At 59.9% G+C, this 54,469-nt stretch carries 48 protein-coding genes and 11 pseudogenes; 30 read left to right on the plus strand and 29 right to left on the minus strand.

Annotated features, from left to right (window positions below; genetic code table 11):
- Window positions 1-496 precede the first annotated feature (496 nt).
- The 3 genes from IVA81_RS19850 to IVA81_RS40700 form a co-directional block, all read right to left on the minus strand.
- Window positions 497-721, minus strand: a complete 225-nt coding sequence (locus IVA81_RS19850) for a hypothetical protein (protein WP_247321104.1) — start codon at window positions 719-721, stop codon at window positions 497-499.
- 101 nt (window positions 722-822) lie between these two features.
- Complete coding sequence (locus IVA81_RS19855) at window positions 823-1,251, minus strand: hypothetical protein (RefSeq protein ID WP_247321106.1); 429 nt, start codon at window positions 1,249-1,251, stop codon at window positions 823-825.
- A gap of 261 nt (window positions 1,252-1,512) precedes the next feature.
- Window positions 1,513-1,704, minus strand: a complete 192-nt coding sequence (locus tag IVA81_RS40700) for a recombinase family protein (protein ID WP_346659408.1) — start codon at window positions 1,702-1,704, stop codon at window positions 1,513-1,515.
- 451 nt (window positions 1,705-2,155) lie between these two features.
- On the opposite strand from IVA81_RS40700, the pseudogene IVA81_RS19865 reads away from it, so the two are divergent.
- The 3 genes and pseudogenes from IVA81_RS19865 (at window position 2,156) to IVA81_RS19875 (ending at window position 2,953) form a co-directional block, all read left to right on the plus strand.
- Window positions 2,156-2,580 (plus strand): annotated as a pseudogene (locus IVA81_RS19865) (hypothetical protein).
- A gap of 24 nt (window positions 2,581-2,604) precedes the next feature.
- Window positions 2,605-2,701 (plus strand): annotated as a pseudogene (locus IVA81_RS19870) (SOS response-associated peptidase); the annotation flags it as partial.
- An 81-nt stretch (window positions 2,702-2,782) separates the two neighbouring features.
- Complete coding sequence (locus IVA81_RS19875) at window positions 2,783-2,953, plus strand: hypothetical protein (RefSeq protein WP_247321176.1); 171 nt, start codon at window positions 2,783-2,785, stop codon at window positions 2,951-2,953.
- Between the two features lie 152 nt (window positions 2,954-3,105).
- Here IVA81_RS19875 and IVA81_RS19880 read toward each other — a convergent pair whose 3' ends face one another.
- Window positions 3,106-7,692, minus strand: a complete 4,587-nt coding sequence (locus tag IVA81_RS19880; RefSeq protein WP_247321108.1) for an autotransporter domain-containing protein — start codon at window positions 7,690-7,692, stop codon at window positions 3,106-3,108.
- A 270-nt stretch (window positions 7,693-7,962) separates the two neighbouring features.
- Here IVA81_RS19880 and IVA81_RS19885 point away from each other — a divergent pair, with 270 nt between their 5' ends.
- Window positions 7,963-9,003 (plus strand): helix-turn-helix domain-containing protein, encoded by a 1,041-nt coding sequence (locus tag IVA81_RS19885; RefSeq protein WP_247321109.1) that lies wholly within the window; start codon window positions 7,963-7,965, stop codon window positions 9,001-9,003.
- Window positions 9,004-9,656: 653 nt separating this feature from the next.
- Here IVA81_RS19885 and IVA81_RS19890 read toward each other — a convergent pair.
- The gene (locus tag IVA81_RS19890; RefSeq protein ID WP_247321112.1) at window positions 9,657-10,049 is read right to left on the minus strand and encodes a hypothetical protein; all 393 of its coding nucleotides are present in this window, start codon (window positions 10,047-10,049) and stop codon (window positions 9,657-9,659) included.
- A 239-nt stretch (window positions 10,050-10,288) separates the two neighbouring features.
- On the opposite strand from IVA81_RS19890, the gene IVA81_RS19895 reads away from it, so the two are divergent.
- The 5 genes and pseudogenes from IVA81_RS19895 (at window position 10,289) to IVA81_RS19915 (ending at window position 13,673) form a co-directional block, all read left to right on the plus strand.
- Window positions 10,289-10,930 carry a pentapeptide repeat-containing protein gene (locus IVA81_RS19895; protein WP_247321113.1) on the plus strand — a complete coding sequence of 214 codons (642 nt, stop codon included), beginning with the start codon at window positions 10,289-10,291 and terminating at the stop codon, window positions 10,928-10,930.
- A 51-nt stretch (window positions 10,931-10,981) separates the two neighbouring features.
- Window positions 10,982-11,140, plus strand: a pseudogene (locus IVA81_RS19900) (transposase); the annotation flags it as partial.
- A 233-nt stretch (window positions 11,141-11,373) separates the two neighbouring features.
- Window positions 11,374-11,649 carry an IS66 family insertion sequence element accessory protein TnpB gene (gene tnpB / locus IVA81_RS19905; RefSeq protein ID WP_247321115.1) on the plus strand — a complete coding sequence of 92 codons (276 nt, stop codon included), beginning with the start codon at window positions 11,374-11,376 and terminating at the stop codon, window positions 11,647-11,649.
- 139 nt (window positions 11,650-11,788) lie between these two features.
- Window positions 11,789-13,437, plus strand: a protein-coding gene (locus IVA81_RS19910) for an IS66 family transposase (protein ID WP_247321116.1) whose coding sequence is annotated in 2 segments (ribosomal slippage) — window positions 11,789-11,867 and window positions 11,867-13,437 — 1,650 coding nt in all. Because the reading frame shifts where the segments join, the coding sequence is not laid out codon by codon here.
- The gene (locus IVA81_RS19915; protein ID WP_247321117.1) at window positions 13,434-13,673 is read left to right on the plus strand and encodes a hypothetical protein; all 240 of its coding nucleotides are present in this window, start codon (window positions 13,434-13,436) and stop codon (window positions 13,671-13,673) included. Before IVA81_RS19910 ends, IVA81_RS19915 begins: the two co-directional genes overlap by 4 nt.
- A gap of 483 nt (window positions 13,674-14,156) precedes the next feature.
- Here the strand turns inward: IVA81_RS19915 and IVA81_RS40705 are convergent, their stop codons facing one another.
- From IVA81_RS40705 to IVA81_RS19945, 6 genes and pseudogenes are all read right to left on the minus strand, one after another.
- Entirely contained in the window at window positions 14,157-14,456 is a 300-nt protein-coding gene (locus tag IVA81_RS40705; protein WP_247321118.1) for a DUF3303 family protein, read from the minus strand.
- 244 nt (window positions 14,457-14,700) lie between these two features.
- Window positions 14,701-15,684, minus strand: coding sequence for an ABC transporter substrate-binding protein (locus IVA81_RS19925; RefSeq protein WP_247321119.1), 984 nt, complete (start codon window positions 15,682-15,684; stop codon window positions 14,701-14,703).
- Between the two features lie 301 nt (window positions 15,685-15,985).
- A pseudogene (locus IVA81_RS19930) lies at window positions 15,986-16,775 on the minus strand (caspase family protein); the annotation flags it as partial.
- Window positions 16,776-18,132: 1,357 nt separating this feature from the next.
- A pseudogene (locus IVA81_RS19935) lies at window positions 18,133-19,588 on the minus strand (IS66 family transposase); the annotation flags it as partial.
- Window positions 19,589-19,763: 175 nt separating this feature from the next.
- Window positions 19,764-20,111: an IS66 family insertion sequence element accessory protein TnpB gene (gene tnpB / locus IVA81_RS19940; protein ID WP_247321120.1), complete on the minus strand. Its 348-nt coding sequence runs from the start codon at window positions 20,109-20,111 to the stop codon at window positions 19,764-19,766.
- Complete coding sequence (locus IVA81_RS19945; protein ID WP_247321121.1) at window positions 20,108-20,515, minus strand: transposase; 408 nt, start codon at window positions 20,513-20,515, stop codon at window positions 20,108-20,110. Before IVA81_RS19945 ends, tnpB (IVA81_RS19940) begins: the two co-directional genes overlap by 4 nt.
- A gap of 226 nt (window positions 20,516-20,741) precedes the next feature.
- On the opposite strand from IVA81_RS19945, the gene IVA81_RS19950 reads away from it, so the two are divergent.
- From IVA81_RS19950 to IVA81_RS19985, 7 genes are all read left to right on the plus strand, one after another.
- Window positions 20,742-22,115 (plus strand): IS4 family transposase, encoded by a 1,374-nt coding sequence (locus IVA81_RS19950; protein WP_247321122.1) that lies wholly within the window; start codon window positions 20,742-20,744, stop codon window positions 22,113-22,115.
- 1,631 nt (window positions 22,116-23,746) lie between these two features.
- Window positions 23,747-23,959 carry a hypothetical protein gene (locus IVA81_RS19960; RefSeq protein WP_247321128.1) on the plus strand — a complete coding sequence of 71 codons (213 nt, stop codon included), beginning with the start codon at window positions 23,747-23,749 and terminating at the stop codon, window positions 23,957-23,959.
- Window positions 23,960-24,246: 287 nt separating this feature from the next.
- Entirely contained in the window at window positions 24,247-24,444 is a 198-nt protein-coding gene (locus IVA81_RS19965) for a hypothetical protein (protein ID WP_247321129.1), read from the plus strand.
- 90 nt (window positions 24,445-24,534) lie between these two features.
- Window positions 24,535-24,969 (plus strand): low affinity iron permease family protein, encoded by a 435-nt coding sequence (locus tag IVA81_RS19970; RefSeq protein WP_247321130.1) that lies wholly within the window; start codon window positions 24,535-24,537, stop codon window positions 24,967-24,969.
- 198 nt (window positions 24,970-25,167) lie between these two features.
- A complete protein-coding gene (locus IVA81_RS19975; protein WP_247321131.1) occupies window positions 25,168-25,458 on the plus strand; it encodes a hypothetical protein in 291 nt (96 codons plus the stop codon).
- A 466-nt stretch (window positions 25,459-25,924) separates the two neighbouring features.
- Window positions 25,925-26,173 (plus strand): PilZ domain-containing protein, encoded by a 249-nt coding sequence (locus IVA81_RS19980; RefSeq protein WP_247321132.1) that lies wholly within the window; start codon window positions 25,925-25,927, stop codon window positions 26,171-26,173.
- A gap of 272 nt (window positions 26,174-26,445) precedes the next feature.
- Complete coding sequence (locus IVA81_RS19985; RefSeq protein WP_247321133.1) at window positions 26,446-26,637, plus strand: hypothetical protein; 192 nt, start codon at window positions 26,446-26,448, stop codon at window positions 26,635-26,637.
- A gap of 260 nt (window positions 26,638-26,897) precedes the next feature.
- Here the strand turns inward: IVA81_RS19985 and IVA81_RS19990 are convergent, their stop codons facing one another.
- Window positions 26,898-27,104 carry a cold-shock protein gene (locus tag IVA81_RS19990; RefSeq protein ID WP_247321172.1) on the minus strand — a complete coding sequence of 69 codons (207 nt, stop codon included), beginning with the start codon at window positions 27,102-27,104 and terminating at the stop codon, window positions 26,898-26,900.
- A gap of 230 nt (window positions 27,105-27,334) precedes the next feature.
- On the opposite strand from IVA81_RS19990, the gene IVA81_RS19995 reads away from it, so the two are divergent.
- The 4 genes from IVA81_RS19995 (at window position 27,335) to IVA81_RS20010 (ending at window position 31,723) form a co-directional block, all read left to right on the plus strand.
- The gene (locus IVA81_RS19995; protein WP_247321135.1) at window positions 27,335-27,799 is read left to right on the plus strand and encodes a DNA ligase; all 465 of its coding nucleotides are present in this window, start codon (window positions 27,335-27,337) and stop codon (window positions 27,797-27,799) included.
- A gap of 589 nt (window positions 27,800-28,388) precedes the next feature.
- Entirely contained in the window at window positions 28,389-28,556 is a 168-nt protein-coding gene (locus IVA81_RS20000) for a hypothetical protein (protein ID WP_247321137.1), read from the plus strand.
- A gap of 968 nt (window positions 28,557-29,524) precedes the next feature.
- Window positions 29,525-29,824: a DUF2934 domain-containing protein gene (locus IVA81_RS20005; RefSeq protein ID WP_247321138.1), complete on the plus strand. Its 300-nt coding sequence runs from the start codon at window positions 29,525-29,527 to the stop codon at window positions 29,822-29,824.
- A gap of 1,095 nt (window positions 29,825-30,919) precedes the next feature.
- Window positions 30,920-31,723: an ABC transporter substrate-binding protein gene (locus IVA81_RS20010; protein ID WP_247321140.1), complete on the plus strand. Its 804-nt coding sequence runs from the start codon at window positions 30,920-30,922 to the stop codon at window positions 31,721-31,723.
- Window positions 31,724-32,361: 638 nt separating this feature from the next.
- Here the strand turns inward: IVA81_RS20010 and IVA81_RS20015 are convergent.
- The 3 genes from IVA81_RS20015 to IVA81_RS20025 form a co-directional block, all read right to left on the minus strand.
- Window positions 32,362-32,838 (minus strand): sulfite exporter TauE/SafE family protein, encoded by a 477-nt coding sequence (locus IVA81_RS20015; RefSeq protein ID WP_247321141.1) that lies wholly within the window; start codon window positions 32,836-32,838, stop codon window positions 32,362-32,364.
- 797 nt (window positions 32,839-33,635) lie between these two features.
- Entirely contained in the window at window positions 33,636-34,073 is a 438-nt protein-coding gene (locus tag IVA81_RS20020) for a nuclear transport factor 2 family protein (protein WP_247321143.1), read from the minus strand.
- Window positions 34,074-35,198: 1,125 nt separating this feature from the next.
- The gene (locus tag IVA81_RS20025) at window positions 35,199-36,608 is read right to left on the minus strand and encodes a DUF2130 domain-containing protein (protein WP_247321145.1); all 1,410 of its coding nucleotides are present in this window, start codon (window positions 36,606-36,608) and stop codon (window positions 35,199-35,201) included.
- A gap of 749 nt (window positions 36,609-37,357) precedes the next feature.
- Here IVA81_RS20025 and IVA81_RS20030 point away from each other — a divergent pair.
- Together IVA81_RS20030 and IVA81_RS20035 are read left to right on the plus strand one after the other, a co-directional pair.
- Window positions 37,358-37,525 carry a hypothetical protein gene (locus IVA81_RS20030; RefSeq protein WP_247321147.1) on the plus strand — a complete coding sequence of 56 codons (168 nt, stop codon included), beginning with the start codon at window positions 37,358-37,360 and terminating at the stop codon, window positions 37,523-37,525.
- Window positions 37,482-37,748 carry a hypothetical protein gene (locus IVA81_RS20035; RefSeq protein ID WP_247321149.1) on the plus strand — a complete coding sequence of 89 codons (267 nt, stop codon included), beginning with the start codon at window positions 37,482-37,484 and terminating at the stop codon, window positions 37,746-37,748. The genes IVA81_RS20030 and IVA81_RS20035 overlap by 44 nt, the downstream gene beginning before the upstream one ends.
- Before the next feature lie 53 nt (window positions 37,749-37,801).
- On the opposite strand, the pseudogene IVA81_RS20040 reads toward IVA81_RS20035, so the two are convergent.
- Window positions 37,802-39,354, minus strand: a pseudogene (locus IVA81_RS20040) (ISL3 family transposase).
- A gap of 1,029 nt (window positions 39,355-40,383) precedes the next feature.
- Here IVA81_RS20040 and IVA81_RS20045 point away from each other — a divergent pair.
- Both IVA81_RS20045 and IVA81_RS20050 read left to right on the plus strand, forming a co-directional pair.
- Entirely contained in the window at window positions 40,384-41,106 is a 723-nt protein-coding gene (locus IVA81_RS20045; protein ID WP_247321151.1) for a Crp/Fnr family transcriptional regulator, read from the plus strand.
- A gap of 63 nt (window positions 41,107-41,169) precedes the next feature.
- Complete coding sequence (locus IVA81_RS20050; RefSeq protein ID WP_247321153.1) at window positions 41,170-41,403, plus strand: hypothetical protein; 234 nt, start codon at window positions 41,170-41,172, stop codon at window positions 41,401-41,403.
- Window positions 41,404-42,409: 1,006 nt separating this feature from the next.
- Here the strand turns inward: IVA81_RS20050 and IVA81_RS20055 are convergent.
- Together IVA81_RS20055 and IVA81_RS20060 are read right to left on the minus strand one after the other, a co-directional pair.
- Window positions 42,410-42,649: a hypothetical protein gene (locus IVA81_RS20055; RefSeq protein WP_028154345.1), complete on the minus strand. Its 240-nt coding sequence runs from the start codon at window positions 42,647-42,649 to the stop codon at window positions 42,410-42,412.
- A 303-nt stretch (window positions 42,650-42,952) separates the two neighbouring features.
- A pseudogene (locus IVA81_RS20060) lies at window positions 42,953-43,069 on the minus strand (cold-shock protein); the annotation flags it as partial.
- Between IVA81_RS20060 and IVA81_RS20065 the strand changes: the two are divergent.
- Window positions 43,060-43,266: pseudogene (locus tag IVA81_RS20065) on the plus strand (ABC transporter permease); the annotation flags it as partial. The pseudogenes IVA81_RS20060 and IVA81_RS20065 sit on opposite strands and share 10 nt — an antisense overlap.
- A gap of 106 nt (window positions 43,267-43,372) precedes the next feature.
- Window positions 43,373-43,477, plus strand: a pseudogene (locus IVA81_RS20070) (metal-sensing transcriptional repressor); the annotation flags it as partial.
- Window positions 43,478-43,479: 2 nt separating this feature from the next.
- On the opposite strand, the pseudogene IVA81_RS20075 reads toward IVA81_RS20070, so the two are convergent.
- A pseudogene (locus tag IVA81_RS20075) lies at window positions 43,480-43,983 on the minus strand (chromosome partitioning protein ParB); the annotation flags it as partial.
- A gap of 1,202 nt (window positions 43,984-45,185) precedes the next feature.
- On the opposite strand from IVA81_RS20075, the gene IVA81_RS20080 reads away from it, so the two are divergent.
- Genes IVA81_RS20080 through IVA81_RS20090 form a run of 3 tightly spaced genes read left to right on the plus strand, consistent with a single transcriptional unit; the run spans window position 45,186 to window position 46,201 of the window.
- The gene (locus tag IVA81_RS20080) at window positions 45,186-45,464 is read left to right on the plus strand and encodes a hypothetical protein (RefSeq protein ID WP_247321154.1); all 279 of its coding nucleotides are present in this window, start codon (window positions 45,186-45,188) and stop codon (window positions 45,462-45,464) included.
- The gene (locus IVA81_RS20085; protein WP_247321155.1) at window positions 45,461-45,757 is read left to right on the plus strand and encodes a hypothetical protein; all 297 of its coding nucleotides are present in this window, start codon (window positions 45,461-45,463) and stop codon (window positions 45,755-45,757) included. The genes IVA81_RS20080 and IVA81_RS20085 overlap by 4 nt, the downstream gene beginning before the upstream one ends.
- Window positions 45,758-45,787: 30 nt before the next feature.
- Entirely contained in the window at window positions 45,788-46,201 is a 414-nt protein-coding gene (locus IVA81_RS20090; protein ID WP_247321156.1) for a tyrosine-type recombinase/integrase, read from the plus strand.
- Window positions 46,202-46,300: 99 nt separating this feature from the next.
- On the opposite strand, the gene IVA81_RS20095 is transcribed toward IVA81_RS20090, so the two are convergent.
- Entirely contained in the window at window positions 46,301-46,627 is a 327-nt protein-coding gene (locus tag IVA81_RS20095; protein WP_247321157.1) for a hypothetical protein, read from the minus strand.
- On the opposite strand from IVA81_RS20095, the gene IVA81_RS20100 reads away from it, so the two are divergent.
- Window positions 46,598-46,945, plus strand: coding sequence for a helix-turn-helix domain-containing protein (locus IVA81_RS20100; RefSeq protein WP_247321158.1), 348 nt, complete (start codon window positions 46,598-46,600; stop codon window positions 46,943-46,945). The two genes, IVA81_RS20095 and IVA81_RS20100, sit on opposite strands and share 30 nt — an antisense overlap.
- Here IVA81_RS20100 and IVA81_RS20105 read toward each other — a convergent pair.
- From IVA81_RS20105 to IVA81_RS20145, 9 genes and pseudogenes are all read right to left on the minus strand, one after another.
- Window positions 46,929-47,759, minus strand: coding sequence for a sugar phosphate isomerase/epimerase family protein (locus tag IVA81_RS20105; RefSeq protein WP_247321159.1), 831 nt, complete (start codon window positions 47,757-47,759; stop codon window positions 46,929-46,931). The two genes, IVA81_RS20100 and IVA81_RS20105, sit on opposite strands and share 17 nt — an antisense overlap.
- Window positions 47,756-48,676 carry an SDR family oxidoreductase gene (locus IVA81_RS20110; RefSeq protein WP_247321173.1) on the minus strand — a complete coding sequence of 307 codons (921 nt, stop codon included), beginning with the start codon at window positions 48,674-48,676 and terminating at the stop codon, window positions 47,756-47,758. The genes IVA81_RS20105 and IVA81_RS20110 overlap by 4 nt, the downstream gene beginning before the upstream one ends.
- Window positions 48,670-49,536, minus strand: coding sequence for an IclR family transcriptional regulator (locus IVA81_RS20115; protein ID WP_247321160.1), 867 nt, complete (start codon window positions 49,534-49,536; stop codon window positions 48,670-48,672). Before IVA81_RS20115 ends, IVA81_RS20110 begins: the two co-directional genes overlap by 7 nt.
- Window positions 49,537-49,618: 82 nt before the next feature.
- A pseudogene (locus IVA81_RS20120) lies at window positions 49,619-50,524 on the minus strand (Gfo/Idh/MocA family oxidoreductase); the annotation flags it as partial.
- Window positions 50,406-50,894, minus strand: a complete 489-nt coding sequence (locus IVA81_RS20125) for a relaxase/mobilization nuclease domain-containing protein (protein WP_247321161.1) — start codon at window positions 50,892-50,894, stop codon at window positions 50,406-50,408. The gene IVA81_RS20125 and the pseudogene IVA81_RS20120, both read right to left, overlap by 119 nt.
- Before the next feature lie 49 nt (window positions 50,895-50,943).
- Window positions 50,944-51,819 (minus strand): MobC family plasmid mobilization relaxosome protein, encoded by an 876-nt coding sequence (locus tag IVA81_RS20130; RefSeq protein WP_247321163.1) that lies wholly within the window; start codon window positions 51,817-51,819, stop codon window positions 50,944-50,946.
- 422 nt (window positions 51,820-52,241) lie between these two features.
- On the minus strand, window positions 52,242-52,415 hold the full coding sequence (locus IVA81_RS20135; RefSeq protein ID WP_247321165.1) for a hypothetical protein: 174 nt from the start codon (window positions 52,413-52,415) through the stop codon (window positions 52,242-52,244).
- A gap of 65 nt (window positions 52,416-52,480) precedes the next feature.
- Entirely contained in the window at window positions 52,481-53,215 is a 735-nt protein-coding gene (locus IVA81_RS20140) for a ParB/RepB/Spo0J family partition protein (RefSeq protein ID WP_247321166.1), read from the minus strand.
- Window positions 53,205-53,966, minus strand: a complete 762-nt coding sequence (locus IVA81_RS20145; protein WP_247321168.1) for a ParA family protein — start codon at window positions 53,964-53,966, stop codon at window positions 53,205-53,207. Before IVA81_RS20145 ends, IVA81_RS20140 begins: the two co-directional genes overlap by 11 nt.
- Window positions 53,967-54,469: the final 503 nt, after the last annotated feature.

A 54,469-nucleotide genomic window follows, 5' to 3' on the forward strand; every position in this document is an offset into this window, starting at 1 on the left:
GGATCGTCAACGGTCACCCAAACAGCGAAATCGATCAGCTGCTTCCCTGGGCCTATCGCGCGCAATCCCTCAAAGCCGTGGCCTGAGAACGACGCTTACGCTCATCCGGATGTGGCCCTCGCTGCACAATGCGATAGCCTTGATGAGCCTGAACGAATTCTCTTTCGGATATCCAAGTTCGCCCGTACTTGACGAGCTTCTCCTTGGAAGCCAGCGATGTCCCTGGGCCGTTGTCATTTAGAAATGATGTCTGAACCTCGCACCTAGTCTCCGTGCCAATGGGCACGCGCTGCCAGACCAATTTTGTTGGGCCGACGGAGCACAGCGTCCTGACGGTTTCCAGTGGATTCCGGACGTATTGTATAGCTCCATTTGAATGGACAAGGTAGACTCCGCCAAGCCATTCGGCCGCCTCTTCAATGCGCTCGAAAAACTTCAGCTTGTCAGTCGCAAGCTCCTTCGAGCGCCCCACCATGGCAGGTGTCTCAACTACTCCCTATCGGATATCCGGCGATTGCCGGAGGGCCAGTTTGTAGTGTAGTCCGGCGCCTCCTCCAAAATCGAGCACGGCGCCAAGGCCCGCGACCAGCGGCCAGTCCCCACCAGGTTTGTAAGCGACTGTCTTGCGGAAAATAGTTTCGACCAGCTCCGGGTTCTCATACCCCTCGATGGTCTCTTTGGGCTGGAAAAGTTTACGCCTGACTCTTTGGAGAAACTTCACGGTTTGTTCCGGCACAGCTTCTGATCGTGCGTCCGGGGTATCACACGCTGGAAACATTTAGAAATATTTCTGGATGCGCTATATTTTCGCAGCGCGTTTCATCAGCCGGCGACAGCTAGCTTTCGCCGCAAGGCGCGAACCAATCCGCTCAAGTTCTTGAACCTGCTGCGCCGAAATCGTTTGTCTACAAACACGTTGGTCATAATGAGGGGGCATTCCGGAAGGCGGCTCATCGACGTCAAAATGAAATCCAGGGGCTGCTTGTTTTGCTCATCGAGCCTGATCACGACGACGAGGCCGGAACGCTGCTTGGAGCTACGTCGTAGTGTCCAGACCCGGCAGTGCCGTTGGGCATGCTGCCAGCATCGGATGACGCGCAATGATATGAAGGAACCATCCTTCACCGCCAAGCAGCCCCCCGCCCGCTCAGCAATGAGATCGGAGCTTACAGTCGGCACGCCACCAATTCCCGCGGCGAGTTGCTGGATCACCCGATAGGCCGAGCCCGACAATCCGGCAATGTCCCGCAAAAACCTTTGCCGATTGATCGCGGCTCATTTCGGCCGCCATCAGGCGCTTCATGTTCTTCCAAAGGCTGGAGATCGGGCTTCCATCGTTCTCGAAGACTTCTGCGCAATAGATTACGTTCACGCCAGCCAGCTTGCAGAGAACTCGTAGTAGGCCCTTTCATCTGTGTCCTGAAACCGTCCCCAGCGGCTGACGTCCCGCACCAGGGCGTTGGCGAAGTCGGCGGCTCCCGATTGCACGTCATTGAGCAGATCGATAAGTCCCTAGCCCTCATCTATATACGAGCGCACGATCTCGAACCGATGCTCAGCGGCGTAGCTCGCGATCAAAGCCATCTGATTTGCGATCGAGTATTGTTGCCGATCAGTCGACATACGGATGTATTGTGCCGCCCGAAGCTCATTCTCACGTCTTCGAAGCAACCTGGCATGCTGGAAACTGAGCGCAGTTCCCATGGAACGACCGCTACCGTTGGCCACGCCCAGCCTATCTCAGCCAGGCTGAAAGCCAAGATGAACTGTACTTTCCGATCCAGCCCAGCGCAAGCGAACCTACGACCGGCGCCAGGACAGACCAAAACCAGGACCCACGGCGTACGGCACTGATCGAGCGCAGATACAGAAAGGCGCCCAGCAGAGCACCGTAGTTCCTTCTAAAATCTCCGTTTAGCTTGGCGATCTTGGACAGATCGGAAGTCTCAAACTTCGTCGGCCATTGCGCTGGTCCTCGTTAGAGCCAGCGTCTTATGAACCACTGTTTTGCCCGACGGAGCAAGCAGAATTTCGGTATTTCAAAATAAGCATCTGGACCTCCCGCTGGATCTTGACCGCCTTTTGGCCCGATGTGACGGCAGGTCTCTAGGGCTAGCGGCTTGCCTCTCGTTCGGTTTGCCGGAATCTATTTCGCATGAGCACCAAGTCGCGAGAGGTCATCTGGGGCGGCCGGATCATGGGCGCGAAGATTCATGCTGACGGAGCCCGCGAGCGTGCCCAGCAGGCCATCCGTGAGGCAGACCGGGCGGAGGCCGACGCCTGGTCCGTTCGCATGGAGGGCTACGGCGGCCCTGCCCTGCCCTCCCCCACGATCGGCCAATGCCTTAACGGAGGACTTGGCTGGCTAGAGGTCGAATGCGCCCGCTGTAAGACGCGCGCCAGCCTACCTCTGGACGCCATCCGCCGGCCTCGCGATACGCCGCTCTGGAAGCTGGAAGCCTCTCTCAAGTGCCGATCATGTCGCACGCCACGATACGCTCCGCCTGCTCGATGATTAAGCTAACCGAGACGAGGCAGATCACGCCGTATAAATGGGTTCACCCGACCGAAGAGCGTTAATGGAAAATCAGGTTAGCCGGAGCTATGTGCAATCTTTATTCCATCACCACGAATCAAGCCGCAATCAGCGCGCTGTCTAGGCGTGGTCAATCAATACGTCGGCAATCTTGCGCCTATGCCTTGGAATGGCTACCTGCGTAACACGATCGCGCAGTCCTGGGGCTACGGTTACCAAGTCTGGATCCTTCCGGGGGAGCGTCGGATGTTCGTTCTCTTGGGCACCAACGGCCAGGACTTGCTCGTCGATGCCGAATCGAAGTTGGTCATGGTGCACACGGCGGTCCGCAAACTGGCCGGCTTCAACCCCAAGTCACCCGAGGTCATTGCTTTATGGTACGCGGTGGTGGCGCAGTTTGGCCATCGTTACCGATAGCCGGTGACTGGGCCGTCGCTCGGCTCGATGTCCGAGTTGGGTCAAACTCAGAAGTCTGAGTGCCCAACTGGGAAGTCCGCTTTTCCCTCAAGAACGGGCATCGGCAGCCAGAGCTGTCAGTCCGAAAAGTGCTAATTTGCGGACGTCCTCACTTACCAGCTATATCGCGCCACGCCTTTGCCAGCGTAGCTGCGCGTAACATTGGAGAACTCGCCCTCGAAGGTCGCAGCAAGCGAAACGCCGTTCATGAACTTCATCTCTGCTGAGGCCGTCGTCATCGCGGCATCACGCGCCTGTGCGGCACCGTTGACGACAAAGGACGCCCCCGGCAGCGTTTGGAAGCTGGCGGCGATGCTGCGATCCGGATTGAAGTCGTGCGCCCAAGCGAGGCGGCTCCGCAGGACAAGGGTCGCTGTGCCCACGGCATATGATTTGTCGGTGCGCCATCCCAATTCGCTGCGCGACGCGGTGACAGCCCTGGAGGCGTACTCGAGCGCAATCATGCTGCCCGAGAGAACGCCTTCCGCATAGGCCGGCAGATCGAACGCCGTGACCTGCGCAGCCGCATAGGGCGTGACACCGATCAATGGCGTGATAAACCGATAACCGCCTTCGATGCGCGCCGAGAAAGCGTTGGCATTGACGCGTGCGCGCAAGCGATCGACGCCCACGACGGTCACGGTGCGGTCCGTGGTGACATCCTGCCAGCCATAGGCGAGCGCAGCCGAGAGATACGCAGCACCGGCGGTGTGTCGAATGAAGGCGCCGGCCTGGAACAGGTCCGACGAGCCCTGCCCGAGACTGTTGGCGATGCTGAAATTGGTGCCGCCGCCGGCCAGCGCAAAGCCGGCCAAAGTATCCGGCGAGAACCGATAGTCGGCGCCAATAGCCGTGCCATAGACCCGGCCGGTCGCGGCGCTGGTTCCCAACCTCGCATTGCCGCTGGTGGTCTGCGATCCACCGAACCCTGCGGCCCACACGTTCCAGCCGCTTGCGAACGGATCGGCGATGCGGGGCAGCGCCTTGGTGTAAATTGCGGCATAAGCATCGCGTTCGGCGCGTGATCGTGTCTTGCCGGCAGACGAGGTGTCGGCGTTTGCTGCGTTGTTTTCGGCAAATTGCGACGCGCTGCCCTGTGCGGCATCGCCGGCGCGACCGTCGAGCCAGGGATCGAGCAATACGCCCATGAACAGATTCATCGCCTGAAACGTCGTCTGCTGCGTACCCGTCGCCGCTTCGCCGGAGACTTGCGCCAATCCGATCGCCGATAGCGTGCCGAATGCCATCGGAATTCCGCCGTTGCTGTTGAAGTAACCGGTCAGTGCATTGGCGATCGTCTGTTGGTTGCCGGTCAGTCCCGTGTTGGATCCGGGACCGGACGGCGTGAAAGCCAATGTTAAATCCACATAGGCGTGCGTAGGGTCGTAACTCAACGACATCGTGAAGTTGGATGGCAGGTTGGAACTGGCAAGCGCGCCGAATGTGCCGCTGATGCCGCCCGCGGCGCTCAAAATGGTATAGCGCTTCGCGAAATTGCCAGTGTTGGCGTAAGTCGCGGATACCGTGCCGTTGAGGGTCGCGCTGCCCGAGACGTTGGCGAAGGAGGCGGCGGTCGGACTGATCTGCACCAGATAGGCTGCGCCGGACTGGAGGGCGAGATTGCCATTTACCGTCATCGACGAGCCCGATGTGCCGCTGCCCGGCAGGAATGTGGCGCCGTTTGCGATCATTGTATGGCCGATAACGCCGGTACCCATCAGCGCGGCGCCAGCGTTCACCATGGTCAGACTGGACGCCGCGATGGACCCCGCTACATCAAGCGTGCCGCCGGACACCATGGTTGGGCCGGTGTAGGTATTTACCGACGTGAGCACCAGGCGGCCGGCGCCAATCTTCTCCAGCGGCCGCGGCCCATTCAACTCGGAAATAATGCCGGCCTGCGTTGCGGTGCCGGCGAGCACCTGCAACTGTGTGTGGTTGGAATTCACCTGGATTGGATTCGCCAGCGTGATGCCGTCGGCATAATCCAGCACCGAGCCTGTGGTCGTGACAGCACCGGTCCCGAGGGCCGCGTTGTTCTCGACCCGCAGCGTTCCACCCGCAATCGTCGTGCCGCCGGAATAGCTATTGGCGTTGGTGAGAACAGTCGTGCCGGTGCCGAGTTGCTCGAATGTACCCGAGCCGGAGATAGTGCCCGCGAAAGTGAAAATATCCGAACGGTTGATCACGAATCGGGCGTTATCGAGCACGTTGCCGACGATCGAGCCTGTGGTGCCGCCGTTGCCGAGCTGGAGCGCGCCCGCTGCGATCGTTGTGCCGCCGGAATAGATGTTGGCAGCGGTGAGCGTCGTGGTGCCCAAGCCGCTTTGCTGCAATGCGCCGCTGCCTGCGATAACGCCGTCGAACTGGTAGGCGTTGAAGCGATCGAATGCCAAGGTGCCGTGGTTCGTGATGTCGCCGATGATCGAGCCCGTCGTGCCGCCGTTGCCGAGCCACAACGTTCCAGCAACGATCGTGGTACCGCCGACATAAGTGTTGGCGGCCGTCAGGACCAAGTCTCCGGCACCTGACTTGGTCAGTGCGCCTCCGGATCCGATCGCCTCGCTCAGTGTAAATGCGCTGCCGGCATAGGCAATATCGAAGCCCCCGCCATGGGCGCCCCAATTGATGGCACGCGCGGTCGAAGTGAATGACGTACCTGTGACCTGCAGGGTGCCGCCATTGAAGCTCAGCCCGCCTGCGGCGTTGCCGAGGTTGGTATCAGCTCCGACCGACAGGGTACCAGCATTTAAGACGGTCCCGCCGACATAAGTGTTCGTTGCCGTCAGCGTCGTGTTGCCGGGGCCGTTCTGCTGCACCACGCCGGTTCCGGAAATCACCCCGCCGAAGCCATAACTGTCGGAGCGGTTGAAGGCCAGTATGGCGTTGTTGGTGACATTGCCTGTGATCGATCCGGTCGTCCCGCCATTGCCGAGTTGCAGCGTGCCGCCTGTGATGGTGGTGCCGCCGCTATAGGTGTTGGTGCCAGTGAAGATGGTCGTGCCGGCCTCGGTGCGGGTTGCGCCGGCACCCGACACGTTCGACGCGAAAACATAGCCGGTGTCCGTATGATTGAAGACGATCCGGCCGGTGCCGGCCCCGAACACGACAGACGGGGTGACCAGGGTGCCGGCGGCAGCCGCTGCCTGACCGGATGCGGCACCGATGTTCAGCGTTCCGGTCGAGCCGCCATTCACCGCGATCGTCAGGGTGTTGCCGATCGAAACCGAACCGCCATCAGCGATCGTCAGCGCTCCCTGGCCGTTGGCGCCAAGGCTGAAATTCGTGTCGGTATTCCAGGCCGAACCGGCCCCGGTCACGGTCGCCGCGCCGGTACCAAAAACGCCGACAAAACTATTTAGCGCCCTGGCGACGCCGCCGGCCTCGACCAGCAGCGATCCATTTGCCTGGAGGCCGACTGCGATGCTGGAATTCCCGAAAAACCGCGAGTTCGCACCGGTGACGGTGACGCTGCCGGTCGTGCCGGCGCCTGAGCCGATAGAGGCCGACGTATTGCCGATCACTGTGCCGCCATTCGCGATAGTCAGCGAACCGTTACCCGTATCCCCCACCGCCAGGAAAGCGGTGCTGGTCCAGATCGATCCGGCGCCGGAAACGGTCGCGGCGCCAGTGGCGCCAGCGGCGCTGCCGATCAGTCCGTTGTTTCCCGTGACCGTGCCACCACCGGTGACCTTGAGAGTGCCGGTGCTGCCGGCGAGCGTGCCGACCGCCACAGCAGCGCCCGAGTTGATGGCGCCACTGGGACCCGACACCTCCAGCGTGCCGCCCTTGATGAAGGTGCCATTCCCGTAGGTATTCTGGCCGGTGAAAGTCGTGGTGCCGGATTCGACCATCACCGCACCGGTCCCAGAGATCGCCGGCGCGAAGCTGTAATTGTTCGACGTGTGATTGAAAACGATTGTGCTGGTACTACCAAAAAACGTCACCTCAGGTGCACTCACAACTCCAGGTGCCGCTGCAGCTTGACCCGACGCGGCACCGATGTTGAGCGTACCGGTGCCGTTGAGGCCGGCATTCCCGCCAATGAGCGGGCGCGCGCTCGCAACGGTGCCACCATTGGAAACTGTGAGTGTGCCCGTTCCGGATTGCCCGAGGATAAGCGAGGATTCCAGGCGCGAGTTTGCGCCATCCACGACGGCATTGCCAACGGAACCAGATTGCACGCCCAGAGTAATGTCGTAGGCAGCGACAGTACCGCCTGCGGTAATGACGAGTGTGCCGGTGCTGCCAGTCTGAACTCCTACCTGGAAAAAGCCACTTCCGCCGCTCCAGGTCGAGCCCGAGCCGGTCACTATTACCGTTCCGCTCCCGCCCAGGGACCCTATACTGCTATTGTTTTGGACGCCGAGACTGCCCCCGTTTTGGATGATCAGCGAACCGCTGGCGCTCTTTCCGACGGCCAGGCTATACGCAGCGGCTCCGGAGGTTTCAACGATCGCTGGGCTGGGGACGCTGTTGTTTGAGATCCCTACACTGTCATTCGTTGTTGGGACGCCGTTTGACCAGTTACCGGCAATAAACCAATTTGACGAGAGCGCGCCGGTCCACTCACTGTCCGCGCAAGCGGGAGCGGCCAGGACCGCGGTCATCAGGCCGACAAGCGCGGTGGTGCCGAGAAGGCGCGCGCGCCAGCCTAATCCCAAACGCGGCCCGTAAGATGATCGCTCCGGCTTCGACAACCTCGTCATCTCAAAAAGCCGCACTCTCGATCATAGAAGCCGATGGATTGCGCAATTCTGCGGGCAAAGCGCGGAGCGATTCCAATGCGGCTTGAGTTCTCGTACTGGATAATTGACGGCCACTGACAACGCAACGAATTTGACGGCCAATTCCACCCCCGTGATATTTTTGACTTCAGCGGTCAAATCATCTGAACTGCGCAGGCAAGTTGGTGGCGACGAGCCCGTCGTCGCCGCTGCACCGGATTTGGTTTAACCGGTCGGAGCCAAATGAAGGAGGTCGATTGTTCCATGGCGGCGGCGATACCCGTTCTGCACTTCGACACCACTGATTTTCCGGAAAGCCAGCGTTTTGAAGTTTGGCGTGCCGGAATCACCACCCATCAGGTCACGCGCAGCGACCCTTCCGTCGCTCCATTCGACGCGGTGGTGGACGCCTGGACGCTCGGGGAAATGGTGATGACCCATTCCCGCATCGGCGCCGCCAGGATGGTGCGAACGGCCGAGATGGCGCAGCAGGACAGCCGCGACTGGATCCTGGTTCTGTTGCTGAAGTCCGGCACGATGGATTTTGCGATCGACGGCGGCAAGAAACGACAGACGATGCGGCAAGGGGAGGTCGCCGTCTTTGACACAATTTGCGACTTTGCGTCAGACGGCTCTGCGATGGACAGCATCACCTGCGCAATTTCCAGGCGGGCGTTTGCCCAAATAACATCCGGGCCGTCGCCTCATCACGGTCTGATCCTTGAGGGGGCGTGGGGGCGTCTTGTCGCCGATTACCTGCTTTCCCTGGTGCGCCAGCTGCCCGACATGGATCTCGACGACACGTCAAATCTAACGGACGCGTTCGTCGGACTACTGATGGCGGGGCTGCGCGCGACGCAGCCCGCTGGCAACGCGCCGCTCGGCAAGACGACCGCAACGGCGCGTCAGCGGGTCGAATCCTATATCGACGAGAATCTGACGTCCTGCGAACTCACTTCCGAAGAAATCTGCAACAAGCTCGCCCTGTCGCCGTCAAGTCTGTACCGAGCGTTCGCGCACGCAGGAGGGATCACGGCCTATATTCGTAAACGACGGCTCGAGGTTATTCACGCCTTGCTGAGCACTACGGCTGAGGGTGTTTCAATCGGCGAAATCGCGCGTCAACACGGCTTTGTCAGTGCCGCGCATTTCAGCAGGGCGTTTCGAAAGCAGTTCGGCTTTAGCCCGCGGGTCGCGCGCCGCGCCACGATCCTTGTTCCACCCCCTGCAGCGGATGCCGATGAGGTCGCCATCTTTCGTCATTGGGAAGAGCAGCTGCGGTGAAGTCTGCAATCGGGTTTCAATCTGCGCCCAGATTGCGGTATCCGCTTTGCTGTCACCACTCGCCCAACCCCACTGCCGGGAGGGGTCAAACGCGCCGCTTTGGACGTGTGCCAGTCAATTCCGGTCTTCCTCGACAAGCGGACGTTCGGCGACCAGGGACAGTCCCAAACGTGCCGACAACGGACATCCCGCGAGCCCGCCCGCACAATGCTTTATGCGTGTCACGAGCCAAGGCTGGAACGAAGATGCGGGTTCCTGCTATCACTAGTGATTGTAGACTTAATACGACCCTTGGGCGAGCGGAGACGACCGATGGAATGCACGATCCGGCCGTCGCGTGAAGGTGACGCCGACGAAATAAGCGCGGTCATTTTACGTACATTGCGCGAAACCAATGCGAAGGACTATGCAAGAGAGATCATCGAAGGGATCGAGCACAGCTTTAGTCGGAGTGCCGTGCTGCAGCTAATCGGCAAGCGCACCGTCTTTGTTGCCGCGATAGGTAGTCGTATCGTTGGAACAGCAAGCCTCGATGGAAGCGTAGTTCGTACGGTCTTCGAGTGCGTCAAGACGGCGGAGATGGCGTCCCGAATGTGTCCCAAACGTGCCATTTGCAGACTTTTAACGTCGTCGGCGATAGCGCTCCCTGCGGACTATGCGGGCGGCAAATCGAGGCCGTCGGGTAGCCTGATCCAAAGAACGGTTTGCTCGTCTGAGGAGTGACGAGACAGATGGCCTTTTCCGTGTGTGTCCTCCACCAACACGAACTCGCCCGCAGAGACGTGCCGCACCTCGCCGTCGCTCGTCTCGTATTCGACCGCCCCGGTCAGTCTGACAGTCAATACCCGCGCCGGAACGGTGTGCCAATCAACCTGTCGCATACCGGCAGGGATTTGAGTAAACTCCATGCTTGACGCGAGATAGCGCTTGGACACTTGAAACGGCTTGGCACCAGGAGCGACGGTCAGCTTTGCCGTCATGGGGATTTCCACTTCACCGAAGTGAGATTCACCGTCCGGGGTTGCGTATATCCGAAGACACTTCATCGGCTGTCACCCTTTGGCTCGCCAGCGGGAACAAGACCACCTTATCATGACTGCAGCGAGGGTAAAATCACGGGTCTAATGTGTTGGTCGGCTTTGGGGCAAACTGGGAAGAACTCCACCTGAGCAATCGAGTCCGCCGTACCTTGATAAGCGGACCTCAACTAGGTGCGCCGCCACTTCGCTAATGGGCCACAACCGGACATGCGCCGTGGCGCGTTCCTCCGCGTTGAGATACATCATTGCGTACGCTACGTGACGCGAACCTCAACAACGCGGACCTCAGCGGGGCGAAGCTGCTGAAGACAGATCTTACGGACACTGATATCACCGGCTCTCGTGTCTACGGCGTATCCGCGTGGGACCTAAAACTGGACAGGGCCAAGCAGCAGAACTTGGTCATCACACGCAAGGAAAAGTGGCCAGGAGCAGGCACGGAGCCCGAGATCACCGTCGACAACATCGAGGTCGCGCAGTTCATCTACCTCATGCTTAGTAATCAGAAGATCCGGGACGTCATCGACAACATCACCTCGAAGGCGGTGCTGATCCTCGGTCGCTTCACCGATGAGCGTAAGGCAGTCCTCGACGCGTTACGCGAGGAGCTGCGCAAGAGTAACTACCTACCGATCCTGTTCGACTTCGATGTTCCAGCCACGCGGGACATTACCGAGACCGTATCGCTGCTGGCCCGCATGGCCCGCTTCATCATTGCGGACCTGACTGACCCGAGCAGCATCCCCAAGGAGTTGGAGGCTATCGTTCCTCTCCTCGCCGTGCCCGTTCAGCCGTTGATCGAAGGTGCGTCGCGGCCCTATGCGATGTTCAAGGACTACTGGAAGTACGACGTATCCCTCCGGCGGCGGCCGCCTTGTGTAGTTTGAGAGTCGGCCCGAGGATTTGACCTTAAGTCTAGCTTTAAGGTCACGTCGGGAATGCAGGTCAATGTGTTGGGCGCCGAGCGTCGGCGGCGATGGAGTTACGACGAGAAGGTTCGCCTTGTCGAAGAGACCTTGCAGCCTGGGGAAACGGTCTGCGGGGTTGCACGCCGGCACGGGGTGGCTCATAGCCTGCTGTTCACCTGGCGTCGACAAGCGCGCCAGGGGCGACTGGGCGGAGATGCTGCGCCTGCTCTTGTTCCCGTCGAGATCGCAACTGTAGCGGCTCCGATCTCGAGCGGCGCACCACAACTGGCGTCTTCCCCGCCTGCGCAGCGTGCAAGGGCTGGAATCATTGAGATCGAGCTCGGGGGCGGCTGCCGTGTTCGCGTTGACCGTGACGTGGATGTTGAGGCGCTGCAGCAGGTTCTTGAGCTCTTGCGACGACGATGATCCCGATTCCGAACGGCGTCAGGGTCTGGATTGCCACTGGCCACACCGATATGCGTCGCGGCATGCGAAGCTTGGCTCTCACAGTTCAGGAAAGCCTGAAGCGCGATCCTCATGCTGGCGATCTCTACATCTTCCGGGGCCGCAGCGGCGACCTGGTCAAGATTCTTTGGCATGATGGGTTGGGCATGTCGCTCTATGCCAAGCGCCTGGACCGAGGCAAGTTCATCTGGCCTTCGGCGTCGGACGGCGCAATATCGATCTCTGCGGCGTAGATGGCTTACATGCTGGAGGGGATCGACTGGCGTAATCCGCAACTGAGCTGGCGCCCGCAGAGCGCAGGCTGAGCACAAATCCCGCAGATTTGTATTTTGGGGAGTCCCAGCGCGTTCAATTTGTGATTCATTGCGTCGCATGGATGCCGATCGCGACGCTGTTCCGGATGACGTTACCGCTCTGAGGGAGGCGTTGGCGATGGAGCGCGCGAGGGGGTGGAGATCGCGGCTGAACTCGCGGTCGCCCGCGCGAAAGCATCGGAAGACGAAGCGCTGATTGCTCAGCAGAAGCTGCAGATCGCCAAGCTGAAGCATCAGATCTACGGCCAGCGGTCGGAGCGTTCGTCGCGCCTGATCGAGCAGTTGGCCTTGACGTTCGAAGAGTTGGAAAGTGACGCCACTGAAGACGAGCTGGCGGCAGAGCACGCCGTGGCGAAGACGACGACGGTGCGTGGATTTACGCGCAAGCGCGGCGAACGCCAGACGTTCCCTGAGCATTTACCGCGCGAACGAGTGGTGATCGACCCGCCGACGGCTTGCGAGTGCTGTGGTAGCAATCGTCTGCGGAAGCTCGGCGAAGACGTGACCCGGACACTGGAAGTGGTGCCGCGCCAGTGGAAGGTGATCGAGACGGTCCGGGAGAAGTTCTCCTGCCGCGACTGTGAGAAGATCAGCCAGGCGCCGGCACCGTTCCATGCGATCGCCCGGGGATGGGCTGGCCCGAGCCTGTTGGCCATGATCATGTTCGAGAAGTTCGGTCAGCACCAGCCGCTAAACCGCCAGGCCGAACGCTACGCTCTGGAAGGCGTGCCGATCGCACTGTCGACCATGGCGGATGCCGTTGGGGCGGTCTGTGCGTCGCTGGATCCCCTGCTGCGCCTGGTGGAAGCCCATGTGATGGCGGCCGAGCGGCTTCATGCCGATGATACGACCGTCCCGGTGCTGGCCAAGGGCAAGACCGACACGGGGCGGTGCTGGATCTACGTCCGCGACGATCGGCCGTTTGGCGGCGCGGGCCCGCCGGCAGCGATGTTCTACTACTCCCGCGACCGCAAGGGTGAGCATCCCCAGGGGCATCTGGCCCGGTACGCCGGCATCCTGCAGGCCGACGCCTATGACGGGTACAATCAGCTCTATCTGGCCAGGCGCCAGCCCGGACCGATCCGGGAAGCTGCCTGCTGGTCGCATGGAAGGCGCCCGTTCTTTGCCATGGCTGACATCGAAGAGAATGCGCGGCGCAAAGGCGCTGGAAAAAAGGAAATCCCGCTCTCTCCGATCGCGATCGAGGTCGTGCGGCGGATCGATGCGCTGTTCGAGATCGAACGCTCCATCAATGGCAGGAGCCCCGAAGGGCGTCTGGAGGTGCGACAGACGCTGAGCCGGCCTCTGGTCGAGGACCTTCAGGTCTACATGCGCGAACAGCTCGCCAAACTGTCTCGCGGTCACGACCTGGCCAAGGCGTTCAACTACATCCTGAAGCGATGGGCGAGCTTCACGCTGTTCCTGGAAGATGGACGCGTGTGTCTCTCCAACAATGCCGCCGAACGGGGCTTGCGAGGCATCGCTCTTGGACGGAAGTCCTGGCTGTTCTGCGGATCTGATCGCGGAGGGCGGCGCGCCGCAGCCATGTACAGCCTCATCGTCTCGGCGAAAATGAACGGCATCGACCCGCAGGCCTGGCTTACGGATATCCTCGCCCGGATCGCCGCCCATCCGGCTCATCGGCTGGACGAACTTCTGCCTTGGAATTGGACGCCAAAATCAGCGATCTCCGCTCGAGCGGCATGACCACTCACCTCAACAAGGTCCATCACGTCACCACCATCACCCAGGTCGCCAAGGACCTCGGCGAAGACGAAGATTGGCTGTGGGACATCGCCAACGAAATGGAGATCGAGGACGGCGTCATCTGGGTCTATGGCGTCGGAGAAGACGGCGTCCAGGCGTTCACCGACTTCGGAATCGAAAACCTCATCGAGCTGATCAGGTTCTACAAAGAGAACCCTGGACTCCTCAAGCGGTAACCCTGCGGCCTACGCCGAATGGATACAGTACGACTGGGTGCTTCCGGTCTACCGATACGAGGGGCTTTGAGCTGTTACTCGCAATGCTCGCGGAGAAGGTTATCGACCCTGCGGAAGAAAAGGTGAAAGCCTTGGAAGAGCGACGCCGCATAATCGAGGCGGAACTGATCAAGCCTCAATAGCGTATCACGCTTGCTCTCCGGCGGCTGCCCTGCTGATCCTTCAATCACGATTGACCCGCGCGGTGTCCGAGTTGGGTCAAAATGCGAAGAACTCAGGGTGAGCAAATCTAGTCGTTATGCCTGAATAAGCGGACCTCAGTCAGGCGCGGCGTCACTTCGCTGATGGGCCACACGGTTACCGCGACGCGCCAGGGGCACATCGATCGAGCGCTCCGCCGCCCACCGAATTTGTAAGTGGGCGGCGCAGCTCAAACTGGAGCTGGAGTGCACCAGCGCTAGTTAGGTAAGAGCAGTGTCAAAATTAGTGTTGGGCCATCGATGCCAGAATGGGCCCTGCCTCCGCATCTTCAACACAGGGCGTAACGGTAATCTCCATCACATTTGCCCATTGCGCGTACCATTCGTACATCGCCTTGGCGTTATTGCTCTCCGAGATCGCGAAGCCTTGACCGTTCATGCCGTGCCAACGGCCGAGCATATTCACACCCTCCGGCGGCGAGCCACCCGTCTCAAGGAATTTTTTGATTGCAGCATCAATCGAGCTTGGCGTATTCTCCAGTGTGAGATGTACTTCATTGATATCTCCAATCTGAAAATACACGAAACGCCTTGCGGCAATTTCAAGTGAGCCACTGATCGCCGATTTCGACTAGGGATGATTGGTGGGTTCGAAGAGAAAAAGTCCGCGAAATTCTGATCAAGCGGACATCGCCGGAGGTTGCTTTAGGTCAACACCTGCTCTCGGATGACTAAGATCGGATTATCTCCCGGAGCGGACGTCTCGGCGCATTAAGCGAAGGTCAGCAGCGGGCCAAGTACCGAACTCATGCACCACAGGAATCATCTCATTCGATGACCGCGTCGGCGCGGGCGAACAAGGTTGGCGGAACAGTGATGCCGAGCGACTTTGCGGTGGTGAGATTGATGATGAGTTCGAATGTCTTTGGCAGCTCGACTGGTAGATCGCTTGGATGCGTACCCTTTAGAACTCTGTCGACATAATAGGCCGCGCGGCCATAGTTCTCACAAAAGTTCAACCCATAGGACATCAAGCCGCCGGCTTCGACATATTCTCTGACCTGGAAGATCGTCGCCAATTGGTTTTGTACCGCGAACTCTGCGATCTGCTTCCGATAGGCAAAAGTGAGCGCCTCCTGTAATGTGATGAGTGCTTCGCAACGGAAATGCGAGCCCGCAGACAATAGCCACTCCAGATCGTCAGTTGACCGGACTTCGATCGCCTCGATAAAGACCCCGGAGGCCTGTCCACCGGTTTTGAGCTCCTGCAGTTCCAACATCTTGCCAGGGTTGCCGGGATTATGCAGGACACATACGCGCGTGAGGTTCGGCGCGACCGCCTTCAACAATTCGATCAGTTTGGCGCTTGTTGATGGCAGGAAATTCGATACTCCGGTGATATTTCCGCCGGGACGCGCCAAGCTCTCGACGATACCGCTGGCCATAGGGTCACTTACCGCCGCAAAAACGATCGGAATACGGGCTGTTGCCCGTTTGGCGGCCTGGGCTCCAGGTGTAGATGTTGCGACGATCAGGTCCGGATTTAATCGGACAAGTTCGGCGGCAAACTGGGAATATCGATCAACGATGCCTTCCGTCCACCGAAGCTCCAGCTGGAAATCTTGTCCCTCAGTCCAGCCAAATTTGCGCAAACCAGCCAGAAAACAAGCAAGCAGAGTCTGGCCGACAGGCGACGACGTACCGCCAAGGAATCCTACTCTCGCCGGTACTGAGCGCTGCGCCCGCGCAACGAATGGCGACACGGACACGCATGCGGCGCCAACCATTCCGATGAACTCGCGACGTCCCATGTCGGCCTCCCGACTACGCCGGCAACATCAGAGCAGGCTGAAGATACCATAAGTCGCTAGTAGAGAATAAGGCCTGGTCGCTGCGAGGCGACCGTCGGCTTCGGGTCAAAACGCGAAGAAATCAACCTGAGCAGATCTAGTACGACGTCCCTTAGGAAGCGGACCTCAACGACTTGCGCCGCTACTTCGCTGATGGGCCACAAGCAGTCCTGGTAGAGCCCTAGGCCCGTTGAAACTCCGCTTCTTCAATTCGTCATTGGCACATAGTTCTTCCAGGCACCTCTATTACGCGGCAGCCGCTCTGTCCCATTGACTGCGGTTTTGGGAGCGCGGATTCGACCTTTTTTTCGGGCATCGTCGCGCCTCCTGTCAAAAGCAGCAACGGGCTTCTTGTCCTGCACCTTCTCGCATTCATTGTTGTCATTGACGCGATAACCGGCGAGACAGGCGATCTTGATACAATTGTCGGCGTTGGCCCTGAAGCCGTGTTCGCGGACCAGCGGACAGACCCGGCTGGGCTTAGCTTTGATAGCATCCAGCGCGTCAAAGCTCGCGAGCTTGGTTTCGAACTTTGTTCCGGCGTATTTGTTAAATAGAGAGAGTGATCGCTGCGACGACGCATTCCACTCGCCATCAGCGGCAGCAGCGAGACAGCCAACGCGGCGCAGCTCCGATTGCACGAGCTTTGCTGTTTCCTGCCGGGACATACTCGGCGGGAAGGACGTAGGAGCGACTATAGCAATCTTCTCTTCGGCTTCGGCTTGAGCCGTCTTTTCCTCAGCCTGTTTGAGGGCCAAGGACTTAGCGACAGCGGCTTCAGCCTCCTTCCGGCGTTGCTCGGCAGCAGCAGCCTTTGCTTCCTCAACCTGCTCGGCCTTCGCGGCGGCCAAACGGGCATCCTCGGCGGCCTTCGCGGCGGCAGCGGCTTTATCCTGCTCGACCTTTTTGGCTCGGTCAGTGGCGAGCCGGGCTTTCTCCTCTTCAGCGTGCCGCGCCTTATCTGCGGCGGCAGCGCGTGTCTCTTCGGCCGCAATCTTCTTGAGCTGCACCTTGGCCAAATCGGCCGGGAATGCTCTCAGAAAGGCCTCCCAAGCTTATCAGTCAGGGCAACACGATCTCTGCAGCAGCCTCCTGGGGGTTCTCGGCAGCGCGCTGAGAGCCTCAGTGCGTTCGGAGCCAGTGTCCTGTCAACCTTCTTGTAGTTGCTCGTGTTTTCCGCCTTCCCCGCGAGCAATCCACGGTCCTAGCCATGGTGCCCCGAGCGGCTTCCCGACTGTAGTTTTCAGCCATCTCCAGGAGCGCGGCGGCCTCGCCCGGCACCCCTGCTCTCCCCAGCTAGATCCCGGCAGATGCGCTCCATACGCGCGAGGTCATCTATGTCGTGCTGATGGTGGCCCATGGCGCCGATCAAGTCCGCTGTCGCGCCTTTCGTCAAGCTTGTAACCCCGCCATACTGCCCGAAATGGGGGAATCGATCATACCGATTGACGATCCGAATACGTGGTCTCAGGGGGCTGCGGCCTTCAAAGGAATCTTCGACCGTCTGCGCTCCGCTATCGGAATGCTTCGCGACCTGCGTGGAAGCGGTGACGCGCCGCCACGCGAAGGCGAAAGCAGCAGCTCGCCCCCCTTTTTCCCCAATCAGTCCGAGTTCTCACGCACCAGTCGAGCGACTCTGCGGGGCCCTTCCCAAACCTCAACAGTGGGATGGGCCTCCAAGAATTTCTTGGCTGTAGCTTCGGCGTCTTTGTCTGTCGGGCAATCGAGCTCGTAAGCTGCGCGAGCAACACCGGCTAAATCCACCGCGTACGCAACATACCGCATGGCATTTCCCAGGCGCGGAAAGCTGCCCATACGAGTCTCTCGCGGGCGCATAGTTCCTACGGCAACGGCAAACTTGGCGACGGTGGTCGATCGACAAAAAACGGCCCCAGCGTCTGGCGGCGGCTGGGGCCGTTGGAATGCTCCGGCACCAAGGGGGGCTTTGAACCGGAGCACAGCACCAAGCCGGTCGCTTGCTCCTAGTTCCCAGGGAAGAGGCAGGGCTTGCGAGAACCGGCCCATCGCCAAACGCGCGTTCGAACGTTGGGCCGTCCGGGTGGATGTCGCGAAGCTGGAGTGATCCAGGTATCGCGCCACAGACCGAAATCTTAAATCCTCTCGGCCCGAGAGTCGTTCCTTGCTGGATAAGGTAGCCGCAGCACGTGGGCACTTTAGCTCGGTCCATCTCGCCTCGGTTGGTCCCAAAACAGCTTCTTGCAGTTGGGGCACCGAAAGATGGCAATAGCCCCGTCCGGTGAATCGACTACGTCAACGAACAGCATGGGTTTGTTGCATGCGGAACAGGTCGGCAGAGGCTTCGTTTTTTCTCTTGTATGACCATCCCGCCCGAAGTACGCATCCGGCGAAGGCCCCTGGCCAGGTTGCTTTGAAGGCAGCCGATAGCATTCAGGCGGCGTAAGCGATGTTCTGAGGGCGCCAGTTCCAAGGCAGGAGTTCGTGGATGCGCTTGGCGGGATGATCCGACAGGCGGGCCAGGATGTCGGCGAGCCAAGCCTGTGGATCGATGTCATTGAGCTTAGCGGTGGCGATGAGAGTGTAGATCGCCGCCGCGCGGCGGCCGCCCTCGTCGGAGCCGGCGAAGGTCCAATTTCTTCGGCCCACGGCAACCGCCCGTAGTTCGCGCTCGGCAGCATTGTTCGACATGCAAAGCCGTTCGTCCTCAAGGAAGCGGGTAAATGCATCCCAGCGGCTGAGGCAATAGTTGATTGCCTTGGTCGTATCATTGTTCCTGGAGAAGTTGGCGCGCTGCTCGCGCAACCATGCCTCCAGCTCCACGATCAGGGCGCGGCTACGCTCCTGGCGCACGCGCAGGCGCTCCTGCGGCGCAAGACCATTGATCTCGCGCTCGATGGCGAACAGGACATCGATGCGCTTGACCCCCTCGGCCGCGATCGGCGCCTTACTGAGCCGCGCTAAATCGAAGAACTTACGCCGGCCGTGTGCCCAGCATGCCGCCTCGATAATCGGGCCGCCTTTGCGATTGACTTCGTAGAGCCTGCCAAAGCCGGCATAGGCGTCGGCCTGCATCAGTCCGGCATAGCCCGCCAGATGCTGCTCCGGATGCGCACCGCCACGATCAGGCGAGTAGAAGAATACGGCCGCCGGCGGATCTGGGCCGGCAAATGGACGGTCGTCGCGCACATAGGTCCAGAGCCGGCCGGTCCGGGTCTTGCCCTTGGCCAGGACCGGCACCGTGGTGTCGTCGGCATGGATGCGCTCGGCCGCGAAGACGTGGCTTCCGATTGCATCGACCAGCGGCATCAGGGTTGCCGCGGAAGCGCCCACCCAGTCCGCCAGCGTCGAGACATCGAGGTCGACGCCTTCGCGCTGGTAGACGTCGCTCTGACGATTGAGCGGCAGGTGCAGACCATATTTGGCGAACAGGATATGGGCCAGCAGCTTGGGCCCCGCACGTCCCCGCGCATCGGGTGCGAAGGGGCCGGCGGCTGGGTAATCGCTTCGCAGGCCCGGCAGACGAACTTCTCGCGCACGTGCTGGATCACCTTCCACTGGCGCGGAACGAACTCCAGCATCTCGGTCACGTCCTCGCCGAGCTTGCGCAATCGGTTGTCGCCGCAGCATGGACAGCAGGCATCGGATAGACAATTCGCTCCCGCGGCAAATGCTCCGGTAGTGGCCGGCGGGCTGGCCTGCGGCGCTGGAACGATGGCACCGCAATCTTCTCGGCTGCCAATTGCGCCGCGGTATCAGCTTGCGCCGCGTTCTCCTCCAGGTCGGCGAGCTGTAGCTCGAGCTGGTCCAGCAATGCGCCTTGCTCGGAGGACTGTCCGAACTGCTCGTGCCGGAGCTTCTTGATCGTGAGCTTGAGCTTTTCGATCAACAAGCTCCCCGCCTGAGCCTCGGCTTCCGCGGCCAACCGGGCCGCTCGCTCGGCGCGCAGCATCGCCTGCAGCGTGGTCACATCGTGGGAAGAGAATCATCAGCCCGACCAGAGAATCACAAGATGCTGTTGCTGTCCGAACCGCTGATCGTGCCACCGATTCAAATCCCAGCGATCAGCCGGCCGCCTGCGGTCGCCAGGTACGTTGCGGCATCCGCCAGTCGATGCCCTCCAGCAGGTATCCAAGCTGGGCTGGGGTGATTGTCACCACGCCATCAACCGACGACGGCCACAGGAAGCGGCCGCGCTCCAGCCGCTTGGCATAAAGCGACATGCCCAGTCCATCGTGCCAAAGGATCTTAATCAGCTTGCCGCTTTTGCCACGGAACACATAGAGGTCGCCGCCGTGCGGGTCCCGCGTGAACGCTTCCTGCACCAGCAAGGCCAGCGAGTTCATGCCGCGACGCATATCGGTGTGGCCGGTCGCAATCCACACCCGCACGCCCGACGCAATGGGGATCACCGTAAGCGTCCATCTGCCAGCGCCGCCACGGCGGCCTTCAGCGTCGCCGCGTCGACCGTACCCGTGATCCGCATCCGAGCCCCGGCAGCGAACTCGATCTCGATCGACCCGCCGCTGCTGGCCGGCGCGACTGGACAAGGCGGCCCAGATTCCGCGACCACCATCGCCGGCACGAAGCCAGGTTGACGGGCGGTATCCTTCGGCTCAGGCCGAAACGAACGTCGCCATCGCAGCAGCAATGAGCGCGAAACGCCATACCGCCGCGCTGTTGCCGCGACTTGGCGCGGCGCCTGCAAGCTCTCCAGAACGATCTTGAGCTTCTCATCCTCGGACCAGCGCCGCCGCCGGCCCGTGTCCACCACCTCAAGCCGCTCGACTTGGGCACTGCGCCTATCACTGTCCATAAGGACAGTTCTCAACAACACGCCTCATTCGGCAAGGCGGCCTTCACCGGCTTTCAATTACCCACAAGTGCTTGATTCATTTGCGGGAGGGCTCGATCGAAGAATCTTGAATCAGATGAATCGCTTGTGATTCATTGTTGAGCACCTGAATCGCGACGGCGAGGTGCCTTCATGTGTTCGAGCGGTGCGATATCTCGTCGGTCGGCGGGCCAGGATGGTTACCAGGATGATCGTGATGAAAGCGCCGTCGCACACTGGACGGAGCGCGAGATCGACAAGACGGCTTTCGAGGACGCCCGTTCTTGGTCAACGATTTGGCGAGCTGTTAAGGCAAATTGGTGATGGCATGGGCGGGAGCATACCGTTCGCGTGCCAAGACTGGGCGAACACGAAGGCAGCCTACCGCTTTTTCGCCAACGAGCGCGTGGAGGAAGCCGACATTCTTAGCGGCCACTTCGCCGCGACGCGCACGCGTTACGATGATTGTACAGGCCCGATTCTCCTTATCCAGGACACCACGGAATTCTCCTACCAACGCGCGAACACGAGCGCGATCGGCATAACCAAGAGCGTCAATAGCGGCCGGGACAAAGGTGGCCGTTGGCGCCATCACACGGTCTGCGGAATGCTGATGCATTGCAGCCTCGCGGTGACCGTCGAGGGCCTCCCCCTGGGATTGGCGGCGGTGAAGTTCTGGACACGGAAAAAATTCAAAGGCACGGCGCAACTCAAGAAGAAGATCAACCCGACCCGCGTTCCCATCGAGAAGAAGAAGAGCGTTCGATGGCTCGACAATCTCAGGCAATCGATCGAACGGCTCGGACAGCCGGAGCGTTGCATTCATATCGGCGACCGCGAAAGCGACATCTACGAATTGTATTGCCTGACGCAAGAGCTTGGCGCTCACTTCCTTGTCCGCGCCTGCGTCGATCGGGTGGCAGGCGATGGCGGCCATACGATTGCGACCGAGATGGAAGAGACCAGCGTCAAGGGCCTGCATTACATCGACGTGCGGGACGACAAGGGAGAGATGACGAAAGCCGCGCTGGAGATCAAGTTCAAGCGGATTGCGGTCTTGCCTCCGATCGGAAAGCAAAACCGTTATCCCGCCCTCGACCTGACGATAATCCACGCCAGCGAGCGCGGTGCGCCAAAGGGCCGGAAACCCATTGAGTGGAAGCTAATCACGGACTTACCCGTCCGCGGACGTTCCGGGGCAATCGAGAAGATTAACTGGTACGCCATGCGGTGGAAAATCGAGATGTTCCATAAGATCCTGAAATCGGGCTGCAGGGCGGAAGACTCAAAACTGCGGACCGCGGAGCGCCTCGCTAATCTGATGGCGGTCTTCTGCATTCTCAGCTGGCGCGTCCTCTGGCTTACCATGCTCAATCGCACGGCCCCGGACGCGTCACCGAAGATGGCCTTGACGGACACCGAGATCGCATTGCTCGATGAACTCATCAGCGACGTCGGCAATCGACGATGTCGCCCTGGAACCCTCGCATTCTACTTGACCAAACTTGCACGATTGGGTGGCTACCTGGCCAGGGCCGCCGATCCGCCACCGGGAAATGTTGTCATCTGGCGGGGACTCTGATATCGAACTCGGCGCCGAAATCGGAGCGGCTGGAAATGTGGGTAATTGAAAGCTTCACCGGACGGATACCGCCCGAACGCAGGGAACAGCGAAAGAGGTTTCTATGGTGCCTTCGGAGGCTCCGGATGCCATGTGTTCGGCACCTCGTGCTCCAGCAATGCCGTTGAGACTGCGATCTGCTCCCGAGACCGGGAGATCATTTTCCTAGCCAATTGGCTCGCATCAGCCTGATGCATCTTTTGCGAGTCCAGATACTCGTCGAACTGCTTCTTGGTGAACAAGACGGCGTCCACGCTGCGCCCGGTTAATTTACGCTAGAAACAGATTAGGACAGTGCAAAAGTGAACTTACTCTGGCGGCCGCAAGCCTGGCGATCGTATCCAGTCGCTCAGATGTGCCCCCGTCTCGACAATCCTGGCTCGCTTGAGCAAGCCCTCACGTTCCGCCCCAGCGGGCAATTGGTCGGCCAGTGCTTTTAGCTTGGCGGCCTCTTCGGCTAATCGTTCTTCAAGTGAGCGGGTTTGCTTAACTCTGCGGCGCTCTCCCATAGCGCCCTCCCTCAGCCGTTTACGACGACTCCGAAACGTTCCCGGGCGGGTTCGGTTCCCAAGACGAAACTAGGCCACGCCTCGGGAACCAGGGCCTGCGTCGCTTAGTGCTCGGAAGGCTTCTCCCTCTGGGCTTTGCGCGCCATGTCCATCCACTCTCCTGCGAGCTTCAACCAAGCCTCCTTATCGACCTCGCGCGTGGCCTTCCCAGCCTCGTCTAGGCGGTCCTGCGCTTGCTGAACGTATCTTGCGAAATCAGCTTCGCTCATCGCGATCAATGCGACCGCGAAAGGAAGGTGCCTACAAAGGTAAGGCGCAGGTGCTGCCTTGAGACAGATCCTGCGGCCTATACCACGACGTTCCGCACGATCGGCGCGGCAGGACCCTTGCTAGCACAGTGGCCCGCCAGCGTGAACCGGCGGGCCGCTTGTCACTGCCTCAGCAGGACCTGCTCCAGTCCATCCTCGATCACTCGGAGATCCTCAAGTAAAGCATCTCGAGAGTCGGGCGGGTTCACGCCTGATGCGGGCTGTAGCTGTTCGAGCAACTGGCGCCGAAGGCATCGCATATTTTCTAGGGCTTGCCGGTTGTTCAAACGTACACAAGCCGAAACGATCAATCCAATGCTTGTGGTCAACGGGTAGATCCAAATGGAAAATTCTAAAACAGGTTGCATCGTAGCCCGTTCGACCTAACCCGCAAGCACCCATCAAATAACATCTTGGTCCAGTCCCAGGGTGTTCTGGGACGGGGCCGTGGGGGACATACGCGGCCTTGTGCTTGTGGTTGAGGGCCCGCCAGCTCAGCCAGCCCCGGCGGGTCCTCCCTCATTTGATGTACGTTAAGTCTGCTGCCGATTGTGAAATATATCATACTGCGAGCCAGAAATGGCGCGATAGGATCATTCCACCGGGGCTGGCTGCATATTTCGTTAGACCTTTTCACCCGGTTTCATTTTGGCCATGCGCGGGCCGCAGCGAGAACATCGCTGCGGCTAGTAGACCGGCTGCGTTTCAATCACCAGCAAGCTTTGTGGGCACCAACGATTTTGCGGCGTCTAATTTTCCAATGGGAGGACGTTTTATGCCTAAGGAGAATTGCCTGATTGTTCGTGCGGCCGGGAAACGACTGGACCTGTTACGAGGCGAAGCTGCCCGCATCGCGCAAGGAGCTAACGTTCGCTGGTGGACCGACCGCGCGGAGATCGGCACCAAGTTCTGCTTTGAAGATTCCAAAGCCAAGGAGCTATTCGCAATTACCTGCGACAGCCTCGGCATTACCTCTCAGGACGGCTAGTCCATTGAAAAACCCGCCGACCTGGGAGCCGACGAGTTCTCAATGCCAATACCGTATCACGGAGCTCGTCACAAAATCGCGATCGTCAATCGTACCGCGGGACCCGTTGACGGCTGGTCACGCCTAAGTCTTCGGCCGTGCGTCATCAGCCGCTGCCGGTCGCGCATTCTGTGGGTTCGGCGCCGGCGTTTCATGCTGGCCCCCGCAACTCGCTATGCCAGCGTGCGTCGTACTCCATTTCACGGCGCGTCAGCATCTCGGCCGAATGAAACCACGGCGAACCTCAAATGATCGTCTTCGATTGCGGCGTTCAGCATCAACTCGGCGGCTATCCTAAGCACGATCATGAAGTGCAGCTCTATGCCTTCGACGTCCTCGCCATGGGCGGCGACGACTTGCGCGATCTGCCGCTGCACCTGCGAAAGATGAACCTCCAGCGGCTGTTCGCGCGCAGGCCGGGAGGGCATAACCGTTGCGCCCTTTGAGCGCGGCGAGATTGCACCCGATCTATTCCGCGCGGCCTGCCGCGTGGGCCTTTGAGGGGCTGGTCTCAAAGCATCGCAATCGACCGTATCGTGCAGGCGGCAGAAGCACTGGATCAAGGTGAAGAACCGCGGCCATCGGGCAATGGATCGCGAGTTGTAGATGCTCGTGGAACCGACCAAAGCAGCGCCACGTTGATCGTCATGGCCCTGAAGGAAGTCCGAGGCTGGTTGACCAACATCGGCGTGCTTGCCTCCCGGCCAGCCGCGTTCGTTGTCTTTCTCATTTATGCCGCGCTTTGGATCGTCTTCGGCAATGGCCTAGAGTGGCATTCGCTTGCCATTCTCGCAACATGGGGAATGACCCTCGTGATCCAGCGCGCCGAGCACCGCAACACGCAGGCCATTCATGCGAAGCTCGACGAACTCCTGAAGGTTCACGGCGATGCCAAGAACTCGCTTATGACCATCGACGACAAGGACGCTGAGGAAGTCGAGCGGGAGCGAGCACGGGTCCGTAGGTCGTGAGAGTTACCCAACGGATCACCTTGATCGCTCTTCCCCTCGGGTTCCAGAATTAACCCGCAACCGCGACATCAAGCTCAGTTCCAGACATTGATTGCAGCAAAGCTGCGGGGCGCTAGCTTCTCACGGCCGGACATTGCCCTTGGTCCGGGTCCCCAATGGGAAGCCGTCGCGCCAATATATTTGACGCGGCGGCTTCGCTTGATTGCAGGCCCGTTCTATTTGAAACAGCAGTCAGACAACGGAAAACTTGACCTTATCGAGATGCGTCGTCAACTCACGACCCTGCGCTCGCAGCATTCGGACAACCTTGCGATAGCATTGCTACTGAACCGCCTCCTCGTGAAGGTCGCATTCCTCTCGGAGCCTATCGACCCGAAGCACGAACAGCATCTCCGATCTGAGTTTGCACAGACGCTGAAGAAGGTGGAGGCGATCACCTCGCGCAAGCCATCAGCGAAGCGACCAGTAACCACTAAGCCATCCAAGTAACACTAACGATCGTATCTCATTGCGCTTGTTGGGGGGGCGCCGATGCTGGATGCAGTCGCGAAGTCGCCTTTGTTTCGCGTTCTGGCGCCTTCGCGGCGAGGGGTCGCCGGCCCTTCGGCCGGCAGCCCCGCCCAGTGCTAGGATTGATGGCGGCCGTGCGACGAAGCGCGGTCCGCAGCGTAGTTTGGGCGGACAGGCCTCATAAGCCGGTCTTCCGCTTCGCGATCAACTTGGCGCGTTGAGCCGACGGCTCGTCGTAGGCATCAACCGAGCCGGGCAATCACCGATAGCGAGCAACCCAGAGGGGCGTCTTGGGCGCTCGCAGCGGCCCTTCTGTTCGTTCACAGACGGTCAACGCTCTGGCCTTACTCTGAGCGCCTGCGCGAAGGCCACGCCGGGCGGTTCATGAGTGAGGCGGAAAGGATCCAGGCGCGTCGTTTTCGAAAGTCCAATCGAAGCACGGTTGATGGCCATCGACGGCACATGGCAGCGCGCCTGCAAAATTCACGATGTTTCCGAATTGGGGGCCAAGCTGGTGATTGATGGTGCCGTGACAGATACCGGCCAGAAGGAATTTTTCCTCGTACTCTCGCCAATCGGATTAGCCTACCGACACTGCGAACTCTCCTGGGTCAACGGAGAGTTCGTTGGCGTTCAATTCATCAATCGCGGCAAAGCTTCGAAGAGAGCCCGACGCGAAACGCTGGTGAAGTGATGACGATCGATCGTCGCAGACAGGAGCGCACCGAGGTTGGGAGGTTGCGTACATTCAGGTGGCGGATCAAGCCTTCGCTGTCGGGTGCGGAACATCTCGGATCATGGCGCTGCTATCGAACTGCCCGAGAGCCGCTACATGAAGCCGCGATCTACTTTGATGTCGCAGCCGCGTGATCCGGCAGTGCTACCTGATTTGGTCAAGGGGTAACCGGATCGGCGTGGAGTTAGTTGATCAAGGCTAATATAGTCCCGCCAGCGCGAGCAGCGCGCGTGCGTCTTGAAAAGGCCTGGCTGTCGGTCCGCGTGCTCGAGCAATTGATGACCCTCTCCGGCGATCGCAATCCACACGGCTGGTCGGCGTCGGTCGCCTCTTACGCGCTGCTGCCGCACCAGGAGTTTGCTGTGCGGCCTCGCGACCGTAGCGGATTGCTGGCTCATGAGACGCAAGCCAAAAGAGATTAGCGCCTGGACATTCCTGGTTTTTGCAGCCGCGCTGACTGGCGGCTACGAGAGCGCACGGGCGATAGAACGACAGCTCGAACAGGAACAAACAACGCATTTCCCCCTATGATGAGGTTCATCTTTGGCTCAGGTGCACTCGCGAGTTCGCTGCTCCTGTTCGAGCTCTGGCTCTCACAACACCAGATTCAGAAGGGTTACGAGCGGCTAGAGCACTGCGAAATACGGCGCGCTCCGGGCCGCTAGGGTTCGATACCTGCGGGTCAGCCAATCCGGAGGTTTTCCGCGGACATCTTACCGGAGCTCCCGGCCCTCACCTCGTAGCTAACATGCGCGCCCTCGGCCAAGCCCGTGTAGCCGGCTTTCTCGACCGCCCTGATGTGCACGAAGACGTCTGGGCCACCATCATCAGGAGCAATAAAGCCGTAGCCTTTGGTAGCGTTAAACCACTTCACTTTACCTATCGCCAAGTTGGTATCTCCCAATCAGAAATCGTATCCCAAGTATAGAATAGCCTTAGCGCAGCCCTCCTGACTGTTCGATTCACGACGCAGACTCGCCTCAAGGCGTCGCCAGAGCCGGGTTCCAAATTCGTAAAATCCTCGGCAAGCGCCTATCTCCCCACGATGCGAATGGCGTACGAGCTCTGCCTGGCCACCCCGGCAAGCAGGTCTCGGACGGGCCGGACTGGATTCATGAAGTGAAGCACGACGGCCATCGAATGCTATTCGGGGAGAATGACCGCGTGCGCCTGCTGTCTCGCAACGGCACTGATTGGACAATGCGCTATCCCTGGATCGCCGAGGCCGCGCTGAAGAATCGCCAGAAGCACTTCGTTATCGATGGCGAAGCCGTGAACTTGGGCGTCGACGGCATCTCTGATTTCAATGCCTGCACTCTCGCAAGCATGACCACGAAGTTCAGCTCTACGCCTTCGATATTCTCCCGTGGGCCACGACGACCTGCGGCCTTTGCCCCTCGATATGCGCAAGAACCTACCTGGAGCAGCTACTGGCTCGCCGGCCAGACGGATCACCGTGGCCTCTTTCGAGCGCGGCGAGATCGGCTGTTTCGAGCGGCCTGCCGTATGGGTCTGGAGGGTCTGGTTTCCAAACACCGCGAGCGGCTTTACCTTGGGGCCGGCAGAAGCATTGGGTCAAGGTGAAGAACCGGAGCCATCCGGCGATGGAGCGTGAGCTATAACGGTCTGGATTTACGATCAGGGCGAGGAGCTGAAGGTTGATGAGAACGATTCCGAAGGCGTCGCCTGTGGGTATGAGCTGATCGGCCCGCCAGCGTGAACAGCGCGCATGAGGCCGCCAACTGAAGGCGACCTTAATTCAGCTTGCGGCCTTGTTGTAGATCGCATTGTCGTTGGCGTATTCCTCAGCGACCTGGCGGGCTCGCTCTGTGCGCGACGGCTTCTCTTTTGGTTCGTCCTCTTTGATTCGCCGCCGCCTTTTTCATGCAGTAAGCCTTACCGCTCTAGCTCATTGCGACGGTGTTGCGGTGTAGAAGGCGGGTAGCTGTAGGTCGCTATAGGTCGTCAGACCGACCGCAAGTCGGGTACCGTGGCTAGCGCGCCGCTCAAAGAGGAACCGGCCTAATTACCAATTCACCCCCCCGATTTCGAACTGGCCACTGGGATCGGAAACAGGCCCTGTCCAAGTTAGGCCATTAGAACGTGAACACGGGGCAGCACTAGAATTGGACCTTGAGCGGGAACAACCCTGTAGTCGCGAAATTGATCCGCCATGGGAGCTGTGAAGGACATTCGCGAGCAGGCAGCGGCGGCCGAAAAGGTGGCCGCCCGCACGGCTGACGTCTTTGTCGCGGATCAGATGAAAACATTGGCTGAGGCATTCCGGGCCCAGGCCGCCACCTTGAAGAAAGAGAAGAAGAAGAAAAAGAAGAGAAAATGAGTTTCATCGTCAAAGGATATGCAGACACGGAGAGCTTGCACACCGCAGGAAGACCGCCGAAGCGGCCCTCGAGAAGGCACGCGAACTACGAGGTCCACATTGTCACCCGGAAGGCAGAGACTACGCCGCATCCGAGTTCGGCGATCTTCCGCGATCGCCCGTCGCACCGCGCGCTATTCCGGTCTGACGGTCGAGTAAGTACAAGCCGTCACGACCAGCAGAGTTCGGCTGCATTGCCAATCGGGTCCTAACATTGGTTCAAAGACTCCGCGAGGAGTACCGATTGCCATAGTGGTACCGGCCGCCACCAGAAGAACTGCCGTCAGAGCCAGCATTCGAGAGGGTTTCCAATTGAACTTCATGGTGCGTCCCTCAGTTGAAGCGCGCACGCTACGCTTGGTGATACCTGCCGCTTGTGAACTACTTCACACGGCTTCCTCAATGCTCATCACAACGGCGTGGAGCAGGTCTACCAGCGCGCACCGGCGGCAAAAGTACTCGTTCCAAAAGGCTACGCTCCGGAACGTTCCTTGGTGCCGGTGCTGGGGAAGCCATGACCAGCTCCATCGTTCTCACTCCGGCATGCTCAAGCCGTACGGCTGGCCCGCATCTGCGGCTTTTTGGTGCAGCGCGGAGGCCGCGTCTATCACCCCGGGCGGCTGCCAGCCGACATGCTGGACAACATTGGCGCGGAAGATGGTTGAAGGTGGCTGGCTGGTGAAGCACGGGGAGCGCTATGAGCCCACAGAGCGGAGTCTGCGAGCGGCAGAATGATCGGGCGATGTTGGAAGCGCCGCCCCACCCCAGAGCGGCTGCGCGGAGGAAACCTCCCGCAATAAGCCTGTTCGTTCGGGCCACCGCTATCGGCGCGAGGACCTTGGTAGCCCCGGCCCGTCGCGCCCCCCCCCCCGCGCCTCGATCGAACATTCCTTGCGCTCCAACGTCATATAGCCAGTTGGAGCGACGTTATGGACTACCGCGCTGAACTTCTAAGGCTGCAACATCAGGTCGACCTGGCTAGTCGCGCAATCGCCCGAATCGGCGATAGGACCACGGTGAGGAACCTGGAAAGTTTCGCAAAGGAGATTAAGGGCAAGCTCGATGAATTACAGGCCGTCGCTCTGCACGAGGAGATCAGGAGGCGGGCTTTTGGGCTTTGGCAGGAAGCCGGTCGGCCCGAAGGACGCGACCTGGAATTCTGGCTGCGAGCCGAACAGAAGCATTACGGTGGAATAGAGCGACCGCCGTGCACGCTGGACCAACGGTGATGCCGATGGTGTGGTGGCTGTCGCCGCCGGCATTGGCGCCGAGGCGGCGCCGTTCGATATCGTTGGCTGCGAATTCGTAATTGAGATCGCCCGCGGTGTGCAGACGCCGGCTACATTCGATTGCTGGATTTCAATCCGTCGACGCGGATTGCGTGAACTCCGGACAGCCGGATCGGGCATGAAGAGGCGTTTAGTCATCGCTCCAATCTTGAGGCGGCGATGTCGATGTTGTTCGGATGCACCGTGTACCCCAGCGCTCGCGTTCACATCTGCAAGAGCTCCCTGGCCGTTCGTGATGATGCAGCCGAAAGCCACGCCTTCGAGCGCGCCAAGAGGGTCGTTAGGAGCGAAGGCACAAATTGTGAGGCGCAAGACCTCAGGCAAGAAATCGGATGGCAGCTCAGCGTAGCAGCGGACGGGGAGTGTCCAGCTGCGCTTCACATTGACCCCGCCTCAATGGCGCGGGGCGCCCGGGGCGGCGGGCGAAAGAGTTCATTAGCTTTCTTGTGGCTTGCTGGGAGGGTGCCGATTACCGCTGATTACGGCACATGGAATGGGAATGTCGACCCCGGCTGTTCTCCCAACCTGCGGCTGGGCCGTTTTTGAACTTTCGCTGTATCGTTCAACCCGGTCCACGACCATGCTTAGAGGCATTGCTATCGCGCTATTTGGAATGGGGATCTTTTCGCAGCTGTGATCGAGCGTTCTTCTATGGCCGCAATACCGACGCGGCGCTTAGGTTTGCGCGGGAGATTGGCCGCGGTTTTGGGCTGAGGACGGTGCCCTTCGTTCATCAGGCCAGCGCCGACGCCGCAGCAGAGGCGGCTACTTCTTCAACAGTATCGACCCAGAGCGGTCCTGCGCCCATCCGTCGCATGTGCCTGCATTGAAAGCCACGACCGTCGAGACGTGATACTCTAGGCATCATCGTCCTCAAACTACGATGAGGAACGAATGAAGCGGCGGGAGTTCATAGCGGACACCGCGGTGCTACTCGTTTCGCCACCGCGTTTGCGGGCCGGAGGCTCGCCTCGCCGAATCGGTTTCTTGGGCGGATTCCTAGATTCTCAGGGTCGCGATGCGTGGCGCAGCGGTTTGCGCGAAAAGGGTTGGATCGAGGGGAAGAACCTGCTCGTCGAATATCGCTTTGCCGAAGCCCCGGATCGCATGCCAGCCTTAGCTGCGGAGTTGGTGGCGCTAATTCCCGATCTGGTAATTGCTCTCGGGCCGTCACCAGCCCTCGCCCTTAAATCCGCAACTGCTGCCGTTCCGATTGTTTTCGTGGTGGTCGCCGATCCCGTGGGGCTTGGCCTCGTCCAAAGCCTCTCGCGTCCAGCCGGTAACATCCCCGGTCTTGCGAGCTGGGTGCCGGGAGATTGGACCGCCAAACAAATACAAGTCCTCCGGGAACTGATTCCTGGCGCCACGAAAATTGCGCTCTTGATCAATCCGGGCAATCCCATTGCAGCACCAAGCGCAGCTCGGAAGCTAGGAGTGGCTCTGCCGATAGTTGAGGCGACTACCGACGAGGACCTTGATATCGCCTTTGCCTCCGCCGCCGCCCAGCACGCCGATGCAATCATTGTCTTGGGCGACGTTCTGATCATTCGCCAAGCTCCGCGAGTTATCGCGCTCGCGGCAAAACATCGTCTGCCCGCAATGCATTTCTTCCGACAATTCGCGGATGGCGGATTGGTCGTCTACGGCCCCGATATATTCGATCTATTGCGTCGTGGAGGCAACTACGTCGATAAGATCGTCAAAGGCACCAAGCCGTCCGATCTGCCCGTAGAGCAGCCGACCAAATTCGACTTTGTGATCAACATGAAGACTGCCAAAGCACTCGGCCTCAGCGTGCCGACCTCGTTACTCCTTCGAGCCGATGAGGTGATCGAATGATGCTGCCCTGCATGAGCCGGAAGTGGCCCAGTGCTGACATCGCAGCCGGCCTCAGGCCGACGTCGGAGCCGACCTTAGCGGACTCGAGCTCTCGCTGTCGCTGAGGGAAAGCGCAAAGGCTCCTCCCTTGAAGGGAGTGGACGCACAACCAAGGTTGTGGCCATTTCGGCCTATAAGCGAAGAAGACGCAAAGCGGTTCCGGAGCAGGCGGATGAATGCGGCCAGCAGGCGGAGAAAGCCATCAGCCAAGACGCCGCCGAAGCATGGTTGCTAGCGGGCGAATGGATGAAGCTCGCCGAAGCCGCCGAGCGACGCCGGACCCGATTTGACAGAGGTCCCGAATAATCGTGAAGGAAGTGAGCGGCGAAGTCCTACTTTGAGAAACCAGCCGCTGAGACGATCAGCGAGGCGCCAGCTACTAGGACCAGTACCAATACAGTCTTTCGGAACATCTCATCGTTGATTGTTCCGTACAGCCTAAAGCCGATCCATATGCCAGCGACCATGAACGGAAGACCGATGCCGTATAGCTTAATCGTTTCGGGCGTGTACGATCCTGCGATAAGCTGCGAGATCGAGATGATCACAAAGGCTGCAAACAGCACCGGCTGAAAGACGGCGCGCTGTTTGTCTTTCGGCTATCCGCGCAACTGGCAGGAGATTGTTGAGATAATACCGCCAAGACCTGTGACACCTCCAAGCAGTCCATTCGCGATACCTATTGCGACGTCGGCGGAGCGGCAAATTTTGAACGGTCCGAGTGGCGGGCGTAGGAGACTGTACGTTGCGTAGAGGACGAGCAACACGCCGATGCCGAAACGCACATGGCTAGGGTTGGTGCGGGTCAACAGCATCACCCCGATCGGAATGCCAACGGCCGTTCCCAGGCTAAGCGGCCAAATGGTGCGCCAGCTTAGTTCGTGACGCAGTTTCGCGATGCCATAGCCTTGAGTGAGAAGACCATAGCCTGCGATCAGTGCCGCGACTTGAATGGGCGTGATGATGTGCAGCCAGATGCCAGACACGACGATACCCATCGCGAATCCGGAAAAGCCACTTACAAAACCGCCTAGAAACGTTGCCAAAATGAAGGGGACAAGAAGGTGACCATCCATAGTGCTCGCTCCAAAATAAAGCGAGCAGCGCTTGGGTGGGATCACCACTTAACGGGGAGGCTGCGACATCCCCAGTAGCTATCCTACGGAACCAAGCTCATCCTTAGCAATAGGTTTGTATCCTCATCGCCCTAGATAGATGACACAGGTACTCATCAGTCAGTCTGCAGGGGCTTGCTGCCTGGAGGCAGCGAACCGGCAGCCCTGAGGGGAATTGGACTGGACTAGACGCCAAGTTTTGAAGCGTTCTAAAATGTCTGTCAGGACGGCGGCACAGACCAGAGCGCAAGGTGGAAGAATACAGAGCATATATCTTTGACAAAGACGGTCACATTACCAGCCGGATCGACCTCGTTTGTGAAGATGAGGACAGCGCACGCCAGCGCGCCCGACAACTTGTTGACGGTCACGCCATCGAGTTATGGCGGGGCAACGAGCAGATAGAGCGGTTTGAGCCACCACCGCGTGCCCAGCCATGAAGATCAACAATCGAGACTGGCTACTCGCGGGAGCCTATCTTTGGATCGCCTGCGCGGCTGGCTACATCCTTTTACTTCGCGGCGGGACTAATGGACCCAGCCCCCTGAGTTCCGCATGGAGTTGATTGCCGGCTTGTGGCCCAACGGCGAAGTTGGGTTTGGTTCAGATATGGTCTGCTGATCAGACCGGAAGTGTCACGGCCCATCCAAGCCGGCGCTGTTGACCTAACCCGGAGATGTCTTATAGCGGAGACAAGTAGCCCTTTTGGGTGTCCGGTAAGGCCGCCGCCTCACCGGACCGATTAAGCTTCGGCCGCTTTAGTTGAATGTTTGCAGCTTCAATTTGAGCGATCCATCGGCTTGGCGTTCGAATACGTGCATTGCCAAACCACCCAAGGGCGACGCCTTGCCCTCCTTGTCCTTACCCGTGGCACTCCACTTGGCTGTGCCGAATACAACCTTGTGGTCTCCGCCGGCGTCGATCATCTCCAACTTGTGACCCGTCACTCCGTTCGCGAACAGCCCGGCAAAGAAACTCTCGATCTCAGCCGGACCTGACGCCACCTGATGTGTGGGCGGCATCAATTTTGCCGTCGCGACATAGGAAGCGCCGATGGCTTTCGCGTCGTGCTTGTTGAATGCGGCATCCCAAGCGGCGTAAGCCTTCTCCACGTCCCCCTTGGCGTCCGCGGCCAACGAAATTCCCGGCGCGCCGAGCAGACAAATGACTAGTGCTGATATTTGAGCTAACTTCATAGGATACTCCTCTGTTGGATAGATGCCTTTCCCGATTGATCAGATTATCAGTCCGGTCGTCCGCGGCTGCGCTCCCACCAGCATGACGACACCGTCGCCGGTCGCGTTGTGGGCGGCCATTGGTTCATTATGGAAGAGGTGCAGGCGACGGTAATTTCAACGACGCGGTTCACCTCGGGAGTCCATATCGCGCGCCATGACGCCGCTAATACAGCCGGCCAAACATGCGCCGAACTTCAACCACCACGACCAGTTTTGCGAAGGCACATTCATCATGGCTGGTTGCCGGAGGATTCCATCCAATAGTTCGCGGAACAGCAATTCCGGGCAATTACCGTCAATCACGTTGACAGATGAAGAGAGCGCCGGTGCACACAGTGCCTAGGCTGAAATCCCTGCGCTGGTCACGCTGCAATTCGCCTCTTGGCCCTAAGTCGAAGATCCGGATCGCGCTCGGCATTTCAGCAGTTGAAGCCAGACCGGACGTGCCGAGAAGGAGACCGAATCGGGCGGTTGACCGGCCAAATTTTCCGAGAACTAGGCAACACTGGACGCGGCTAAGACTATGACGACTTAGCTCGGTGCAGGGTCGCCTGTGGCCTTGCGAGACGTTCACCGTTTCTTTAAATACCGCGCCGAGAGCCGACAAGCGCGGGAGAGCGTTCAGTCAATTCTTGCGATTTGATGACTTGCGGAGTCCCTGCCCTTCGGAGCCGCTCCAGCGGCGGGCTCTGTAGCTTGTCACCGTAGCTATTCACGCGAACCTCGGACTGCCTGCTAAAAATTTTTGAGTACGCAATGACTTGGTCAGTCGCGGTTGGAGGAGCGGTGACCCGCAGTCAGCGGGGGCCCAGTTTGTGCCCCCTATGCGCAGCATCGAGCCGCAGCACTGATAAGCTTTTGTTAGAAACCTTATCAGTGCAAGAATAGGTCCGTTGCGACCATCGAATGGTCACCCGCAATCTCTACGCAGCCCTTTTAATTGCACGGTCGCTTGCGTTAATCCGTCGCCTGGGTCGGCCATATCTTCGGTTGAGCGCCGACCTTCCGGCGCTGAACCTTAACTCGTAGATGTGATCACACCATGTTACGTCACGGTATGTTCTGCCTGACCTGGCCTAGGATTTACTCCGCAGCTTCAGTGGTATGGCTTTTGAGCTCCGCAAACTTCGCTGCCATCGTTGGATTGCCCCTGGTCAACTTCTTGATCGTCACGTCCTGCGCCCTATCGTTCGCGAGGCGCAGGTTGCGGTCCGCGCCAATCAACGCATCCTTGGTCTTTTGCAGATGATCGATGGACTTGTCGATCTCGGCAATCGCCGTCTGGAAGTGGCGGGAGGCCAGATCGTAATTCTTCGAAAACGCGGTCTTGAACGTCTCGAGCTGGCTTTCGAATTGGGTGATGTCGATATTTTGCGCTTTCACGAGCGCCAGCTCGGTCTTGTACTTTAGTGAGTTGATGGCCGCATTCCGCAAGAGCGTGATCATCGGCAGGAAGAACTGCGGCCGGATGACGTACATTTTCGAGTAGCGGTGGAAGACATCGACGATGCCGTTATTGTAAAGTTCGTTGTCCGGCTCAAGCAGTGAGACCAGAATTGCATACTCGCAGCCCTTCTCGGTGCGATCGCGGTCGAGCTCCTTCAGAAAATCTTCGTTTTTGCTTTTCGTGGCGGTCTTATCGCTCTCGTTCTTCATCTCGAACATGATCGAGATGATCTCCGTGCCAGCCTCGTCCGAGTCCCGAAAGATGTAATCGCCTTTGCTGCCGGTCCGCGCGTCATTGTCTTTCTCGAAATACGCCCGCGGAAAGGCCATCGAGCGCACCCGGTTGAACTCAGTTTCGCAGTGCTGTTCGAGGGTCTCGCCGACCATCTTGGTCGAGAGGCGGGCCTTCATGTCCTTGAGACGCTCGATCGCGTCGTCGCGATCCTTGATCTGGGTTTCGTACTTCTCCTTGAGCGACTGCTCGGAGAGCTGCTTTTCAAGCTGCACCTGCTTAATGCCGTTCTTAAGCTCATCGCGCTCCTTTTCGATCGCGCCGACCGCTTCGGTCACGGCGAGCTTCTTCTCAAGCTCGACGGCCTGAAGCTTGGCCTTCAGCTCGTGGATTTCTTTTTCCTTGGCAGCAGTGATTTTATGCTGCTCGCTGGCCAGAAGCGCTTCAGCAATCTCCGAGGCCGCTTTCTTTTCGCGCTCGGACTCGGCCAGCGCGTTCGCGAGCCTGTCACGTTCCTTTTCGACGGCGCTGAGCGCTTCGGTAACCGCGAGCTTCTGGGCGACGCCACTTCCCTCAAGCTTGGACTTCAACTCCTGGATTTCGGCGTCCTTAGCAGCCGTGGTCTTCTGCAGATCGTTGCTCACCTGGGCCTTGGCCAATTCAACAGCGCTCTGCTTGTCACGTTCGGCCAATTCGAGCCGTTTGTGGAGTTGCTGTGCGAAATCGGTGTCACGGACCTGCTTCAGAATTTCGGCATAGCCGGATTCATCGACCTTGAAGGCCTTGGCACAGTGGGGACAGATGATCTCGTGCATGGTGCCTGTCCGGCTTTTGGCAGCTGCTGTCGTCATTTCAAATGGCATGGGCCAGCAGAATCGGGTCGCATGAGAACAAAATTAGAACAGACAACTTTGGACCGTCAAGCCGGGAGCCGCGGTTTTGCGCACTTTGCTTTGACAATCCCCGCATTTCGAGGCTCGGAGCAGTTGCGCGAGGGTACTATCCTGCTTTCGACGTAAAGTCGTATCTGCAGACCCCTACGGAGGCTGGAAACCCTGCCCTTTTGGTGAACTATTTCAACCAAGGGGAGAGAAATGGGGCTGCGCTTTCGTAAATCGATAAAGCTGATACCCGGCGTGCGCCTCAACATCGGATTGAGGCGCTCCAGCCTCTTGGCGGAAAGGGCGTCACCTACAACGTCGGCTCAAGCGGTCCCTCACGACTGACCGCCGGCATTCCCGGGTCAGGCCTATCCTATTCTACAACCGTGCAGCCCCAGGCACCGGCTGCGCTCATCGCTAACCCGCTCCCCACGCGCAGGCACTACTCGGCTACGCCATTCGTCATCATCGCGTTCGTACTCGGGCTGATCTACATCGTCAGCCTTCCGGAGCCCGTCCCCAGTGGGTCCTTGCTGCTCGCGACGCCGGCGGGCGAGACCACCGGTTCGCTCGCTCAATCTTCGCCCCATCAAGTTCCCGTGCCGCGGCCTCGGCCGAAAATGCGGGCGGATTCACTCGGTCCCCCGCTCCAATTAGCACCACCGCAACAGTGAGAGAAATCGATGTCAGGTTTTGAACAGGTCGGCTTTGGAAGCGACGACTTCACCACCAATCCAGAGCAGCAGTGTCCCTGCCTGCTGCTGTTGGATACATCGCACTCCATGCAGGGGGCGAGCGATTTCGGAATTGAATCGCGGCATCGCGACGCTGAAGGACCAGTTGGCGAATGATGCGCTGGCGATGAAGCGCATTGAAATCGCGGTCGTCACCTTCGGTCCAGTCAATATTGATTCCGGCTTTCAGACCCCTGATTTCTGGCACCCGCCGACGCTGTCGACGACAGGCGATATCCCGATGGGCGCGGCGATCGAGCAGGGCATCGACCTGCTGCGCGAACGCAAGCAGCGGTACAAGGACAATGGTGTCATTCGGCCTGCAATATTGCCCCCCTAAGCCGGGGATCGGCGTCCAATATTGGCTCTGACGCAATTTTGGTGCAGCTCCGATTATTCTGCGCCAATTAGTCGGGCTTGAAGCAGATCGATTTTCCCGCGACCGTACATTTGACGTCTGACGAGTTTGAGGCGCGTGATCTGACCCTCAGTCTGCCCGTTGGACCAAGGTGAAGTGATCGCCGCCCGCACTGCAGCCTCATCCTTGGCGACGCCATTGGCGAACGAAGCTACGAGACTGGCGCGGGCTCGCTCGATCCATGGGGTAAGTCCCGCATCAACCTTGCGCCGGACCATCAAGTGGAATTCAGCGATGATCTCGCGCGCCTCGACCAGCGTTGGTGCGCCAGATTCGAGCGCCGCGACCGTGACGGTCTCCGCTTTCGTAAGCAAGTCCCGCCCGATCGTCATGAGACGCGCGATCGTCCTGGCCGACGGGATCCGCTGAAGGGTTTGCGCGTCCGTCTTTTCGGCTCTTCGCCTGCGGGTCGCCCACTCACTGATGACGCGGAGCGAGCCTCGAAAGCCACGCGCTGTTAAGCGGCGCCAAAGTTCAGCTCCATTGCGGCAGCCGGACGCCCATTGATCGTCGAGCCATGGCAAGTGCGGATCCAACGGACTTTGCCTGGTTCGGAAGACGTCGTGACGTTCGCCGCGGACCACCTGTCGCACCAGCTTCCTGCTATGGCCAGTCTCACGTGCGATCTGCTTGATAGGTATGCCGTTCTTCGAGAGAGCCATGATAGCCGCGTTGGTCTCCTCGCGACGCAGATAGCCCTCATACTGGAGGCGCTCAGCGGCCGTGAGCAGCTTAGGATCGATCGTGGTCGCACCGATGACGATGCGTATCTGGCGCATCGATTTGCGCACGGCATCGAGGAAGGCCCGACTGGCGTTCTCCATTAGATGCCAACGATCGGCGACCTGTACCCCGTGCGGCAATGCTTTTGCCGTGGCTTCGCCATATCCTCCACCACGATCACGGGCGACAATCGCGATCGTGGGATGAGCAGATAGCCAGGCTTGGGCGGTCGCGGGTTCACGATCCGGCAGCAGAGTGACCACCGGCACCTTTCCAGGTTGCAGATAATGCTCGCGTATCGGTGATTGCGCCGCCAGGCCCAGTCATTAATGCCAATAACCCTGAGCGTGTCAGCTGGGGGACGGCTACGGCGGCGAACCACGCGAAGGAGCGTATCCTTGCTCACCGGCAGCATCAGCCGTTTTGCGAAGCCTGCCGCCGGTCGTCCGCCAAGCGCCAGACCGAGGTGATGGACAATGGAGTCCAGCCTCGCCGTGCGTCGCGCTGATGGAGCCAGCACCCCTTCGAAGCGCTCAGTAAATATTTGGCGCCCGCACAGGACGGCGTCGCAGCGGAAGCGGCGGGCGATCACCAGGAGCTGTACGATCCGCCCCGAAAGCGGAAGATCAGTCACGCGTCGCCGATACCGGCTATGGACACGCCGGGAAACTGTTCCGCACAATGGACACAGACCAACGCTTCCGGACGCCCGGATCTTAATAACGGACTTATCACCTTCGTAGTACGCACTCTCTACAACAAACCCACGCGGCACCAGACTGGAGCGGTGGAGTGCCTGCTGCATGGCGTTGCTTCTCCTCCAATCAAAGCGCCCCGCATCCCCCAAACTGCATCAAAAGTGAGTCAGAGCCAATATTGCAGGCCGAATGACAAGCAGAGGGTACGGGGCAAGCGAGATGCTGAGCGTTGGGGCGTCATGGTGCTGCGGGAAGCCGTGGGCAAAATTGAATATGTCGGCCTCGACTTGTCCAGAGTGAAAACGGGCCACGAGGGGTCGGGCACCGGTAAGCCGTACAAGTGGCGAGCGCGACCGGTAGAGCATTGCGGCTCACGAGAATCCCCCGAAAGCTCACGACGACTGCCCGCGCGATCAGTGTGTCGCGTATCCGCACCTCGGATCCTGCTATGCGCAAGCACGGCACCAACATGCCCGATGGCGGCCCAAGAGCGCTTAGGGCTTCGCGAGAACCGCGTCGGCTGATGCACCAGGAGCGGACGAGACCGGAGCAGTTCAGCAGGTCGCAGTGTGCCCCTAAGCGTACCTACGAACGCTTCTTAACCTTTGTGATTGTCGGAGTTTTCACAGCGTGCTCGACTTGGCTCAAACCAAATTGAGCTGATGGATCGTATGACCGAAGGTTCGTTTAGAGCCTATGAGGTTGATCTGGAAGGTCATATCGTCGGCCAGGGACCTTGTGGGTTGCGCATGTGACAATGAAGCACGCCAACTTGTGAGCCAGATGGCCGATGGACACCCGATGGAACTGTGGCACGGGGCTCGTTTGGTCGAAAGGTTCGCGCCTGCGGCCGGTGATCGGGAGAGTTGGCTTTATTCGCACGAACTTCGAAAGCAAGCGTCAGACAGGCGCAAAGCGCTATGAGAGCACGGATCGACCGTAGCGTCTGACCTCAAAAGCCTGGCGTTCAGGTATCACGGGCGTGTTGCCGAGCCCAAGGCCGGCGGCTTTCCTTTTGATTGCAACCCTTTCATGGCAAGCTTATTGTTCCTGCATCACCGGCTTCGGCTTGTCCATAGGCGTCGGTGGCTGAGAGACGCATTGGGCTCCCGCCTGCATCACACAGGGAGCATACAATGCCGCACCAAAGGCTAATATCGCGCCTACAGGCGGTTGGCGGCCTATCTGAACAAGATCAGACCAGGCTCACGCGCCTGCCATACAAGGTGAAATCGCTGGCAGATGGCGAATACGTGCTGCGCCAGGGCGACGAACCTCGTAGCTGCATTATCGTGATGAGCGGCCTCCTATCTCGGCAAAGAGTGGTGAACGCTCGAACTCAGATATCCTCGTTCTACATAGCTGGAGATATGCCCGATTTGCCTACCCTGCATTTGCCAGTGGCGGATTGTGATCTTTGCACTGTGGGCAGTTCGACGATAGCCGCTGTGCCCCATTCAGCACTCCGAGACATGATGAAGGAATCTCCAGGACTTACGCACGCTTTTTGGCGCGAGACGCTAATACACGCTGCCATCTATCGCGAATGGGTTGAGAATCTTGGATCGCGCCAGGCGCTCGGTAGAGTCGCGCATCTTCTTTGCGAGCTTACCACCCGCATGGAATTCGTTGGGCTGGCGGACGACGGCAGCTTCCGACTTCCGCTCACGCAGCAAGATGTCGCCGATGCATGTGGGCTTTCGGTAGTTCACGTGAACAGGACCATCCAGGAACTCAGGCGTGAGGGCCTCATTGAATGGCAAAACCACACCGTGACTCTGCTCCGCGCAAAGGAACTGCGCGATGTAGCCGAGTTCAGTCCTGAATATCTTCATGAGCTGAACCCGCGCGAAGGATGAAAGATCAGCAAAGGCGGCTTGGATTTTTAGGAACGTCGGCGCGGCGACTGATTTAGGCCCTGCATGCCGCGCTTTCATTTCGATTATCATGAAGCGGAACGCGTCACTCTCGACGAGGTCGGCCAGGAACTGCAGACTGCTGATGTAGCCCGCAGGATGGCCATGGTTGCCTTAGGCGAGGCTGTGCGCGATTTTACCCATGCTGCTCGTCCGGGCAGCATCGCGATTGTGGTTAGGAAGGACGCCGGCATTCTCTTGAGAGTCCGTGCCGTCATTGAGCAGATTGAAAGCTGGTGATCTTCGCAACCGCCTCGCTTGGCTCATCTTCGGTGTCGTCTGTTGGCCCGTAGGGAAAGATGGAGGCGACGTTCAGCACGACCGTAGTCGGGGCCAGACCGGACATCGCGCGCTCGCGGCCAAACCGACCTCGTTGGTCGTTTGCCTCTCACAGCGTTCAAAGTTCGGTGGTGAGACTGTCCTGTTTTCCAGCGCGACGGCGTGGCGGTCCTTGTAGGTTCCCAAGCGCCCGATCAGATAATGGGTGGCCTTTCGGAACCTCTCGCGCAAGCGGCCATCGCCTCTTATATTGTCGTGGGTGGATCGGTGGAGATATGTCAGACCGGCGAGAGCTCTATCGGAGCCCGAATGGCGACACATTGTTCATCGCTCGCGAGCCGGCAACCAGTCATGCTTTCATCATCCACCAGCCCAATGCCCCCTCTGGTGGTCGCCTATCTCATGTCGAGTTGGGTGAGTTCTTGCGTCACGGAAGGGGCCCGAACAGCAAGCATTGTTGCGATTGATCGGAACGCTGGTCGAGGTACCGGCTTTTGCATAGCAGGGCAGGCGCTGGCCGACACGAACGCTCGAACTTTACGAGTCTGAGCGTCATATCGACATTTCGCGCGCCTTTGTCAGAGCTCGTGCCTTTGAGGTGGCTTTTCACGTGGCGCTCTCAGGACCTTTTCGCAATCGATCAACCGATGAAGGTCACTGAAGGTACGACAGCTGATCTTCCGTAACGACTCGCTCGATCCTCTCGGACTTGCATTTGATGCGGTACCTAACTCGTCCATCGGACTCGATGGGCATATGCTGTACAATGGTGTAAATCACTGGCCGTTCAGTTCCGGTCCGTCCTTGTGGGCCTTGGGGTTGGTGGCGAACGTCTTCATTGAGCTCATACGCATAGGACATATGTTTACCTTACGGTTGGTGCTGCTCCAGCAGCGCTGGAATGAATCGCTGTTGCTTCCGGATCCTGACGCGCTCATGTGCGGACCATTTCTGCCTGGTCGGTTCGCTAATCCTCGAGTATGGATTTTGTAGCGTCGAATATCTGTTCCGCTGTGCCCTTGATGGTGCCCTTCGCCCACGCTTGAAACACGGCGACGTAAGCGTTCCTGTAAGCCTCTTCATCTGCAGAAAAGTAGACTTCGTCTGTGGCGGTATCCAAGACGAGCGCTCCTTTATCGATGCAGATTTCCTCGACTAAGACCAGTCGCTCTTCCTGCTCGGCTAGATGCCGCTTTACAATGCTCATTTGATCTCCTGCTTTGCGGCTAACCTTACCACGTTTGTCGAATTGCACGCCGCTTAGAGCGATTGAATAGGCGGCATCAGGCCGAGGAAGCGAGCGTGGCAACAGGAAATAATCCCCGGCAGCGCGGTACCCCTACAGAACATCGCCGGCAGTTTAATCGAACAGAGAAACCGACGAGCTTGCTTATGAATCGCTTTGACGGGTTCAATAAAAACCCCGTTCCCAATAATTTGGGAATCGGGCATGACCACAAGCTCTGCCAGTACATCCGTGGCGAGAGCGACAGGTTTGTCGTGCTCTTACTTAAGCAGCAGCACGAAGATTTTCGGCGGCGGACTTGCCCGTACGACGGTCTGCGACGACGTCATAAGACACCGTCTGACCTTCGCTGAGAGCGCCCATGCCGGCGCGTTTCCTTGCCGGGGATGATGACTGGCCAGATTCTTGCGGGCGTCGAACCGGTTGATGCGGTAAAATATCAACTGCTAATCATGTTCCTGATCGCTGGCGGCACTGGTTTAGGGACGCTGGCCGCCGTCCTGGGCGGCGCTCATCTGCTGACCGATCATCGACATCGGTTACGTCTCGATCGAATTTCCGCCGAAAATTCCACCTGAAAGATTCGACGGCCGGAACTCTGGGCGCGTCGCGCTGCGGCGATCTGGCCCCACGCAGGGCTTGGCCGGGCTTTCAGGGTATATCCCCTCCAGGGGGATAGGACTCATTTCATGGCACAGCATCCACGAAAGCCATCCGGAGATCGTCAAACGGCTGAAGCGCGCCGAGGGCCACCTGCGAAGGGTCATCGGGATGTTCGACGATGGCCGCTCCGTGACCCGGCCGAGATAACTCCGCACCGTCGGCCGCCAATATCCGGTCATATCGAGGGTCACCGCCTCGGCCAAACGGGTGGCCGCCGCTAACGCGCGGGGCCTCAAGTCAAACGGCAGTTTGACCGCATTGACCCTCAATGCCGTGCAATGCGCGAACAGCGCCATGCGGCTATCGTGATCGAGTTCGGCCATGAATTCCCATAGCTTCGCGACGTGTCGCGGCATCTGCCTCGCCCAATTGGCATGGCGATCTGACCACGCTTTCCCAGCCGGAGTGTCCTCGATTCCGGCCGCATGCGTGGCCAAATCCATCTTGACGGGTTGAATGCCGACCACATGGGCATTGGCCGCGATATAGAAGATTTGCGCGGCGAGCGCACGCGTGACCGCCACGATGGCAACGTCCGGCTGCTCACTCAGATTGAGACGCAGCCCCAAGGTGCGATGCGCGGTGAGGTCACGAATGAGCGTATCGGAAAGCTTCTGCTCCTCGTCTTCCTCCCCGTTTTCTGCGTCCTCCCGATCACCATCGCGCGTGGCTCGATCGTCCCCTTCATCCCCCTCATCCGGTGCCGGAGCGTCGCCGTCCTGCGTGCCGACATGATCATTCTTCCTTTGCTTCCATGGGTGCAAGGCGCACCACGCGCCTGCACCCATGCCCGTCAGCGAGACCGGGGGTAGCAAGTGCCAGGGCGACCCGAGTGGAGGGGGATCGCCCGCCCGCGAGGGCCGCTCGCAAGAGCGGGTCTGCACGGGCGTCTGTCAGCGAGAAGGTGATGTCCGTTCAAAAGCACGGAAGACCGGGGAGACCGCTCGGGGCGGCGCCGGCGTCAGCCGGCGCTTTACCCTGGCGCGCGCGAGGGGCGGAGCCCATTAGATCTCGAGCGTCAGAAAATTGAGCAAGTCAGCGCAGGCCAAAACGAGATATCGAAACAAGAGCAAGAGTGAGAAAATCAAAAGAGCACCCGAAAGAGGGTCAGCATAGCGCCGACGCGAAAGCGGCGGGACCCGGGACCGAGTGCAGTCGCGAGACCGGTTAACAAGGCACCCGAATGCGGGACAGTGATAGCGACGCCGGCATGCAATGCCGGCGGGGCCCGCGAGCGAGTGCCTCCGGCGAGCGACACATATATGTGCTTGCGCGAGGGATCGAAGCCGAATGGCCGAGACGCGACGCGGCTCGGTTCACGAGAGCTCGCTGTGGCGACAGCCGCACGCGCGCTTAAATCAAAATCAATAGGACAGCGGAAGGGTAAGCTGATCCAAATTGCCACCTTCGGCCTTCAAAGGATTTCCTCACATCTCAAGACAATGTGAGCCGCATGATCGAGCTTGATTCTTCTTGCGCGATCGCATTCCTGCAAGGCGGCAGCTTGATCTCCATGCCGCGCCCAGCCGACGAAAGTGCGATCTTCCAATTGCCTTGGCGTGGTGCTGTCGCGAGTGGATAGTTCTGATGGATTCTGTTCGGAGCAGTATTGGCCAGCGCCTAGTGTCGCGTGACCAGGCTGCCTCATATTGTGGTCTGTCCGTTAGCACTTTCTCGAAGTGGGTAAAGATCGGAAGATTGCCCTCTGCTCTTTCCGGCACATCGCGATGGGACTTGAAAGCGGTTGATCTCGCGTTAGACTCGCTGAGCGGATTGCCCAGTACTCACACTTCCGACGTTGCGACATCTGCCCTGGACGAGTGGAGAGCGAAGCGTGCGCGTCAATCTCAAAGGCATCCATAAAGTAAAGGTAACGCTCTCAAGCGGCGAACCAAAGACGTACTATTACGCCTATCGTGGCGGCCCCCAGATCAAAGCAGAACCGGGTACGCCTGACTTCGTCCAGCAATACCAAGAGGCGCATTCGAATCTACGGCAGCCCCGCGCCGGCACCTTCATGTCAATCATCGCGCGATACGAGGCGGCACCGGAATTTACCAGGATCGCCGCGTCCACCCGCCGTGACTGCTTGAGGTATATCAAGGGTAGATGAATTCGGTGACCTGCCGATTACAGCCCTCGCCGATCGCAGAATTCGCGGCGACTTCAAGAGCTGGCGACAAATACGCCGACACTCCACGCAAAGCTGATCTTGCCTGGACGGTGCTAGCGCGTATTCTGTCTTTCGCGAAAGAACGCGGCATCATCACCAACAATCCCTGCGAGCGCGGAGGTCGGCTCTACGTCGCAGACCGCCGAGACAAGATCTGGACCGAACAGGACATTGCCGCAGTTCTGTCGGTTGCGTCCGACGAGATCAGGCTAGCCCTGATTTTGGCCTTATAGAGCGGTCAGCGACAAGGCGACCTTTTGCGCTTGCCTCGGTCAGCCTACGAGAGCCCTCACATTCGCCTTCGTCAGTCCAAAGGCGGGCGGCGCGTGGTGATGCCTGCTGGCACTCCCTTGAGAACTTTGCTCGACACCACGCAACGTCGGGGACCTCTTATCCTGACGAACACGCTCGGCCGGCCCTGGACTTCCGATGGCTTTCGAACATCGTGGGCAAAGGCATGCGAGCGGGCAGGCGTCAGCGGCCTTACATTTCACGATCTGAGGGGCACTGCGGTGGTTCGGCTTGCGATTGCTGGCGCCAGTGTGCCGCAGATCGCGGCCGTGACCGGCCACTCGTTGAAGGACGTCGAGGCCATTCTCGATGCGCACTATCTTGGTCGCGACATTCAGCTTGCAGAGGCTGCGGTGCTCAAGCTCGAAGCGAGAACAAGACTGTAAAATGACCTGTAAAATGAGGTCACCCTACCTACCAAGCCATAGCCTAAGTGCTTGATTTGTTTGGTGGGCGCACCAGGGCTCGAACCTGGGACCCGCTGATTAAGAGTTCAAGATCATCCCTTCGCTGCAATTTCCAAACGCACGCCGCGCTACGATGATGAAGCCGAACTCATCGACGGCTTTCGAGCCGCCGCGCGCTTTCTCCCGCAACAGATCGGCGACGACATCGATCTGATCGGCCTGTTCGCCTCGCTCGAGCATGAATTCGTCTGGTCGGCCCCGGGCCGCCGCAGCGCCATCAAGGCCTATCTGCAATTGCTCGCCGTCGCCGTGCGCCGGCTGCTGGAGCAGGAGCGCACCCGTCCCGTCGCCTTCGCGCGCGACGGGGAGACCGTGATGCGGTTTCGCGAGCTGGTCGAGAAGCACTACCGCAAGCATCCGCCCCTCGACTTCTACGCGCGCGAGCTGGGCGTGACGACGGCGCGCCTCAATGCCTGCTGCCGCATCACGACCGGCAAGCCGTCGCTGGCGCTGGTGAATGAGCGCCTGCTCACTGAAGCGAAGCGCAACCTCCTCTATTCCGACATGAGCGTGGACGAGATCGGTGCCACGCTCGGCTACGAGGACCCCGCCTATTTCAACCGCTTCTTCTCGCGCAAGATCGGGCTATCCCCCGGCCGTTTTCGCGAGAGTCTGCTGCCGAGCGAAAAGCGCGCCACGGTTTCGGTCAGGAACCGAGCGTGAAGGCCAGTCCCTGCCCCTTCAGCGCGGCAACGCCCGCATTGAGATCGTCAAGCGGCCGGTCCGACAGGATTTCGAGAACGATCGCGCCGGCATAGGCCCGCTGCCGCAGCAGTCTCGCGATTGCGGCAAAGTCGATCTCACCCGCGCCGATCGGATCGTGCCGCCACTGACCCTTCGGGCTGTCTGACAGATGGACGATGCCGAGCCGCGACCATAGGGTCTTCAGCCCCTCGACCGGATCCTCGCCGATCGCAAAGGCGTTGGCGACATCGTAGATCACTGGCATGTCACCATAGCCTTCGGCGTCGAGGAAACGCGCGATATCGGTGGCGCTGGCAAGAAGCCCCTGTGGATGGCTTTCCAGGATGATCGGAATGCCGGCGCGTTGCGCCTTATCATGGATGCGGGCAAAGGCTGCGCGAAAGCTCGTCATCAGGCGGTCGTTGGCCCTGGCGAGTAGTGCATGCCGGCGCCCGGAGCCGACGCAGATCCAGCGAGCCCCGACTTCGGCGGCCCGATCGATGGCAGCCGCATAGGCGTCCACGGCGAAATCGACCACATGCGGCGCCGGGCTTGCGAGATTGATGTCGCTGCTGGCGAGATCGAGCGCCAGGAGCGACAGGCCATGACGCTCGATGACGGCGCGGATCCGCCGCGTTCGCGCGGCGTCCTGCTGCCAGGGATCGAAATGCGGCGGCGTCCCCATCAACTGAATGGTGCGATAGCCGGCGGCGGCGAGCCGTTCGACGGCTTCTTCGGCCGCGCAGTCCCAGGCGAAGCCGAAGGTGTGAGCGCCAAGCACCGGAAGCGTCATGGAGTCGTCCGATAGAGTTCGATGGTGCGGCGAATGCCGTCGCGCAACGAGGTGGCGGGCAGATCAGGAAATACGTGCCGCAGGCCTCCCTCGCCGATGTCCTCGGCGAACGGGAGCACCGGCCCATCGATAGTGATCTTCGCATCGGGGACAACTGCGCGTACGGCCTCGACGATATCGTTATTCGACGCCACCACACCGGGCAAATTGAAGACATGCGCACCATGGGGCTCGCGGTGCAGGGCTGCCTCATAGGCGGCGACCACGTCATCGACAAACACGAGGCCTGCGGTGCTGACATAGGGAAGCACATAGCTCTCGCCCCGTGCCGCCGCTCGGCAGGCGAGCGAGGGACCCGCGGTCAGTCCGGTTTCGCGGCCAAAGCCGTAGACGATGTAAGGCCGGAAGCCGACGCTGGCGATGCCGTGATCCCCCCAGTAAGCGCGCGCGCTGCCCTCGCACGCCAGCTTGAACGCGCCATAATGCGTGACCGGACGCGGCGCCGTATCGTCGTCAGGGCCGTAGACACCGGCGCTTGAGGTGTACACGATGCGCCGGATGCCGAGCGAATGCGCGGCGTTGAAGACGTTCAGCGTCCCGACCAGGTTGATCATCGCACCGCGCACCGGATCGTCCTTGCACGCCGGCGTCAGGACGCCCGCGAGATGAACAATCGCATCGCAACCTTCCGCGGCGGCCCGCACAGCTTGTGCATCGGCGATATCACCGATGGACCATTGCACCGACGCTGCGGCAGGTCCGACGATCCCGTTGAACTGCGCCGCACGCGCGACCGGCTCGAATACGCGAAGCCGATGCCCGCTCTCGGTGAGACGGCGCGCCAGCCACGCGCCGATAAAGCCACCACCACCGTGATGAGAATCCGCATCGTAGTTAAAGCCCGCGTTGTTCAGGATGCATTCGTGTCGAAGAAGCTGCCGTGAGGCCGCCCGCCCTGAAGGCCGGGCGAGGCGAGCGTCGCCATCGAGAGCTCTTGCGCGGTCTGCAAAAGTGCCGGCGCAAGCTCGAGCATCCGCTCCTCGGTCAGGCGGATATGGGGACCGGCGATCACCACCGCTCCGGTCACCTCCCTGGCCTTGGGATGGCGGATCGGCGCTGCCGCCGCGCTCATCCAGGGCGTATAGGTCTGCATGCAGAGGCTGACCCGGCGCTTGCGGGTCTGGCGCAGATATTTTTGCAACGCCGGCCAGCTCTCCGGCGCGCGCGGGCCGTAGTCCTTGCGCAACCCATAGCCCTGCTTCTCGACGAGCGCCTTCGCCTCCTCTTCCGTGAGGCAGGACAACCAGGCGTGACCGCTCGCCGAGCAGGACAGCCGGCCGACCTGCCCCATGTCCGGGTCGTATCGGAGGCCGGCCGGCGAGCCCTGCGCCTTGGCGACCCAGACCAGTTCGCGTCCGTCGATCATCGCGAGACGCACCAGCTCGCCGCTCTCGCGCGCGAGGCGATCGAGCAGCGGCTGGGCGAAGTCGGTGATGCCGCTGCCGGCGAGGAAGGTGAAGGCGAGCGAGGCAATCTTGGCCGTGAGCTGATAGGCGCCCTGCTCGCGCTCTTGCTTGACGTAGCCGTGCTCGATCAGGCTCGTAAGCACGCGGTGCGTGGCGCTGCGCGGGATGTGCAGGGAATCGGCAATTTCGAACAGCAGCAGGCCATGGGCGTTGGTCGCGAGCAGCTCGAGCACGCCGAGGGTGCGCTCCAGTAGGCCGCTCGGCGCCTCGACGGACTCCGAATTCTTCAGCATCAGGGCACCCTGAATCACAATTCATCTCCTGATCAGGCCGCACTATCTGACCGGTTTTGGCGGCTTTGTGAACAGCCATTGTGGCCCGTAGGGTCAGCGCGCCGTCGCGCGCGGTAATTAGCGGCGATTCCTCGCCGCGAACCACCCGCGCCAGATGGTCGAGCTGCGCGCGGTAGGGATCGCCGCGTTCGAACCTCACGCTGTCGCACGTGATCGGGACAAACCAGCTCTTGCCGGACGTATAATGCCAATGCTCGAGCGTCGGCAGCGTGAGCGAACCTTCGGTGCCGCTCAGGAAATGAGTCTGCACCGCCATCGGCTGCGGCGGATAGTTCGGGCTCTCGCCGCTGGCGAGATCCCAACTCCAGGGCGCCGCCGCAGTGTCGCTGAGGTTCAGCGTCACCAGCGCGCCATTGACCAGGCGGAGCAGGACGGCAGCGCTGTCCTCGACGGCAAAGCCGCGCACCGCGTTGGATGCGATCGCCTGAACCGACACGATCTCGCCGCACACATGGCGGATCAAGTCGATCTCGTGAATGAGGTTGATGAGCACCGGCCCGCCGCCGGCCTCGCGCCGCCATGCCGTCTCGAAATAGTCGGCAGGCTTGTAGAAGGTCGCGAGCACCGTTGCGTTGGTCAGGCGGCCGAGCGCGCCCTCGGCAATCATCGCCCGCGCCCGCCGGATGATCGGATTGTGCCGTCGATGATGCCCGACCAGGACGGGCACCTTCGCGCACTTCGACGCGGCCGCGATCGCCGCGGCGTCGGGGAGCGTACTCGCGATCGGTTTCTCGACCAGCGGCACGATGCCGCGCTCGATGCATGCGATGGCGAGCTCGCGGTGGGTCGCATTCGGGGTGGCGATGATCGCTGCCTCCGGCTTCACCTCACGCAAGAGATCGAGAGGGTCGGCGTACCAGCGCACGCCGAGGCTCTCCGCATAAGCCTTTCCTGCGGTTGCAGGTTCGGCGATCGCCGCGAGCGCGCAAGTGTCCGACCGGCGCATCGTCTCGACGTGAGCCCGCCCGATTTGCGAGCCGATCGACGTCGGGCGTGATCTTTCGCTTGCGCATAGCGAGGACCGCGGCGCGGTCGGCCTTTCGAACTCGTCCGCGGGTTCGCCGCGGCGTAGCCTCCGCCGCGATCCCGCGAAGCCGGAGTTCGCCAGCAAACCGTTCCCGCCAGGCCTGAAGATCCGCCTTACGCGGGTTGAGGCGCTTGCCGTCATGGGCCAGCGACCGAACGCTGAGGTGCACGTGGGGATGCTTATCGTCGAGATGCTGGACGAAGACGTAGTCGTGATTGCCCTCGAACGTCTCGATGGCAAATGCCCGGACTGAATCCTTGACTGCGACGGCGTCGGTGCCAGCCGGCATCGGCAGGATGATGTTGACCGAAAGCGATGCATCACGCCGGCGTTTGTCGTCAAGACCGGCAATCGTCCTCCCAGCGTTGCTGCAGATCTTTCAATCCGGAACGACCCGCCAACGTCGCGCCCTGCTCTGTCTCCGCGTCGAGCTCGCCGTTTCGCGTGATGTAGGCAAGGTGCGACTTAAGATGAGCCACGCTCTTGGTGCGACCGGTGATCTTGACCATCACCTCTGGTGCTCGGCGCAAGATGCGTTCGAGCTTTGCACGCATCGCCGGCGTCAGGCGGCCGGGGCGGCCGGATCGGGGATATCCCACTCGGCCCGCCGAGGGCGCCGATTGGGCGTTTCCCAGACATACGAGATCGGCGAAAGTTCGGGGGCCAAGTCGCCCGGCCGAGGGGAGGAGCGCCGACTCATCGCCGCCCATCCCAATAATCGGCTTGCCAATCAGCGCATTGCGTAGTTGCGCGAGCTCTTTTTCGATGACCAATTTGGCTTCTTGAATTGTGGACAGATCGAGCTCAACCGCCCTGCCCTGCAGCACGCTGGTGTTTGCGGCGCGCGCGATCTGGTTGATGTTGCCGCCGATCCGGTTGAGTTCGCGAACGAAAGCACGAAGCGCGGCATGCTCGTCTGGTGAATGCTGCACTGGCGATCCCAATCGTGAGCGCACCAAGGCGACGATCCAGCCGGTTCGGGTCATGCCACGCTGATGAGAGACTTCCGCGAGCTGCCGCATCTCGCTCTCGCGAAATCGCACCGTCACCTTCTCCGGCCGTCCGACCGGCAACGCCAAGATGCGCGGCGCTGGCGCAGCTAGGGCATCAGCAATGAGACGCCGCAGCAGGGCAGATTTGCCGCCCTGAGTCGCGGCAAGAACTGAGAGTTCCGCCGCGACTTCGTCGGGGACGCGAAGCGAGATCAGAGCCATGCACTCCAATCCCAATCGCGATGTAATACATCGCTGGCGCGAAGCCTATCCTGCACTAGAAAGCGCGAATCCTTCCCCCTCCATGTTGGTTCAAACCAACGGACGTCGGCATTCAAAGCTCGGCAGTTGCTGCAGGCGAGATCCAACCCAGCCGGCGATCGATGCGGAGAATTCCTCTTGGAATGACGCAGCCGTCGCCCCTAATCCTTGTACTCCACGAACGCCGCGTGTGCAGATCGGCAACATCGGCACCGAATATGTGGACCGCGGCTTTCCAGCAGCCTCCGGCCTCTCTACAGCGCTGTGGGGGGCGCGTTCGGCCTCCGGCTGCTGCGCTAACGCGCCATCCTTCGGATGGGAAATCCGCTCCACCGGCGCACCAACTGCAGCAGTGTTTCTGAGGAGGCTGTCTAAGACCAGCTTCATGCGAACATGATCTCTTCGATTGTGATGGTCGATGCTGGAACCTCTTCCGCCTCTTCTGCACCATCAACCAGCAGCACTGCATGTCGAGAGCCTTGAGACGCGAGCCGATCGACCAGAAGACAGCCCGTGCGATTTTGGTGACGCACTCTGATCGTCAGTGACGGGCTCATTCGCGCGTTCCGAGCGACCAAAGATTTGGAGGATTTTTCCGCGATCGCCGTTACACGGTCTGTCTCTATGGGTCGCAATGCCGCTTGCGGTGCGACCGGGCTTCGCGGTGGTTGATCTCCAGGGGCCCTTGGCCGTCAGCAGGAGAATCGGCGGAGCGAACTTTGCGAGCCAGTTGACGGGCGTGGGCGTCGGTGAAGCTCTCCTGTGCTGCGCATAAAGTCTCGATGGCATTGGGTTGCTCACGCCAAGCTTGGTAGAGTTCATACACAGCACGGATTGAGGAGCCGGCAAGCTTCGATCGGAGGAACTCCGGCATGCTCTGGACCGACGCGTAGCGAGACACCCAGTCCCTCGGCTTGCCGAGCTTGCGCGGGATGTCGGCCTGGTTATCACCCTGCTCCAAGCGACCCGCAATGAACGCCGCAATTTCGGGGGCATTGAGGTCATCGCGCTGGATATTCTCGATCATCTGAACATAACGATCCGCAGAACCAACGGCATGAATGAAAGCCGGGATGTCGCGTAGCCCGGCGCGCTTCGCAGCACGATACCGCCTCGCACCCATGACGATCACGTACCGGCCTTGCTCGGTCGCTTGCCGCAGCACGATCGGTTGCAGCACGCCATGCTGACGGACCGATTCCGCAAGTTCCTCGAGCTTCTGTTCGTCGAAGCTGCGACGAGGCTGGTCCGGATCTTCGTCAATACGGTCGATGGCGATGCAATTCGGTTGTCCGATTGTGGCGGCACCATCTTCAGCGGCGTCGATGAGCTGCTTAAAGCTGAGATCAAGCGCCATGTGCCGGCTCGTCCATTTGCGCGACGATCTTGGCGAGAACCTCGCGGATTTCCCGACCAGCCTCCTGCGCAGAGCGGCGCTTCAGCTTCCAGACCGGCAGTCGTTCGGCGACGGCCTCAGCGTAGCCGTCCCTTGCAACGATCTGGCCCGGGAACACATATTTGCCCGCCTCGCGCAAGAGTTGCTCAAGATGGGTCCTTTGACGGGGCGATTTCGTGTTGAAGTTCGAGGGCAGCAACCCGAGGAACTTCGTATCCTGGCGGCCATAGCGCCTCTGCACGCCGATCACGGTCTGCATCAGGCCTTTGACGCCCTTGATCGAATAGTCCTCCAGATAAATAGGGGCCAGCACATGCGACGCCGCAACCAAACAGCCGACACTGCGCAGTCCCAGTGATGGAGGCGTATCGATTACGCAGGCGTCGAACTGATCCGACGCGATAGCGAGGTTCGCTTGCAGAGTGGTTATGGCGGCCGCATTGCTGCGATCGAGATCCGTCAGCGAGCTATCGGCCGACGCGAGCGTCAGGCCTTCGTCTTCCCGAGGCACGACCCGCATCCCCGGCTTGAACAGATCGGCGGCTAACGTTGAACCGGCGTAGTGCCTCAACGTATCCGACGCGTTGCTCTGCGCATCAACGTCGATCACGAGAACGCGGAGATCCGCTTCCGCCATGAACCAGGCCAAGTGCACGGCAAGCGTCGTCTTGCCGACCCCACCCTTTTGATTGTTGATGACAATGGTCTTCATCTTAAGGTCCGAAATGGATTTAACGGCGCGGGCGGCATTTCCTCGTCCAATCATGTCGTGGCGGATGTTGGTTTGAACCAACAGCGATCGCGAATCCGATCCCGGAATTCATTCAGCGAATCCCCTGCCAGAAGTGGCAGGTCAGCCCATAGCCATCGAGGGAAATTCTGGGACGCGAGACTGGGATTGGGCTCGTTGCTGGGCGACACGGTCGCGAGAGGATCGTCACGCGAAGGCGCGGAGACCGCTTGTAGGCTCCGGGAGCGTCGCCGCGGCGGCGCGAGTAGAACCGTCCCCGAAGGCGCTCGCCCAAGCAGGCAAGGCTCTAAGAGCCGCAGGAAGCTTTAATTTCAGAGCTAATCTCTTGCGAGCGTCTGTTTGTGATCAGGACTGGCGCAATTGCAAGCTAGTCACGTGAATCTAAAGTTCGCCACATAAAGTCTGTTGAGCTTTGTGGCAGAAGCGTTTGACGGAAGCCAAAATCTGATCGGCTGACTTGGTCC

Source organism: Bradyrhizobium sp. 141 (assembly GCF_023074055.1).
Classification (GTDB): domain Bacteria; phylum Pseudomonadota; class Alphaproteobacteria; order Rhizobiales; family Xanthobacteraceae; genus Bradyrhizobium.

Bases quoted from the DNA above. Each gene is read 5' to 3' on its own strand.
- IVA81_RS19915 (WP_247321117.1), top strand. From the start codon at position 13,434: ATGACCACTCACCTCAACAAGGTCCATCACGTCACCACCATCACCCAG.
- IVA81_RS20005 (WP_247321138.1), top strand. From the start codon at position 29,525: ATGGACTACCGCGCTGAACTTCTAAGGCTGCAACATCAGGTCGACCTG.
- IVA81_RS19980 (WP_247321132.1), top strand. From the start codon at position 25,925: ATGGCCATCGACGGCACATGGCAGCGCGCCTGCAAAATTCACGATGTT.
- IVA81_RS20145 (WP_247321168.1), bottom strand. From the start codon at position 53,966: ATGAAGACCATTGTCATCAACAATCAAAAGGGTGGGGTCGGCAAGACG.
- IVA81_RS20020 (WP_247321143.1), bottom strand. From the start codon at position 34,073: ATGAAGTTAGCTCAAATATCAGCACTAGTCATTTGTCTGCTCGGCGCG.
- IVA81_RS19885 (WP_247321109.1), top strand. From the start codon at position 7,963: ATGAAGGAGGTCGATTGTTCCATGGCGGCGGCGATACCCGTTCTGCAC.
- IVA81_RS20130 (WP_247321163.1), bottom strand. From the start codon at position 51,819: ATGGCTCTGATCTCGCTTCGCGTCCCCGACGAAGTCGCGGCGGAACTC.
- IVA81_RS20105 (WP_247321159.1), bottom strand. From the start codon at position 47,759: ATGACGCTTCCGGTGCTTGGCGCTCACACCTTCGGCTTCGCCTGGGAC.
- IVA81_RS40700 (WP_346659408.1), bottom strand. From the start codon at position 1,704: ATGGGAACTGCGCTCAGTTTCCAGCATGCCAGGTTGCTTCGAAGACGT.
- IVA81_RS20050 (WP_247321153.1), top strand. From the start codon at position 41,170: ATGCCGCGCTTTCATTTCGATTATCATGAAGCGGAACGCGTCACTCTC.
- IVA81_RS20000 (WP_247321137.1), top strand. From the start codon at position 28,389: ATGGGAGCTGTGAAGGACATTCGCGAGCAGGCAGCGGCGGCCGAAAAG.
- IVA81_RS19965 (WP_247321129.1), top strand. From the start codon at position 24,247: ATGATCGTCTTCGATTGCGGCGTTCAGCATCAACTCGGCGGCTATCCT.
- IVA81_RS20100 (WP_247321158.1), top strand. From the start codon at position 46,598: ATGCGGTTTCGCGAGCTGGTCGAGAAGCACTACCGCAAGCATCCGCCC.
- tnpB (WP_247321115.1), top strand. From the start codon at position 11,374: ATGATCCCGATTCCGAACGGCGTCAGGGTCTGGATTGCCACTGGCCAC.
- IVA81_RS20015 (WP_247321141.1), bottom strand. From the start codon at position 32,838: ATGGATGGTCACCTTCTTGTCCCCTTCATTTTGGCAACGTTTCTAGGC.
- IVA81_RS20045 (WP_247321151.1), top strand. From the start codon at position 40,384: ATGCCGCACCAAAGGCTAATATCGCGCCTACAGGCGGTTGGCGGCCTA.
- IVA81_RS19925 (WP_247321119.1), bottom strand. From the start codon at position 15,684: ATGGGACGTCGCGAGTTCATCGGAATGGTTGGCGCCGCATGCGTGTCC.
- IVA81_RS19960 (WP_247321128.1), top strand. From the start codon at position 23,747: ATGCCTAAGGAGAATTGCCTGATTGTTCGTGCGGCCGGGAAACGACTG.
- IVA81_RS20030 (WP_247321147.1), top strand. From the start codon at position 37,358: ATGTCAGGTTTTGAACAGGTCGGCTTTGGAAGCGACGACTTCACCACC.
- IVA81_RS19950 (WP_247321122.1), top strand. From the start codon at position 20,742: ATGATCGTGATGAAAGCGCCGTCGCACACTGGACGGAGCGCGAGATCG.
- IVA81_RS20055 (WP_028154345.1), bottom strand. From the start codon at position 42,649: ATGAGCATTGTAAAGCGGCATCTAGCCGAGCAGGAAGAGCGACTGGTC.
- IVA81_RS19890 (WP_247321112.1), bottom strand. From the start codon at position 10,049: ATGAAGTGTCTTCGGATATACGCAACCCCGGACGGTGAATCTCACTTC.
- IVA81_RS20125 (WP_247321161.1), bottom strand. From the start codon at position 50,894: ATGCCGGCTGGCACCGACGCCGTCGCAGTCAAGGATTCAGTCCGGGCA.
- IVA81_RS20135 (WP_247321165.1), bottom strand. From the start codon at position 52,415: ATGAGCCCGTCACTGACGATCAGAGTGCGTCACCAAAATCGCACGGGC.
- IVA81_RS19875 (WP_247321176.1), top strand. From the start codon at position 2,783: ATGTTCGTTCTCTTGGGCACCAACGGCCAGGACTTGCTCGTCGATGCC.
- IVA81_RS20140 (WP_247321166.1), bottom strand. From the start codon at position 53,215: ATGGCGCTTGATCTCAGCTTTAAGCAGCTCATCGACGCCGCTGAAGAT.
- IVA81_RS19945 (WP_247321121.1), bottom strand. From the start codon at position 20,515: ATGGACAGTGATAGGCGCAGTGCCCAAGTCGAGCGGCTTGAGGTGGTG.
- IVA81_RS20025 (WP_247321145.1), bottom strand. From the start codon at position 36,608: ATGCACGAGATCATCTGTCCCCACTGTGCCAAGGCCTTCAAGGTCGAT.
- IVA81_RS20085 (WP_247321155.1), top strand. From the start codon at position 45,461: ATGAATTCGGTGACCTGCCGATTACAGCCCTCGCCGATCGCAGAATTC.